We start from the raw sequence: 53236 nt of genomic DNA, 5'->3' as shown, positions 1-53236 counted from the left end.
TCCGCAAAATGAATTGTCTGGATAATGCTTATCCAGAATATGGATATGGGATAACACGATATCGGTCGGCCGCCGGCCGCCGAGGGCTCCCATCGCTCCCGCGGACGGGGCGCAAGGATAACCGAGCCAACCCCGCCGACGGAACGGCAAAATGTCGCGGGGCCTTTCGCTCTAGACGAGGAAGCCTGGATGAAATTCACCCTCCGCCAGCTCGAGGTGTTCGTCGCCGTGGCCCAGCAGGAGAGCGTCTCCCGTGCCGCCGAGGGGCTGTCGCTGTCGCAGTCGGCGACCAGCACCTCGCTCGGCGAGCTGGAGCGGCAGTTCGACTGCAAGCTGTTCGACCGCGCCGGCAAGCGCCTGACCCTCAATGCCCTCGGCCGCCAACTGCTGCCGCAGGCGGTGGCGCTGCTCGACCGCGGCGAGGAAATCGAGAACCTGCTCAACGGCAAGACCGCCTTCGGCTCCCTCGACCTCGGCGCCACCCTGACCATCGGCAACTACCTGGCCACGCTGCTGATCGGCGCCTTCATGCAGCGCCAGCCGGACTGCCGGGTGCGCCTGCACGTGCACAACACCGCCCAGGTGGTGCAGCAGGTCGCCCACTACGAGCTGGACCTGGGCCTGATCGAGGGCGACTGCCGGCATCCGGACATCGAGGTGCAACCCTGGATGGAGGACGAACTGGTGGTGTTCTGCGCCCCCCAGCATCCGCTGGCGCGGCGGGGCGGCGCCGATCTGGAACGGCTGACGCGGGAGGCCTGGATCCTCCGCGAGCAGGGCTCCGGCACCCGCCTGACCTTCGACCAGGCCATGCGTCATCACCCGCGGCCGCTGAACATCCGCCTGGAGCTGGAGCACACCGAGGCGATCAAGCGTGCCGTGGAGTCCGGCCTGGGCATCGGCTGCATTTCCCGCCTGGCCCTGCGCGACGCTTTCCGCCGCGGCAGCCTGGTGCCGGTGGAAACGCCCGGCCTGGACCTGCGCCGGCAGTTCTACTTCATCTGGCACAAGCAGAAGTACCAGACCGCGACCATGCGCGAGTTCCTCGACCTGTGCCGCAGCGAGACCGCCGGGATCAGCCGCAGCGACGAGATCGTGCTGCCGCTGATTCCCTGACTCAGTTGGCCAGGGACAGGTTGCCGTCGCGGTACTGGCGGTACGAGGTATAGGGCAGCGCGAGGGTGTCGATCACCCCGGACAGCGCGAAGTCGAGGGCCAGCACCTCGAGGATGCCGTCGGCTTGCGCCGGCGCCACCGGCGACCCGGTCTTCACGTTGAGCCGGCAGAAGGTATAGCTGACCCCGCTGTACACCCGCGGCAGGCTGGTGCAGGCGGTCGCCTTCAGGCGCAGGTCGTGGGCGGCGCTGGCGTCGTCGCGCACCAGCGTGTTGACGGAACCGCACCCGCCGAGCGTGGCGAGCCCCAGAAGCACCAGCAAAGAAAGCCCCGAACGAAACATTCCTTCATCTCCCTGTGCGAACGCCAGCCGAGTATGGCCGGCCTTGCGCCGCTTCACCAACCCTTGATGTTGTCCCAGCGCCAGTTGCGGTACTGGTACAGCAGCGTACCCAGCAACGCATAGGTGGCGGCCATGCCCAGCAGCACCAGGGCATGGTCGCTGACTTCGCGCAGCGGCAGGTCCATCTGGTTCATCTCGGCGATGGCGCGGATCGCCCAGGTCGAGGGGATCGCGTCGGCCAGCCAGCGTACCCAGTCCGGCATGGCCTGTTCCGGCCAGCTGTAGCCGGCCATGTAGAACAGCGGCAGGGTGATGAAGGTCATGGTCAGGTACACCGATTCCTCGGTGGGCAGCAGCTCGGCGATGAACTCGCTGAGGGCGATCACCGCGATCAGGAACGGCAGGACGATCCCCAGCAGCATGAAGAACGAGGCCGACTGGCGATAGCCCAGCAGGTGCGGCCAGATCACGTAGAAGAGCATCGCCAGCACGGTCCAGATCAGCAGTTGCGCGCTGTAGCGGCCGAAGCGGGTCGACAGCGGCTGGCGCATGTAGCGCGGGGTGCCGCCGCGCAGCATGATGTTGCCGCGGGTGCAGCCGAGCAGCAGGCTGTGTTGCAGGATCAGCGACAGCAGCCCCGGAAGAACGATCGCGGCGAAGCTGATACCGGGGTTGAACAGGTCGGTCAATTGCCCTACCAGCGGGCTCAGCACCACCTGCGCCTGGGTCGCGGTGAAGCCTTCGCGTTCCAGCAGGGCGGCGTTGTAGCGGTTGGTCAGCGCGCTGTAGACCGCCGAGATGTCCTGCTGGATCTGGCCGTTGGCCATGCGGTTGGTGGCGTCGCCGAAGTACGGGATCACCAGCGCCTCGCCGCGCAGCAGGCGCTTCTCGAAGTTCAGCGGGATCACGATGATCGCGTACAGCTCGCGCCAGGCCAGGTCGCGCTTGGCCTGCGGCAGGCTGTCGTAGCCGACCACGGCGACCTTCGGCGCCGAATCGAGCAGCCGGACCAGCTCGCGCGACACGTCGCTGTGGTCCTCGTCGACCACCGCCACCGGCAGGTCGAGGGCGGTGTGGTTCATGTACGGCAGCGAGGTGATGCACACCGAGGCCACGACCATCAGCCACATCGGCTTGGACAGCATGGCCTTCAGGGTTTCCCGGAGGATCTGCAGGTAGTTCTTCATATCGGGCTCAGGTCCAGGCGGCTGCGCAGGCGCATCTTGGCGATCATGTAGGCGATCAGCGGGTACAGCGCCAGCTTGGCGCAGGTGTAGAGCGCCGAACTGGGCGGCGCCTGGCGCAGGAACTGGTCGAACAGGCCGTGCAGGGTGTGGGTCAGCGGCTCGGCCTCGGCGATCACCCGCGCCAGGGTCGGCATCGCCAGTTCCGGGATCAGCACTCCCGAGTAGGTCTGGGCGACGCCGATCAGCATGCCCACCAGCGAATAGGCGGTGAAGCGGTTGGCGGTGAAGACGAACAGCACCAGCCCGACGCTCTGCGCGGCGATCACGTAGAACAGCGTGATCATCAGCATCGCCAGCGGGCTGCCGTTGATGCGCGCGCCGGAGAACGCCACCAGCAGGAAGATTTCCAGCATCAGCAGCGCGGTGAACAGCAGCGTGTAGGGCGCCAGTTTGCCCACCAGGCGTACGCCGAGGGCCTTGGCCCGCAGGATGTGCGGCGAGGAGGCGCGCAGTTCCGGCGCCTCGCGGGCCAGCACATGGACCATGGTGACGATCACGAACAGCTGTAGCAGGTGCACGATGGCGGCGAACTGCTGGTAATAGATGTAGTTGCCGCTGGCATTGAACAGGCTGTCGTAGGACACGCTGATGCTCGCCAGGTGCGGCAGCGCCGCCGGCATCCCGGCGGCCAGGCGCGGACGCAATTCGCCGTTGAGGCTGGCGACCAGCGCCGAGAAGTCCTGGGTGGCGGCGTAGCCGGCCGAATACAGCAGCGCGTTGTAGTACAGCTCGGCCTTCGGCGCGCGCCCGCCGAGCACGTCGGCCTCGAAGTCCGGCGGGATGTAGAGCAAGGCGTAGGCATCGGCCCGACGGATCGCGTCGAGCCCCTCCTGGACGCCGGCGGGAACGGTGATCACCTGGGCGTGGGAGGTCGCGTCGAGGTCGCGGATCAGCTTGCGCGACAGCTGGCTATGGTCCTTGTCGACCACCGCCAGCGGCATGTCCAGCAGGGTACCGGCCTGGTAGACGCCGCTGATCACGCCGAACAGCAGCAGCGGCCAGCACCAGCCGAGCCAGTGGATGGTCCAGCTGCGGCAGGCGATCCGCGTCTCGGTGTTGAACGCCTGGACGAAACGGCTGGCGTTGCGCTTCAGCGCGGCCCACGCCATCGCTCAGTTCGTCCAGCGCCACAGCGCGCTCATGCCCGGGCGCAGGCCGGGTGTCGGCTGCAACGGGTAGAAGCGGGTCTCGAAGGTCTTCAGGTCGAAATCGCCGGTGGCGCGGGTCGCGCGCCTGGTCGAGAAATCACCCAGCGGGGCGATGTAGCGCAGCTCGGTCTCGACCTCGGCGCCGCCCAGGCCGGGCACTTGCATGACGATGCGGTCGCCCTTGCGCACCTTGGCCAGGATGTCCTCGCGCAGGTTGAAGACAAAGTAGCTGTCGTCCAGCCGCACCAGCGTCAGCAGCGGACTGTAGGCGTTGATCAGTTCGCCCTGTTCGGCGGGGATCGGCCCGACCTCGCCGTTGACCGGCGCGCGCACCTGCAGGTCGTCGATCTGCGCCTGTAGCTCGGCGATCTGCGCGTCGGCCCGGCGCACCGCGGCCTGCAACGCCTGGCGGCGCTCCTCGCGGTCGCCCTTGAGGCCTTCGTCGAGATTGGCCCGCGCCTCGGCGACGCGGTCGCGGGCGACATCGCGCTCACGCCGCGAGAGGTCGAACTGGGTCCGCGAGAGGAAGCCGCGCTCGACCATCTGCTGGTTGCGCTGGAAATCCGACTCGGCGTTGCGCAACTCGGCCTCGGCCTGTGCCAGGCTGGCCTTGAGCGCGCGGATGCTCTCCTCGCGGGTACCGTGGAGCGACTCGTCGAGCTGCGCCTGGGCCTGGTTGCGCGCCGCGTGCAGGGCATCGAGCTGGGCTTCCAGCTCGGGGCTGTCGAGGCTGATCAGCAGGTCGCCCTGCTTCACCTCGTCGCCGCGCCGCACGTGCAGCACCTGGACCCGGCCCTTGGCCTTGGAGGAAACGATGACGTTGGTGGCGTCCGCCTCGCCCTGCAACAGCAGGGGCGGATTGTGCAGGCGCAGGTAGAGGGTGATGGCGACGATCGCGAGGATCAGCAACGGGGTAAAGAGTTTCCATCCCTTCATGGGGCAGGCTTCCTGAACACGACCGGGCGATGGTAGTACATTGCCAGGCCGTTGCGCTGGCCGGCGCGCCGGGCGGAAGCGCGCCGGAGACCGGCTCCGGCACGGCGACGAATCAGGCTTCCCCTTCGGCGTCCTCGCTCGCCACCCGCCGCGCGGCGGCGCCGTCGGACTTCGCCGAAGGGAAGCGCGCCGAGGCGAAGCGCACCACCAAGATCGCCAGCGCCAGCAGGAGCAACGCCACCGAGACCAGGATGATGCCATCGTCCGGCGTATGGTTGTGCTGGATGTCGGCGATCATCAGGCGGGTCAGCGCGGTCATCGCCACGTAGATCAGGAAGCGTACCGGCATGTGGTTGGTCTTGAAGTAGATACCGACCATCGCGCCCAGCTCGAGGTAGATGAACAGCAGGAGGATGTCGTCGATCGACGCATGCCCCTTGTTCACCATCCCCAGGAAGGCCGCGCCCGCCGCCCAGAACACCGTGGCGCCGATGGCGAACAGGGCCAGGTAGTGGAACGCCTCCACCAGCAGGTTGCCGAGGCTCTCCGCCTGGTGGTGCATGCTTGCGCGCAGGCGCTCGGCCCAATTCTGTTTCATAGCTTCTCCCGACAAAGACGACGGCCACCTGGCCCGAAGCGTGCAAGGCCCAGGCCAAGGCACGTGCGCAGATAGACGTCCGCACGTCGGCGCAGGGTACAGCCCGGCGGTGACAAAGAACTTTCCGGGCGGCACCCAGTCCCAACCAGCACGACAGCATTCAGGTGGTCCGCCATGACCGACAGCAGCCCTTTCCAGCTCCTCACCGAGGCCTTCCAGGCCGAGTACCGGGTCAACCTCAGCCTGGAGCGGCCGGACGGCAGCATCGTCCTCACCCTCTCCAACGAACGCGGGGTCGCCGCCAAGCGCCTGATCCGACCGGCGCAACTGCATGACCTGGAACAGTTGCAGCGGATGATCGAGAGCATCCGCTTCGGCATCGCCATCGAAAACGGCACCAGCGCGCCGCAACTGTTGCAGGCGATGACCCAAGGCAAGGCACGCTGGCCGATAGCTATCTGATGGCAGCGGCGACCTGCGCGCGTCCTTCGCCGGCGCCGAAATAGGCGGCCAGTACCGCTAGGTCGCGGTCTTCCAGCACCCCCGCCAGCTGGCGCAGGCGCAGCCAGGCGTTAAGGTAGGCGTAGCGCGCTTCCGCCAGGTCGCGGCGGGCGCCGTAGAACTGCTGTTCGGCGTCCAGCACGTCGCGATTGACCCGCTCCCCGCCGGCGACGCTACGCCGCGTCGCCGTCACCTGTTCGCGCGCCGCCGCCACCGCCATCTCATAGGCACGCACCTTGGCCAGGCTGCTGGCGGTCAGGTCGAACTGGCTGTGCAGGTCATTGATCACACTGGCCACCTGGGCATCCAGCTCGGCCTGGGCCTGGGCGTACTTGTCGCCGGCCTGGCGGGTCGCCGCCGACACCCGCCCGCCCTCGAACAGCGGCAGGCTGAGACGCAGGCCGACACTGTCGGTGTCGTATTTCTGCTCGTAGGTGCTTTCCGAAGCCGAGTGCGTCTTGCTGCTGCTGGCGTAGAGGCTGAGCCTGGGCAGGTGGCCGGCACGATTGCGCTCCACCTCGTAGGCCGCCGCCTCCAGCGCATGGCGCTGGGCGCCCAGCTCGGCGCTGCGTTGCAGGGCCACCTGGCGCCAGCCCTCGAAGGTCGCCGGTTGCAGGCGCAACGCCGGGAAACGCTCGATGGGCGCGGCCAGTTCGCGATCCTCCAGTGCCTGCCCGAGCATCGCTTCCAGCGTACGCCGCGCCGCCGCCGCACGATCGCCGGCGGCGATCTCCTCGGCGCGGGTCAGGCTCAGCCGGGCGCGGGTCTCCAGCAGGTCGGTGCGGGTGCCCTCGCCTTCCTCGAAGGCACGCTGGTTGAACGCCAGCTGGGTTTCCAGGGCGCGCCGCTGGGCCTCGGCCAGGACCACCTGCTCGCGGGCGAACAGGGTTTCGCTGTAGGCGGCGAACAGGCGCACCGCCAGTTCCTGGCTGCGCCCGCGGAACTGTTCGTCGGCGAACAGCGCCTGGGCCTCGCCCTGGCGGTAGCGCGCGTAGGCCTCGTAGTCGAACAGCGGCTGCTCCAGGCTGAGGGTCGAGGCGTAGCTGCGATAGTCGCGCTCGACGCGGGCGTCGCCCTGGCTGACGGTGGAGTCGTTGCGCGCCTTGTTGTAGTCGTAGCGCAGGCTCGGCAGCAGGCCGGCACGGCCGATGGCGCGGTTTTCGCTGCCGGCGCGGCGCTCGTGGAGCGCCGCCTGGAAGGTCGGGTCGTGGCGCACCGCCAGTTGGTAGGCGTCCAGCAGGCCCAGCGCCTGGGCCGAAGAGGCCGAAAGCAGCGCGGAGGACAGCAGGCAGGCTCGCAGGCGATTCATTCTTCCCCCAGCGCCAGGTGGGTACGGTCGGCCAGCGGCTTGAACAGGTAGTTCAACAGCGAGCGCTCGCCGCTGCGAACGAAGGCCTCCACCGGCATCCCCGGGCGGATCTCCAGGCCGGCCAGGCGACGTACGCCCTCCTCGCCTACGCGGATGCGCACCCGGTAGTACGGCGCCTCGCTGCGCTCGTCCAGCAGGCGGTCGGCCGAGACCAGGGTCACTTCGCCCTCCACCCGCGGCGTAGTGCTCTGGTTGAAGGCGCTGAACATCAGCTCCACCGGCAGGCCGACGCGGACCTTGTCGACCATCTCCACCGGCAGCCGAGCGTCCACCAGCAGCGGCTGGCGCTCCGGGAGGATTTCCATCAGTTGCTGGCCGGGCGCGATCACGCCGCCCTCGGTGAACACTTCCTGGCCGACCACCAGGCCGGCGACCGGCGCCCGTACCTCGCTGTTGGCCAGGTCGAAGCGCGCGCTGGCCAGGCGATTGCGCAACTCCTCGGCGCGCACCTGGGCGTCGGCCAGGCTGGCGCGCACCTCTTCCTGGAACTTCTCCCGCCGCTGGGCCATGCGCAGGCGCAGTTCGAGGATCTGCCGGCGGGTACTGCCGAGGCTGCCGAGGTCGCCGGCGATCTCGCCGTTGACCTGGGCCAGCAGGCGCTCGCTGTCGAGCAGGCGGTTGCGCGGCACGTAGCCCTCGCTGGCCAGTTGGCGCAGGCCGCGCAACTGTTCCTCGAGGGCGACGCGCTGCTGCTCCTTGCTGCGCAGCGCGGCTTGCAGGCCGTCCAGTTGCGCCTGGCTGCCGGCGACCGTCTCGGCGAGACCATCGAGTTCCAGGCGCAGCGCCCGCCGACGGCTGTCGTGCAACTGCCGCTGCTGTTCCAGCAAGGTCGGCAGGCGCGGGTCGTCCAGCGCCAGCAGCTCGGCGGGAAACTCGATCCGCGCCTTTTCATCGCGCTCGGCGCTCAGCCGCGCCAGACTCGCCAGCGCCGCCAGGTACTGGGCGAACAGGCCATCGGCCTGGGCCCGGGCCTGGGTAGCGTCCATCTCCAGCAGCACCTGTCCTGCCTCAACCCGCTCGCCTTCGTGCACGCGGATGTGCCTGACCAGGCCGCCGGTAGGGTGCTGCACGGCCTTGCGGCTACCGGCCACCATCACCGTGCCGGAGACCCCGACACCCTTGTCCAGCGGGGCCAACCCGGCCCACAGGAGAAAGCCGACGAAGCCGAGCAGCACCAGCCCCCAGCCGAGCCGGGAAAAACGCTTCTCGTCCAGTTCCAGCGCCGCGCCGCCGGCGCCGACTTCGCGCAACCGCGCCTGCCCGCTCATCGCGCCGCTCCTCCCGGCACACCGCCGACCGGCATCCCCGGTCCCGGCCGGTAGCCGAAACCGAACGCCGGCGTCGGCCGTGTCGGCGCCGGGGCCGCAGCGGCCGGCGGCGAGGCGCTGGCAAGCACCTCGGCGGTCGCGCCGAAACGCTGCAGGCGCCCGCCATGCAGCAACAACAGCTTGTCGGTCAGCGCCAGCACCGCCGGCTTGTGGGTGACCAGCACCAGGCTGCTGCCGTGCCGGCGCATCGCCGCGATGGCCTCGGCCAGGGCCGCCTCACCCGCCTCGTCGAGGCTGGCATTGGGTTCGTCGAGCACGATCAGCGCCGGTCGGCCGTACAGCGCGCGGGCCAGGCCGATGCGCTGGCGCTGGCCGCCGGAGAGTCCGGCGCCGCCGTCGCCAAGGCGCGTGTCGTAGCCCTGCGGCAGGCGCAGCACCAGGTCGTGCACGCCGGCCAGGCGCGCCGCCGCCACCACCTTCTCGGCATCCACCTCGGCGAAGCGCGCGATGTTCTCGGCGATGCTGCCGGCGAACAGTTGCACGTCCTGGGCCAGGTAGCCGATGTGCGGCCCCAGTGCCGCCGCACTCCACTGCCGCAGGTCGGCGCCGTCCAGGCGCACCGCGCCGGACAGCGGCTGCCAGGCGCCCACCAGCAAGCGCGCCAGGGTCGACTTGCCGGAACCGGACGGCCCGATCACGCCGAGCGCTTCGCCAGGCTCCAGGGCGAAACCGAGGTCCTGCAACAATGCCTGCTCGCGTCCCGGCGCGGCCGCGCAGAGCCGCTCGACGCGCAACGCGCCGCGCGGCACCGGCAGCGGCATGCCCAGGGCGGCAGGCGGATTCTCCTCGAGCAGCCGCGCCAGTCGCTGGTAGGCCTGCCGCGCGCCGCTCCACTGGCGCCAGACCGCGATCAACTGGTCGATGGGGCTGAGCACGCGGCCCATCAGGATCGAGCCGGCGATCATCATCCCCGGGGTGATGCGTCCCTCCACCGCCAGCCAGGCGCCGAGGCCGAGCACCAGCGACTGCAAGGCCAGGCGCACGCCCTTGGAGGTCGCGCCGATCGCCGCGCTGCGCTCGCTGCCGAGGTTCTGCCGGGCAAGGAAGGCCTGGTGCTGGGCGAACCAGCGCGCGCGCATGGCCGGCAACATGCCCATTGCCGCCAGGGTTTCCGCCTGGCGCAGGTTGGCCGAGGCCTGCTGGGTGGCGAGGATCGACAGTTGCCCGGCCTCGGCCAGCGGTTCGCGCGAGCGGCTTTCGTTGACCCAGGCGAGCAGCACCAGTAGCAGTGCCCCGGCCAGGGCGAGCAGGCCGAGCCAGGGACTGAAGAGGAAGATCACCAGCAGGTAGAGCGGGAACCAGGGCGCGTCGAAGAAGGCGAACAGGGCGTTGCCGGTGAGGAACTGGCGCAGGCTGGTCAGGTCGTTCAGCGCCTGCCCGGCGGCCTGCTCGCCGCGCTCCAGGCTGGCGCGGAACGAGGCGTCGTAGATGCGCTGGTTGAGTTGCATGTCGAGCTGGCCGCCGAGGCGGATCACCACCAGGCTGCGCACCCACTCCAGGGCGCCGAGCAGCAGGTAGAGGCCGAGCACCATGAGGGTCAGCATCAGCAGGGTCATGTGGTTGCCGGAGCCGAGCACCCGGTCGTAGACCTGCAGCATGTACAGCGACGGCGCCAGCATCAGCAGGTTGATCACCGCGGTGAACAGCGCGACGCTGCGCAGCGCCGGGCGGAAACGGCCGAGGGTGGCGAGGATTTCATTGCGCGGCGAGGCCGGCCGGAGCTTCATCGGAGTCGGGTCCTGTGGGTGTCCGGGCCGCGAGCGGGCCCGGAGGACATTGCGGCAGTCTCCGCTTGCCGGGCACGGCCGGCGGAGGAACAATCCGGGGGCCGCCGTCGCCACGGGTGCGAGGCGCAGCGACGGCGGTTCGTGCGCCGGAGAGGAGCGCCAACTCCTCTCCGGCCTTTAGCGCAAGCAGTCCACGAACGCTATCGTGGACAGTTGCTCAGGCCGCCAGGGCCAGGTCGTGCGGCAGTTCCTGCACGCCGACCACGCCGACCTCCGCCGCTGCCGCAGCCGGGGTGGCATGGGCGACGCCGGCCGCGGCCAACTGGTCGAAGGTGGAGTTGATCGACAGGCTCGGGTCGACCGCTTTCAGCAGCGCGTCGATCTGCCCCTGCAGGGCGCTGCTGTCACCGCTCATCAGGCCGTAGACCACCTTGTGCACGGTGCCGTCGCGGCCCTGGGCGATCGGCGAATCCAGGCCCAGGTTGCTGAAGCTCACCTCCTGGCTGTCCAGGGCGTAGCCACCGCTGGAGGCGCCGCCGGTCAGGGTGTCGCCGAGGGCGATGCTGTCCAGCTTGCCCCACAGGGTGTGGCTGGGGTTGCTGAACAGGGTGTAGTGGAGGTCGCCGCCGGCGATGAAGGCCGCGTCGCTGGCGGTGCTCTTCAGCGCGTACTGGCTGCCGTCGAACGGACCGGGGTTGAAGCCGCCGGTATTACTGCCGTCCACCACCTGGCCCGGACGATGGTTGACGTCGCCGAAGTAGGCCGACCAGTCCGCCAGGTAATCCGCTACGGTCCAGCCGCTGTAGGTGGTGCTGTAGGAAATCGAAATGCTCATGCCAAAACTCCAATTCAACGAGTGGTGAATGCCGGAGCGCACGGATGCCCGCTCCGGTTTTGCCCTTCACTGGGCAAAACGGGGGTCAGAACTGGTATTCGAGGGTGCCTTGCAGGGTCCGCCCGCGGCCGAGGGTGAAGGCCAGCACGTCGCCCAGCGGCACCAGGTAGGCGCGGTCGGTGACGTTCTCCATGGCCAGGCGCAGGGTCAGCTCGTCGCTCACCCGGTAGCTGCCGTACAGGTCGTAGACGGTGTATTCCTTCCAGTCCGCCGGGTACACGCCGGCCTGCGACACCGTGGCGCCGCCGGCCACCGAGTAGCCTTCGCTGTAGCGGGCACGGGCGCCGACGTCCAGCCTGCGGTCGAAGAAGCGCATGCCCAGGGTCAGCGAGCCGCGGTCCATCGGCATGTGTTCGGCGGAGCCGAGCACCGCGCTGCAATGGGTGGCGGCGTTGGCCTGCTCGTCCGGCCGCATGTCGATCACCGGCGGGCGGCGACCGCTGCCCTTCACCGTCTGGGTGACGCCACCGAGCCAGGCGGTCTTCGAACAGAAGTCGTTGCTGCCGATCATGTGCGTGTAGGAGAGCTGCCCGTAGGCCAGCCCGGCATCGTAGTCGAGCTGGTACTCGACGCCACGGAAGCGCGTGCTGTCGAGGTTGTTGACGTAGGCGCTGTTGCCGATCCCGGCCATGCCGTAGCCCGGCGGCTGCATGCCCATGCCCATGAAGATGAAGTCGTCGACCCGGGTGTCGAAGTAGGCGACCTTCAGGCCCAGGCGGTCGTCGCTGAACCAGAGGTTCTCCTTCAGCACGTTGAAGCCGACTTCCCAGGCCTTCGAGCGCTCCGGACTGAGGAACGGGTTGGGGTACATGTTTTCCGCGCCGCCGCCGTGGGGGCGGCCGGTGATCAGGCTCTCGGTCACCGCCGGCGGGCGCCAGCCCTTGCCGTAGGTGGCGAACAACTGCAACCAGTCGACGCCGGGCTTGACCGACAGGCCGAAGGTCGGCGAGAAGCGCCCCTCCTCGCGGTCGACGGCGTATTGCAGCGGCATGTCGGTCTGCCGGGTGGTGCCAAGGATGAAGGTGCGCGCGTTGAAGCCGGTGTCGCCGCGCAGGCGGTAGCGGTCGTAACGCAGCCCGGCGTTGAGGTTGAGCCAGTCGTCGTAGTCGTAGTCGAGACGGGCGAACAGGCTACCGAGGGCGCGGTCGCCCTTGGGGGTCATGCCTTCGGCCGCAGGGAAGCCGACCGCCGAGGTGCTCGCCCGCGGCTGGCTGGAGTCCGGCCGCACCTTGTCGTAGAAGAACTCCAGGCCATAGTTGGCGCGCAGCGTGGAGAGATCGTCGAGAGCGAAGGTCGAGGTGTTCTGCGCCTGCGCGCCGTAGGTGTCGGTCTGGTAGGTGATCGAGTAGCCGGGGGTGATACCGCGTTGCAGGGTCTGCTGGCGGTTGCGGTTGTCGACGTAGTAGAGCTTGGCCTTGAAGTCCACCAACGGGTTGTCCGGCGCGTAGCCGTAGTCGATGGCGAAGTTCTGCGCACGCACGTCGCTGCTGCCGAGCTTTTCCCAGAGCGCCTGGTTCTCGGTGTTGAGCATGTTGGCGTCGTCGTAGGACACCTGGGTGGTCAGGTAGCTGAACTGCAGGCGCTGGTCCTGCGGCAGGGCGACGCCAAGCTTGGCCAGTCGCGAGCGCATCACATAGCCTGAGTAGGCCACCGGCGAATGCTTGACCCGCTGCCCGGCCTCGGGATTGAACCAGGCGCCGGTGCGCAGCTCGCCAATGCTGCCCTTGGTCCCCGGGTCGTAGTCGCCCAGGTGGCGCTCGCTGGCGGCGACCAGCATGTCCCAGACCTCGGTGCCGATGGCGAAGGCCGCGCTGCCGATGAAGTGGGTGCCGTTGGCGTCGCCGCCCAGGCCGCTGGTGAGGCGCACCCGGCCACCGACCTGCTTGCCCGGCCTGACCAGGTCGCGGGCCTCCAGGGTGCGGAAGTTGGCGATCCCGCCGATCACCCCGGCGCCACCCATGGCCGAGCTGGCGCCCTTGTCGATGACCACCTCGCTGAGCAGCTCGGGATCGACGTAGAGCGTCCCGTTGCGCTGCTGGTGGCCGCTCTGCTGGTAGTTCTGGCGCATGCCGTCGACCGACATGTTGACCCGCCCATAGTCCTGGATGCCACGGATGTTCACCGACAGGCCGGGGTCCTGCTGGCTCACCGAGGAGTACACCCCGGGGGTTTCCTCGAGCATGTCGGCGGCATGCCGCGGCGGGTTGCGCTCGATCTGCTCGCGGCCGATCACGCTGACCGAATGCGGCGTCTGGTAGACCCAGTCGTCCGGACGCGCGGCGGAGATCACCGAGGGCGACATCTGCACCAGGTCGTCCTGGCTGACGCGGATCAGGCTCAATTGGTCCTTGCCGGAGAAGCGGTATTCCACCGGGCTGCCCTGGAGCATCTGGCTCAGGCCGTCGGCCAGCACATATTCGCCGTGCACCGCTGCGCTGCCGAGACCGGCGAAACGCTGGCTGTCGAAGAACACCTGGACCCCGGCCTGCTCGGCGAATCGCAGCAGGGCGCGGTTCAGCGGTTGTGCCGGGATGTCCAGCCGGACCCGGCGCAGCGCGGTCTGCTGCTGGCTCGCCGAGTCCGCCCCGTCTTGCGCATGCAGCGGTAGCGCGGCCGTTCCCAGCAGGACCAGGCCCAGCCCCAGGGCCAGTTGCGCCCCCTTGCGACCGCCTCGCACGGCACTCCATCCACGATGTTTCATGACAGCGCCTACACTCCATCGTCTTGTGTAATAAGAATCAGTCTCGTTAAGAGAACGATGGAGGCAGGGAAAGTCAGTAACGGAAATCGAGAAAATTTTTCGCCGGCGGGATCCACGGCTCGAAAATGCGCTTCCCGGCCCCTGCCGGAACAAGCGCGCGGGGCGACTGCCCGGCCCGTGGTCGAGGCTCTCGGAAGCGATCGCGCCGCTCAGTACAGCAGCGTCACTCCCGCCAGGCCCAGGCTGCGCACGCCCAGCTCATCGCTGATCGACTGCAACGAGGCCTCCAGGTCGGCGACCCGGAATACCCCGCTGACCCGCCGCTGCGCCAACGCACCGGGAGCCACCAGCAAATGCCCCGGCCGGTAGCGATTGAGGCGCGCCACCACCTCGCCCAGCGGCTGCTCGTCGAAGACCAGCAGGCCGCGCCGCCAACTGGTCAGGTCGTCGAGGCGACCGCCCAGCGGCGCCTCGACGCCGCCCTCCGCGCTGTAGCGCAGGCTCTCGCCCTCGCCCAGCTCGCGGCGCCCGACGGTCCCCGTGCGCGGATGCGCCAGGGCCACCGCGACGCGGTGTTCGAGCACCCCGACCTGGACGCTGCCGTCGTCGTTGCGGCTGACCAGGAACCGAGTGCCCAGCGCGCGAGTGCTGCCGCCGGCGCTTTCCACCACGAAGGGCCGGGTCTCCCGGCCCGCGCGTGGGGCGGCGCGGAAGATCGCGCTGCCTTCGAGCAGGCGCACCCGTCGCTCGCGGCTGTCGTAGGCGACATCGATGGCGCTCTGTGCGTCCAGCTCGACCTCGCTGCCATCCACCAGCCGCAGGATGCGCACCTCGCCCTTGCCGGTGGCGTGGTCGGCCAGCCAGCTCACGCCGGCGTCGCGTTCGTTCCAGGCGCTGCCCAGGGCCAGCAGCACCGCCGCCGCCGCGGCCCAGCCGCGCCAGCCCTTGCGCCGCCCCCCGGCGCGGCGCGGCGCGCTGGCGACCGGCGTCTGAACCATCGTCCGCGGTTCGGCCAGCGATCCCAGCTGTTTCCAGGTCCGTTGCGCCAGCGCCAGCGCGGCCGGGTGCCGGGGGTCGGCCGCCAGCCAGCCGTCCAGCGCTTCGCGCCGGGACCGGTCGAGGTCGCCGCCGTCCAGGCGGATCGCCCATTCGGCGGCCTGCTGGCGGATCTGCTGTTGTTCCTGGGGGCTGTTCACGTGCGGCTCTCGTTGGTCGTTATAGAGGTTCAGACGCGCGAACCGGCAAGACTCGGTAATCCATTCAGCGGGAATCCTCGAGTGCCTGCATCACATGGGCCAGGGCGCGGGCCAGGTGCTTCTGCACCGAGCTATCGGAGATTTCCAGGCGTCTCGCCACCTCGGCATGGGTCAGCCCCTCCAGACGGTTGAGACGGAAGATCTCACGGGTGCGCGGCGGCAGTTCGGCGACTATCTCGCGCAGGCGGGCAAGCGCATCGGCATCCACCGCGGACTCCTCGGGGCCGGGCTGGTCGGCGACGAACCCGGCGAGGTCGTCGTTGGGGCGGGTCTCGGTGCGGCGCCGCCGTTCCTGCCGGTAATGGTCGATGGTGAGGTTGTGCGCGGTGCGGTAGAGATAGGCGTCGACATGCTCGATCGGCTCCTTGTGCCGCTGCTCGGCCAGGCGCAGGAAGCTTTCCTGCGCCAGGTCCGCCGCCAGGTGCGGATCGCGGGTCTTGCGCAACAGATACGACTGCAACTGCCGGGCATGCCTGAGAAACAGTGCCTTGAGATCCTGCTCCGCCAACGGCGCATCCACCCACGTCCTTTCAGAAGGGCAGCAGCATATTTTTTATGATAATGATTTTCAATCGTATTATTGTGAGATGCCGGGCTCAGCCGAACACCGAGCCGCCGCCGAGGTAGGCCAGGCCCGCGCCAAAGGCCGCCAGCGCCAGCGGCGGGCGCATCGGCGCGTCGTTGATGGCGAAGGCCAGTTGCGCCAGCGGAAACAGCAGCAGGCAGAGCAATGCGCAGGGGATCGAACGGCGGCCGCCGCTGGCCACGGACCAGACATAGCCGATGAGCAGGAGGGCGAAACCGAGGTCTTGCATGCCGGGCATCCTTGCGGGGCGGAAGGTATGCGCCGCGCAACGGGCGGCAGGCGCGCAACCTTAGCAGAAGCGCGGGAGCCGAGGAAAACCCGGCGCGGCCCGTGCCGCGCCGGGTTCGCTCAATTGCCGCTGCAACCGCTGCCCCAGGCCTTGTACTCGACGGTATGCCGCTCGCCCTGCGAGTCCTCGTAGACCAGGCGCGCCGGGACGATCCCACAGGCGCTCCACAGGTCGGTCTTGTAGATCACCCGGGCGATGTCCAGGCGCCCTTCCACGTAATGCTGGCGGAGCGATTTCGAGTCCGGGTTGGGTCCGTAGGGCTGCTGCTGCGCCTGGGCCAGCGGCGCCAGGCCGAGCAGCGCGACAAGTGCCAACGGGATCACTCTCATGAGGATGTCTCCTTGGTAGAACGTTCAGCCTGAAACTACGCTGCGGAGACTGTCAGGCTCATGAGCCCGGCGTGACATTTCTGTCAGACGACGACCGCCCCGGCAATGCGCCGGCAATCCTGGCGCTATCCACGGACGGCAAGACGCCATATACTGGATGGATAACCAGTCAAAGCAACCTTGCGACTCAGAAGGCACAGAGGTGATGAATGGCCGTCGAAGTGGTGTACCGCAGCAGCCGGGATCAGGAGCGTTTGTTCATGGACAAGGCTGAAGCCGATCGTTACGACAAGATGCTGGAGCTGGCGGAAACGCTGGCCGAGGTGCTGCAGAAGGCGGTGCCGTCGCTGAAGGAGGAACAGGTGGAAGAACTCGGCATCTTCATGGCGAAGAACCGCGACGCCTTCGCCCGCGCCTTCAAGAACCAGCCGGACGCCCTCAACGAACTGTTCGAGGAAAACGCCGCGGACGAATGAGCCGCCGCTGCAAGCAAAGCGCAAGGAGCCGAAACATGCCGCGACAACTTGCCGGCCTGCTGTGCGTCCTCCTCGGCCTCGCCGGTGCCCCTGCCCTCGCCTGCCCGTTCCGGGCCACGGACGCCGAGACACCGGCAGCCTCTGCCGGCGCCGCGCAGGTCCTGGCCCTGGGCGGCGCCGGCAGGCTGCAACTCGACCTGCAACGGGCCCCCGCCACCCTGCTGCACAGCGGCGACCTGCTGATCGCTCGCTACGCCGAGGGTCACTACCTCGCCCACCGCCTGCTCGAAGGCAACGAGATGGGCGCGGACGAGGGCGAACGGCTCGACCTTCCGCGACAGGTTCGCCTGCTCTTCGGAGCCCTGCCGCTGGACGGCCTGCCCGACGCCGAGCGCGAGCGTCTCCAGGCGCAGCGCCAGGCCCTCGGCCTGTGCGACCGGCGCGCCAGCGCCAGCCGCTACCGCGTAGCCGGCACCGAGGTCTATCGCCTGCGCGGCAGCCAGGCCGGCAAGCCCTACCACGCGCTCTACCTGCTCGACGGTCCCCAGGTGCACTACCTCGACAGCTCCGGCAGCGACGCCTTCGTCGAACAACTGCTCGCCAGCCTGCGACGCCGCTGAGTCCGCGCGGCGCTTGTCCGACCCGCGCCCGGCTTGCCGGAAACTGGCGCTTGCCGTACAACGCCCGGCAGCCCCATCGACCAGGAAGGTCCCATGCCCGCTCTCCCCGCCTCCCCCGTCCGCTCCCGACGCTGGTGCCTGGACCGGCGCAGCCTGCTGCTGGCACTGCTGCTGTTCGGCCTGCTGGTCCTGCTCGCCACCCTGGGCCGGCATTGGGGCTGGATACGCAGCTTCGGCGGCGACCTGCTGGCGGTGGTCTGGCTCTACTACCTGATGGGCAGCGCGCTCAGGGCGCCGGCCGCCTGGCTGGCATCCGCCGCCTTTGCCGTCGGCGCGCTGCTGGAACTGGGCCAGTACCTGGCGGCGCAACTGCATTGGCAATTCTCCAGCCCCGTGCTGCGCATCGTTCTCGGCAGCACCGCCGACGGCTTCGACCTGCTCGCCTATGCCCTCGGCGCGCTGCTGGCATGGTGGCTGGAGCGCCGGCGCTGATCAGCCGTCGGGCTGCTCCAGGGCGTTCACCAGTACCTTGAGGAAACGCGCCGCCTCGCCACCGGTGGCGGCGCGGTGATCGAAGCTCAGCGAGAGCGGCAGGATCGGGTGGATCGCCATCTCGCCGCGCCAGGCCACTACTTCGTCGCGGATGCCGCCGGCGCCGAGGATGGCCACCTGCGGCGGCACCACCACGGGGTTGGCGTAGCGGCCGAACAGGGTGCCGAAGTTGGATAGGGTCAGGGTCGCGCCGAGCATTTCCGCCGGCGGGATCGAGCGTGCCTGGACGTCTTCGCGCAGGCGCCGCATACCGGCGCGCAGGTCCTCCGCCGAACGCGCACCGACGTCGCGCAGCACCGGCACGAACAGGCCGTCCGGGGTGTCCACGGCGATCCCCAGGTCGAGCCGCTCATGCAGTTTCAGCGACAACGAGGCGCCATCGAACCAGGCGTTGAGGGTCGGCTCGGCGCGACAGGCCTCGGCCAGCGCCTGGGCCAGGCGGATCAACGGGTCGCGTGCGGTCTTCCAGCGATGCAGGTCGGCGTCGCCGTAGATCGTCACCGGCACCACCTCGGCATGCGAGCGCGCCATGTTCAGCGCCATGCTCCGCCGTACCCCGCGCAAGCGCTCGCCGCCGAAGCGTTCGCGGGCGCCCTGGGCGGCGGCCTCGACGTCGGCGCGGGTGATCAGGCCATCCGGGCCGGAGCCGCTCAGGCCGGCCAGTTCGACGCCCTGCTGGCGGGCGAACTGGCGCACCGCCGGGGTCGCGCGCGGTGCCAGGTGTTCGCGGGTGGACGGTGCGGCGCCGATGAAGAAACGGTCTTCCAGGGCGCTACCGCCGCCCTCCAGGCGCCCCACCACGGTACCGGCGTCCGCCTCCTCGCCCTCGAAGCCCACCAGCGGTTCGCCGACGTGGAGGATGTCGCCCTCGGCGCCGAACAGCTTGCCCACCACCCCATCGTAGGGCGCAGGGATGTCCACCAGCGCCTTGGCGGTTTCCACCGAGACCAGGCGCTGGTCGGCGCGCACGCTGTCGCCGGCCTTGACGTGCCATTCGACGATTTCCGCTTCCTGCAGGCCCTCGCCCAGGTCGGGCAGCTTGAAGTGCTTCATGGTCGTCTCCCCTCGGCTCAGGCGTAGCCGAGCACGGTGTCGCAGGCCGCCAGGATGTCCTCCACGGCGGGCATGTACAGCGGTTCCAGGCGGTACAGCGGCGGCGGGATATCGGCCGCGGCGACCCGCTGGATCGGCGCCCGCAGATCGAACAGGACGCGCTCGTAGAGGCTCGCGGCGATTTCCCCGCCAAGGCCGCCGCTCTTCGGCGCCTCATGGACGATCACGCAGCGACCGGTCTTGCGCACCGAAGCTTCGAGGGTGTCGAGGTCGAGCGGCTTGAGGCAGGCGACGTCGATCACTTCGGCCTCGATGCCGCGCTGCGCCAGGCGCTCGGCGGCCTGCAGGGTCTCGTGGACGCTGGCGCCCCAGCTGACCAGGGTCAGGTCGCCGCCTTCGCGGAGGGTGAAGCAACTGTCCAGCGGCAGGCGCCGGGCGTCGTCCGCCAGCGGCTGCGGGTTCATCCGGTAGAGCCGGGTCGGTTCGAGGAAGATCACCGGATCGGGATCGTCGATCGCCGCCAGGAGCAGGCCGTAGGCCCGCGCCGGCGACGACGGCACCAGCACGCGGACGCCGGGGATGTGCGCGAACATCGCCTCGGTCGCCTCGCTGTGGTGCTCCGGCGCGCGGATTCCCGCGCCCATCGGCGTGCGCAGCACCAACGGGCAGGCCAGGCGGCCGCGGGTGCGATTGCGCAGGCGGCTGGCATGGGACACCAGTTGCTCCATGGCGGCGTAGATGAAGCCCATGAACTGGATCTCCATCACCGGCTTCAGGCCCTGGGCGGCCATGCCGATGGACAGCCCGGCGATCATGTTCTCCGCCAGCGGCGTATCCAGCACCCGCTTGAAGCCGAAGCGCTCGCGCAGGCCGAGGGTGGCGCGAAACACCCCGCCGTTGACCCCGACGTCTTCGCCCAGCACCACCACCGCCTCGTCCTCGGCCATGGCCCGGTGCAACGCCAGGTTGACCGCCTCCAGAAGGGCCAGGCGTTTCGCTTCGCCGTTGCGCTCATTCATGTTCGGCCCCTCCCTGCCGCCGCGCGGCGCGTTCCAGCAATTGCTCGCGCTGCTCCTCCAGGGCCGCCGGCCAGCGCGCGTAGACATGCTCGAACAGTGCCTGCGGCGCCTGCGCGGCGAACGTCTCGAAACGCTCCACCGCCTCCTGCACCCGCGCCTGGCACTCACCCACCAGCGCCTGCTCGCGCTCCTCGTCCCACTGGCCGCGGCCGGCGAGGAAGGCGCGCAGGCGCTTGATCGGCTCCTCGCGCCAGGCCTGGTTGACCTCCTCGGCGGAACGGTAGCGGCTGGCGTCGTCGGCCGTGGTGTGGTCGCACAGGCGATAGCTGATGCACTCCAGCAGGGTCGGCCCCTTGCCCTGGCGCGCGCGCTCCAGGGCCGCGCGGACGCGTTCGGCGACCGCCAGCACGTCGTTGCCGTCCACCTGTTCGCCGGGGAAGCCGGCACCCACCGCCTTCTCCGCCAGGGTCGGCGCGCCGCACTGGATGCGCCGCGGCACCGAGATCGCCCACTGGTTGTTGTTGACCACGAAGAGCACCGGCAACTGCCAGGCGCCCGCCACGTTCAGCGCCTCGAGGAAATCGCCCTTGCTGGTGGCGCCGTCGCCGCAGGTGGTCACCGCCACCCGGTGCTCGCCGCGGATGCGGAACGCCGAGGCGACCCCGCAGGCATGCAGGGCCTGGGTGGCGATCGGCACGCAGATGGGAAAGTCCTGCGCCGCCAGCGGTTCGGCGTAGTCGCTGCCGCGCTCGTCGCCGCCCCAGTAGAGGAGGATGTCCTCCATGCGCACACCGCGCATCAATTGCACGGCGGTATCGCGGTAATAGGGCACCAGCACGTCTTCGGCGCGCATCTGGCTGCCGATGGCCACGCCGATGGCTTCCTGGCCGAGGGTTGGCGCATAGGTGCCGATCCGCCCGGTACGCTGGAGGGCCACCGCCTTCTGGTCGAACAGGCGGGTCAGGAGCATCTGCCGGTAGAGGCCGACCAGCGCATCGCTGTCGCCGGCCCAGGCGGGCAACTCGCCGAGGGGCCGACCGTCACTGTCGAGGTAGCGGGTGAAAGGCGGGTCGATCCGGTTGTGAACCATCGCAAACCTCCTCCGCACGCCGGGTAGGCGTGCCGCTCAGGGTCGCGCCGCGGGTGGCGGCGTGCACGCGCGGCGCCGCGGGGGTGGCCCGCACTGCCGCTGGCGAGGCCCGCTGGCGGCCCCGCCGGAAACGCCGGCCCGTCACTGCGGGCCGTAGAGAATCCGTTCCGCCAGACGGTCGGCGATCCGCGCCGGCGACTGGTGGTCGGCCTGGGCATGGGCATAGATCTCGGTGAGCCGCGCGGGAATCCGCGCCAGGTGCGCGGTGATGCTGTGCGGGTCGGCGCCGCGGTGCTTGAGGGCGACGTAGATCAGGCCGCCGGAGTTGATCACGTAGTCCGGCGCATAGAGGATGCCGCGCGCCTCCAGCTCGTCGGCGACCTCCGGCCGCTCCAACTGGTTGTTCGCCGCCCCGGCCACCGCCGCGCAGCGCAACTGGCTGACGCTCTGGCTGGTGAGCACGCCGCCCAGGCCGCAGGGCGCGAGGATGTCGCAAGGGGTGGAGAGCAATGCCTCCGGCGCCAGCGGATGGGCACCGAGCTGCTCGACGGCCAGTTGCACCCGGCCGGGATCGAGGTCGCAGACCAGCAGCTCGGCGCCGACCGCCGCCAGTTGCTCGGCCAATGCGTAGCCGACGTGGCCGAGCCCCTGCACCGCGACCCGCAGGCCTTCCAGGTCGTCGCTGCCGAGGCGCGCCTGGGCGCTGGCGCGAATCCCGGCGAACACGCCGAGGGCGGTATGCGGCGAGGGGTCGCCGGCCTGGGTGGTGCTGGTGACGTGGCGGGTCTGCTGGGCGATGCAGTCCATGTCGGCGCTGGAGGTACCGCTGTCCACCGCAGTGATGTAGCGTCCGCCGAGGCTTTCGATGAAGCGCCCGAAGGCCTCGAACAGCGCGCCGCGATTGTCCAGGTGCGGCGGGCGGATGATCACCGCCTTGCCGCCGCCCTGCTCCAGCCCGGCCAGGGCCGCCTTGTAGCTCATGCCCTGGGCCAGGCGGATGGCGTCGCCGATGGCGGCTTCGTCGTTGGGGTAAGGCAGGTAGCGACAACCACCCAGCGCCGGGCCGAGTCGCGTGCTGTGGATGGCGATAATGGCCTTGAGTCCCGTGGCCGGGTCTTGGGCGAGGTGGAGACCCTCGAGCCGGGCCGCGTCCATCATGTCGAACATGCTGGGGCTCCCCTGCTTGCTGCTTGTTGTCCGGGCCGGGCCGTTGCCGCCCGGCACCTTCAGTATAGGCAGGCGTCGGCGAAACGCCCGCAAGGCCGACGACCAGGCGGCGGCGCTCGCCGAGCCGGGTACTGGACGAAGCTTCGGCGGACGGTTACAACCTTGGGGTCCGCCCGCTCGAAACCGGCCCCGGCGTGCTCCGAACGGCCCGTCCGCAGCGATCCAGGCGCACCAGGAGGAAAGCCATGGACCCGCGTCAAGCCTGCCTCGATTGTCTCGCCCAGGAACCGCCAGCGCTGTTCGAGGCGGCCCTGTGGATCGCCGCGGAGCACCTCCCGGCGTATTCGCCCGCCCACGCCCTGCGCGAGCTCGACGAACTCGTCCGGCAGATCGGCGCGAGCCTGGACGATCGCGCCTCGGCCAGCGAGCGCGCCCAGGGGTTGCTGCGGCGAATGAGCGAACAGGGTTTCTGCGAGGACGACGACTTCCCCCTGCAACCGCGCTCGGCCCTGCTTCCGCTGGTGCTGCAGCGGCGCCAGGGACAGCCGTTGTCGCTGGCGCTGGTGGCCATGGAACTGGCGCGGCGGCTGGACATTCCGCTGGTCGGAGTGAACTTCCCGGGACGCTTCCTGCTGCGCGTGCCGCAGGCCGACCATCTGCTCGACCCGGCCACCGGACGGCGCCTCTATCCCACCGACTGCCGCGAACTGCTGCTGCGCCTGCAGGGGCCGAAGAGCGAGCTGCAGGCCGCCTACCTGAAGCAGGCCTCTCCCGGGGAAATCCTCCAGCGTCTGTCGCGCAACCTGCGACAACTGCACAGCGCCGTCGGCGAGCCGCTGGCCGCGCTGAAGGATGCCCAGCGGGTGATCGAACTCGGCCCGGTGGGCGCCGCCGACCACGAGGCCCGCGCCGGCCTCTATCGGCAACTGGATTGCCCGCAGGCGGAACGCTACGACCTGGAACGCGCGCTCTTGCTCAGCGACGATCCCACCGAGCAACTGCGCCTCGGCCAGCGCCTGGGCGAACTCGCCCCGCCGACCGGCCGCGCCCTGCACTGAGGCCGCTCAGGCGAGCAGGCCGAGGGCCTTGGCCCGCGCCACCGCCTGGGTCCGGCGGGCCACCCCGAGCTTGCCGTTGATCCGCCGGGCGTGGGTCTTCACCGTGTGCAGGGAAATGAACAGTTGCTCGCCGATCTCCTGGTTGGAGCAGCCCTGGGCGATCAGGCCGAGCACCGCCAGTTCCCGGCAACTGAGCGGACTGAGCCCCTCCTCTTCTTCCCCCGGCAGGGCGGCGAACAGTTGCGGCTGGCGATCCCGCAGTCGCCGCTGCGGCAGTTGCAGGCCCAGCCGCTCCGCCAGTTCCAGGCCGCTGCGCAGGGTTTGCTGGGCCTGGGGCAATTGTCCGGAGAGGAACTGGCACTCGGCGATACCCATGCGCACTTCGCAGAGCAGCGTCTGCCGCCCCTGCGCCTCGAGAATGGCGAGCAGCCCGCGCAGCCGCGCTTCGGCGGCGGCTGCCTCGCCGCTGTAGAGTTCGGCCAGTGCCAATTGGTGCTCTACCCGCGCTTCCAGCTCCGGTTCAGAGGGCGGCGACAGGCGCGCCCGTCCCGGCTGGAAGTAGGCGCGGACCCGCAGCAGGATCTCCCGCGCCTGCGCCGGCCTTCCCTGCTGCAGGGTCAGGGCGGAGCTGACCAGCAGCAGCGCGCCGCGATACAGCGGATCGGGGACATGGCGCTGCTGCATCAGCCGCTCGACCTCCAGCAGGCGGTTGAACGCCGCGTCCAGGTCGCCCTGCCCGGCTTCCAGCAAGGCCAGTCCCAGGTAGCCGTAGAGCGCCCAGGGATCGAGATTCTCCCGTGCCTGCTCCAGCCCCAGCCGATACCAGTGCCCGGCCTCGACCTCGCGGCCCTGCTGCAGGCACAGGCGCGCGCGGCGCAGGGCGATCCGGCCGAGCATCGGGCTGCCCTGCTGGCCGAGGTCCTCCAGGTAGCGCTGGGCGCGATCGAGGACGCCTTCCGCGCGCAGCAGTTCGCCGCGCTGCTCCAGCCACTGCGCCCGCTCCAGTTCGATCAACGCCTCGAAGATCAGGCTGTCGTGCTCGCGCGCCAGGCGCAAGGCATCGCGGCCGATCAACCGCGCCTGGTCCATCCGCCCCTCGATCATCGCCAGTTGCATCAGCGCCGAGCGGCAGATCAGTCCCTGCGACCAGGCGTCCTCCGGCAGTTGCTCCAGCGCCTCGCGCAGGTAGTCGGCGGCGCCGCGCTCGCCGCGGCAGTGCAGGAGGATCCCGAACAAGCCCTGCCATTGCGCCAGCAGCACCCGCTGGCGGGACGCCGAGGGCATCGGCAGGAAGCGCGCCAACTGGCCGATGCAGTCCTCGGCTTCGGCCAGGCGTCCGGCGTAGAGCAGCGTCCAGGCATTCAGGATCACCAGGCGCGGCGTGCTGGCCAGCAGCGCCGCCGGCAGTTCGTCGCGCAGGGCCAGGACCATGCCGATGTTGTGGCCGTGCAGCAATTGCTCCTCGGTGAGCTTCTGCAACAATCCGGCGGCGGTTTCCGGTTCGTCGGCGGCCAGCGCCTGGTCGACCGCCTCGCGGGTCTCGCCGTGTTCGGCGAACCATTCGCAGGCTTCCCGGTGGAAGTCCCGCTGCGGGCGCTGCGGCGCTTCGCGCCAGGCCTCGCGGATCGCCGGCGGCAGGCTGTAGCGCTGGTTCGCATCGGCCAGCAGGGGGAAGCCCCGCGCCAACAGGTCGTCCAGCCCGTGGGGCAGCTCCTCGAACAGCCGGCGGAACAGCTCCGGACCGACTTGCGGCAGCCAGGCCAGGGCACGCGCGGCGTCGGCCAGCGGCGGCGGCAGCTCGTCGAGCAACTCGTGCTGGAGATATTCCTGCAACAACGGTCCGGCCGTCTCTTCGCCGACCAGCAGGCGCAAGCGCAACGCGGCGCACCAACCGCCGCTGCGTTCCAGCAGTGCCCCGGCCGTAGTGGCATCGGCGCTGCGCCCGTGCAGGCGGAGCAGTTCGGCGACCTCGTCGGTATCGAACGCCAGCAGGCCGCCGTCGACCTCCAGCAACTCCCCTTCCAGCAGCAACCGCGCCAGGTTGCACTGCGGCCGCCGCCGGCTCGCCAGCCACCAGCCCACCCGTGGCGAGGCCGCGCTCAACAGGCGATCGAGGCAGGCGTCGAGGGCGGGGTCGGGGTGCCGTGGGTAATCGTCGAGCAGCAGCCACAGCGCGGAAGCGTTACGCAGCCGCCGGCACAGCTGCGCTTCGTCGCTGTCCTCGGCCAAGCCGAGGGCGCCGGCCAGGCGGCGGCGGAAGGTCACGGGGTCCAGCGCTTCCCCGCCCAACGCCAGCCAGACCACCTGCACGCCAGGCGGCGCCCGCCGCGCGCATTCTCCGAGGAGGACGGTCTTGCCGCTGCCGGCGGGCGCGCAGAGCAGTCGCAGGCGGCATTCGCCGCGCAGCAGCGGCTGGTGCAAACGGGGCCGCGGCAGGTGCTGCGGCGGCAGCCGCGGCAAGGCGGCGGGCAGCTCGGTCGGCTCGGTCATGGCAGTGCTCTTGTTCTGTCGAAGCGCCTTGCCGGGAGCCTAGACCGCGCCTGCCCCGCTGCTGAACGATGATTGCGCCGGGTGATGGGCCGTCATAACGAACGAGCGCGTCGGCACAAGCCGCCACGCTCGTCGCGACTGGGCGGGACTCAGCGTACCCCTGCGTTGCGCAGGGCGGCCGGCGTGTAGTCGGCGGACGAGGCCTTGAAGCCGAACTCGTAGCCGCGCTTCTCCTCGTTGTTCATGCCCAGCGCCAGGTAGCGACCGGCTATCACGTCGTAGAGCGCCTCCAGGGTGTAGCCGGCGACCTTCTGGTCGTAGTGGTACTGCGCGTGGCCCTCGCCGACCCGCCAGAGCTGGCCGCGACCGTCGTAGTGGTCGACCAGGGCGATCTGCCAGCTGTCCTCGTCGATGTACATGTGGCGCTTGGCGTAGATGTGCCGCTCACCCGGCTTCACCGTGCCGACCACTTCCCACACCCGGTGCAGCTCGTAGCGGGTCAGGTCCTGGTTGATGTGCCCGGCCTTGATGATGTCGCCGTACTTCAGGGTCGGGTCGTTGAGCTTGTAGGCGTTGTAGGGGATGTACATCTCGCGCTTGCCGACCAGCTTCCAGTCGTAGCGGTCCGGGGCGCCGGAGAACATGTCGAAGTTATCCGAGGTGCGCAGGCCGTCGGCGGCGGTGCCCGGGCCATCGTAGGCCACCTGCGGGGCGCGCCGCACGCGGCGCTGGCCGGCGTTGTAGACCCAGGCCAGGCGCGGCTCCTTGACCTGGTCGAGGGTCTCGTGGACCAGCAGCACGTTGCCCGCCAGGCGCGCCGGCGCGGTCACCTGCTGCTTGAAGAAGGTGAGGATGTTGGCCGCCTTGCTCTGGTCGAGGTCAGGCATGTTCTGCGGGAACGCCACCGACTCCTCGAAGCGGATCGGCGTGAAGCTGCCGTTGGTCTGCGGGGTGGCCTGGACGATGATGCGCTTGAGGTTGCCGCCGCGGTAGCGGGTGATGTGGTTCCAGAGCACTTCGACACCGTTCTTCGGGATCGGGAAGGCGTAGTAGCGGCTCTTCTCGAAATTCGACAGGCCGTTGCCGTCGTTGATCGGCTGCACGTTCAGCGCGCTCTGCCTGACCGCCTCGTCGATCTCGGCCGGCAGGGCCACCGTGCGATGGGTCTTGTACACCGGGATCCGGTAGGTCTCGGGGTAGCGCTTGAACATCGCCAACTGGCCGTCGGAGAGCTTGTCCTTGTATTGCTCGACGTTCTGCGCGGTGATGGTGAACAGCGGCTTCTCGTCGGCAAAGGGATCGGAAAGGAAACCCTTGCCGTCGACCTTGCCGGCGCTGGCCGCAAGGCCGCCGGTCCAGGCCGGGATGCTGCCGTCGGCGTTGCCTTCCTTCTGCGCGCCGATGGGGGTCAGGCTGCTGCCGAGCTTGGCGGCCTCGTCGGGCGAAACCGCCGCCGTCACCGAACCGGCCAGCAGGCTGAGGGCCAGCGCCCCGGAGGACAGGAGTCGTGCTGTTTTCATGCGTCGTTATCCTTGTTCGTATCCGCGAAAGCGGCCGCCCCGAGGGGCGGCGGACCTCAGAAGTTCACCCCGAAGCTCACCGCGAGGAAGTCGCGGTCGTTGATCGGGTTGTAGTTGCCGCCGAAGAAGTCGGTGTAGCTGATGCTGGCGGTATAGGTGTTCTGGTAGTCGGCATCGAGGCCGACGCTGACGGCCTTGGCGCCCTCGCTGAAGTTCGGCCCGTAGCCCTCGACGTCGTGCGACCAGGCCAGGTTCGGCTTCAGGTTGACCCCGGCGAACACGTTGGGATATTCGAGGATCCCGCGCAGGCGGTAGCCCCACGAGTTGCGGGTGTAGAAACCGTGGCTGTTGCACTCCTGCGGGTTGGCCACGTTGAGCGCGCCGGTGCACAAGGCGTTGTTCGGCAGTTCGCCGATGCCGTAGATGGCGTCGCGGCCGTAGCGCAGGTCGTCGCCGTCGACCCCGCTGAGGTGGTTGTAGCCGACTTCGCCGACCACGGTCAGGCGGTCGGCCGCCAGTACCCGGTCGAAGAACTGGGTGACGGTCACCTGTGCCTGGGTCACCGGCTTGCGCACGTAGCCGTTGATCACCTCGCCGGCGCGCGGGGTGGCGAAGCCGCTGTCGTAGATCGGGTTACCGAACAGGGTGGTCGGGTAGATCGCGGCGATCGACATGTCGGTGCTGTTGATTTGTAGCGGCATGTTCGGCCGGTAGCTCAGCTCGCCGGCCACCGAGGTGCTGCCGATGTTGGTCTGGAAGCTCAGGCCGTAGAGGCGGATGTCCTCGGGATAGTCGATGAAGTAATAGCCGGTGGAGCGCCCGGTGACCGGGTCGGAGGTGGCCAGGCCGTTGCCGGCGATCACGCTGTAGTACGGGTTGCGACTGTGGTAGTTCATCGCGTACAGGCCGAACTCGGTGTCGTTCAGCTCCGCCGCGTACCAGCGCAGGGCCAGGCCCCACTGGCCGCTGTCGCGGGCATCGCGATCGCCGGCGCGCGGCAGGTAGCGGTAGCCGTTGGCCGGGTTCGGGTCGAAGTCGCTGCCGGCGTAGACCATCCGCTCGCAGCCATCGGCGACCACGTCGGTGGTGGAGAAGAAGGTGCCGCAGTTGTCGATCACCGTCTGGTCCCATTCCAGTTGGTAGAAGCCTTCGACGGTCAGCGCGTCGCTGATGCCCTGGGACAGGTAGAGCATGTTCACCGGGATCAGGCCTTCCTTGATCTCCGCGCCGGGCCGGCGGAACGCGGCGACGTCCATCGGGTTGATGCTGTTGATCGAGTTCTGGATGAACGTGCTCTCGCCCCAGCTCACCACCTGCTTGCCGACCCGCACGCTGCCGGGCAGGTCGCCGATGCTGTAGTTGTGGTAGAGGAAGGCATCGAGCAGCTGCGCCCCGGAGGACTTGGCGCCCTCCTTGCGGTTGTGGTCGTCGATGTCGTAGAGCAGGCGGTGTTCGTCCTTCAGCTCGAAGTCGTACCAGTACTTGCCACGGAAGAACGCGCCGGTGTCGCCGTACTTGAGTTCGAGATCGTGGATGCCCTTGAAGATCTTCGAGAAGGTTTCACCCTTCTTGAAGTTGAGCCGGCCGTCGTCGGAGGTCTGCGACGAGGCGTGGCCGCCGTTGCGGGTGCCGATGTAGTCCTTGTCGGCGGAACGCATGGACCAGCTGGCCCCCACCGACAGCGACGAGTCGAATTGCCCTTCGATCTCCCCGATGTTGAATGACACGGCCGAGGCCTGGGTGGCGCAACCCAGGGCTGTGGCCGCAGCGAGTGCGTGCAGAGGGAAGATTCCGCGCCTTTTTGTTGTTGTCATGCGGCTCTCCTGACAGGGTCGAGGTGGCTACACCCTACCCAGCGACCCGAACGGCGGTAAGCGCACCAAGGAGGTATTCCGGCTGTCGCCCGAAAGAGTGAACAGGGGCCCTGGAAAGCGCCTCGGCGAACGCCATATGCAGGATGGATACGCCGTCATCCAGTGCATGGATGACGGCGCGGCACTGTTCCGCCGGCGGCGGCGATGGCATCCTTCGCTGCATGCAGCCCGAACAGACCATTCCCGCCGACCGCGACCTCGCCGACGCCACCCGCGAGACGGTCATGCGCTACCACCTCAGTTGGAAGCACCGCGACATCGACGCGGTGATGGCGCTCTATCATCCCGAGGTCGAATACAACGACTTCTTCCAGAACCGCCGGATGCGCCTGGCCGATCTTCGCGAGTACGTCGAGGCGACCATGCCCAAGGGCCCCGACGAGTCGCTGGAGCACACCGACCGTATCCGCTTCGACGGCGATACCGCCTTCATCCAGTACCGCCTGCGGGTGACCCTCAGCGGCCGCCTGGCTTCGTTCCGCGCCAGCGAGGCGATCACCGTGCGCGACGGCCTGATCTGGCGCATCAACGAATACGCCTCGCTGGTCCACGAAAGCGGCGGCGGAGCCCAGGCCGGCGGCGACGGCCGGCCGCCGGCCAGCCGCCTGGGGCTTTCGGCCAAGCAGCTGAGCCTGCTGGCGCGCGACCTGGAGCACTACTTCCAGCAGGCCCAGCCCTATCTCGATCCGGACCTGGACCTGACCCAGGTGGCCAACGCCACCGGTTATACGCGCAACCAGATTTCCTACCTGCTCAACCAGGTGCTCGGCCTGAGCTTCTACCAGTACGTCAACCAGACCCGCCTGCAACACCTGCTCGGCCAGCTTTCCGGCGAGCTGCCCGGACGGGTCGACGAACTGGCCTTCGCCGCCGGCTTCAATTCGCTGTCGGCCTTCTACCGCTGCTTCCGCCAGCACACCGGCCAGTCTCCGCGCGAATACCTGAAGCGCCTGTCGTCGCGCCGCTGAGATTTCCCAGCGGACCCGCGCGCACGACAGGCGCACGGCATCTTCCTACTCTCGCCGCATTCCCCCTTCCCTCTCGCGATGGAGCCCTCTATGTCGGCCTGGCGCCACCTCAGCCTGTGGATGAATCAACTGGACGATCCGCTCGAAGCGCGCCCGTCCCTGGAAGAATCCCTCGAGGTCGACGTGGCCATCGTCGGCGCCGGCTACACCGGCCTCTGGACCGCCTATTACCTGAAGCGCCGGGCGCCGCAGTTGCGCGTCGCCATCGTCGAGGCGGAAACCGCCGGCTTCGGCGCCTCGGGGCGCAACGGCGGCTGGCTGATGGGCAACCTGCTCGGCGAGGACGGCCTGCTCGCCGGCTTGCCGCCGGAACGGCGCCGGGCCGGCTACGACCTGCTGCACGGGATTCCCGACGAGGTCGCGCGGGTGCTGCAAGAGGAAGGCATCGACTGCGACTACCGCAAGGGCGGCGTGCTCTACTGCGCGGCGCGCTACCCGGAACAGGAACGCCGCCTGCGCGCCTATCTGCATGATCTCTATGCCGAAGGCCTGGACGAAAGCGACTACCGCTGGCTGACGCCGCAGGAACTCGACCAGCAGTTGCGCATCCCCGGCAGCTACGGGGCGATCCATTCGCCGCACTGCGCCACCATCCAGCCGGCCAGGCTCGCGCGCGGCCTGGCCCGCGCGGTGGAGCGCCTGGGCGTGCGCCTGTTCGAGAAGAGCCGGGTGCTGCACTGGCAACGCGGCCTGCTGCGCACCGAGCGCGGCGAACTGCGCGCCGAATGGATCGTGCCGGCGGTGGAAGGCTATGCCGCCAGCCTGCCGCCACTGGGCCACTACCAGTTGCCGGTGCAGAGTCTGCTGGTGGCCACCGAGCCGCTGCCGTCGTCGGTCTGGGCGGAGATCGGCCTGGAGCGCGGCCAGGCCTTCAGCGAATTCAGCCGCCAGGTCACCTACGGCCAGCGCACCGCCGACGACCGCCTGGCCTTCGGCGCGCGGGGCGGCTACCGCTTCGGCGGCAAGCTGCGCAACGACTTCAGCCTCGACGACGAGGAAGTCGGCCTGCGTCGCTACCTGTTCGGCGAACTCTTCCCGCAGCTCAAGGACGCCAGGATCAGCCACACCTGGGGCGGCAACCTCGGCATGGCCCGGCGCTTCCGCCCGCACATGCTGCTCGACCGCGCCAGTGGCATCGCCCTCTCCGGCGGCTACGGCGGCGAAGGGGTCGGCGCCAGCAACCTCGGCGGCCGCACCCTGGCCGCGCTGATCCTCGGCGAGGACAGCGAGCTGCTGCGGCAGCCCTGGGTGCTGGGCGAGCGTCCACTGGACAGCCTGGCCCGCTGGGAACCGGAACCCTGCCGCTGGCTCGGCTACAACGCGATCATCCGCAGTTTCGTCCATGAGGACCGGGTCCTTGCCGATCCGCACAGCGCGCCCTGGCGCCGCAGCCTGGCGCAAACCCTCGCGGCCGGCATGGAAAGCCTGATGCGCTGAGAATCCCCTCCACCTCCCACAGAGGAAAAACCGCATGGCCCTGACCCTTCTGAAAAATACCGCCGGCGCCGATCTTGGCGCCGCCAGCCCGGTCGCGGTGCCCCTTGGCGAGCCGGTCGCGCAGACCCGCGCCTACGCCGTGGAGCGCACCGACCAGGTGGAAACCGGCATCTGGGAATGCACCCCCGGACGCTGGCGGCGGCAGATCGTCGAGCAGGAGTTCTGCCACTTCCTGCAAGGCCGCTGCACCTTCACCCCGGACGGCGGCGAGACCATCCGCATCGAGGCCGGCGATGCCCTGCTGCTGCCGGAGAACAGTCTCGGCGTGTGGGATGTGCAGGAAACCGTGCGCAAGAGCTACGTGATCATCCACCGCTAGCCCGGGCGGCGCGACGGCGTCACTCGAAGCGCCCGTGGCGCCCCTCGCCGTCCTTGAAGCGCTGCGCGCCCTCCAGGGTCTCGCCGCTCTCGATCACCGCCAGTCCGCCCTGGAATTCGTTGGCCAGGGCCACGTCGAAGGACAGTTCCCACTGCGCATATACGCTGGCGCGGTCGGCGAGCATGCAGGTCTGCGGGAAGGCGGCGAGTTCCGCCGCCAGCTCCTCGGCCTCGGCTCGCGCCGAACCGCTCGGCACCACCCGGTTGGCCAGGCCGATCTGCAACGCTTCGTCGGCCTTCACCGGACGCCCGGTGAGGATCAGGTCGAGCGCCCGGCCCTGCCCGACGATCCGCGGCAGGCGCACGCTGCCGCCATCGATCAGCGGCACCCCGAAACGCCGGCAGAACACTCCGCAGATGGCGTCCTCGGCCATCACCCGCAGGTCGGCGAGCAGCGCCAGCTCCAGCCCGCCGGCCACCGCATAGCCTTCGATGGCGGCGATCAGCGGCTTGCCGAGCTGCATGCGGCTCGGCCCCATCGGCCCGTCGCCCTCCGCCTCCAGACGATTGCGCCGCTCGCCATCCTCGGCTACCGCCGCCAGGTCGGCGCCGGCGCAGAAATTGCCGCCGCTGCCGGTGAGTACCGCGACCCGCGCCGTATCGTCCGCTTCGAACTCGCGCAGGGCGTCGGCCAGGGCCTGGGCGGTCGGCCGGTCCACCGCATTGCGCCGCTCCGGGCGAGCGATGACCAGGGTGGTGACCGGGCCGTTGCGTTCGACGATGACACTCATGACAGACTCCCTGCGGAAAAAGCGAAAAAAGACACCGGCCGGATGGCAGAAGACCGGCGTCAGCCGGTCTTCACCTTAGTCCTTTTCCCGCGGCCGCGCCGCATCCGCCGGGCGTCTCAGAGCGCGTGCTTCTGCAGGTTGGCCATCATTTCACGGAGCGCCTCGACGTTGTCCGCCGGGTGCGCGGCGTTCTCGAAGTCGCAGATCTGCTGCCAGTGCGCGGCCACGTCCTCGGCATCGAAGCCGGCCTTCGGATCGAAGCCGAAGCCCAGGCTGCGCTCCCAGCGCACCTTGCCGATCCAGCCACCGCCGACCTCATAGAGCCCCGAGGTATCCTCGCAGGCCGAGCTGCCGAGGTAGACCACCAGTGGGCTGACCAGCTCCGGCTTGAGCTGCTCGAAGACCTGCGGCGGGATCAGCCCCTCGGTCATCCGCGTACCGCCGGTGGGGGCGATGGCGTTGACCAGGATATTGTTCTTGCGCCCTTCCAGGGCCAGGGTGCGGGTCAGGCCGTAGAGGCCGAGCTTGGCCATGCCGTAGTTGCTCTGGCCGAAGTTGCCGTAGATGCCCGAGGTCGAGGAGGTGAACACCACCCGCCCGTAGGCCTGCTCGCGCAAGTGCGGCCAGGCGGCGCGAGTGACCTTGTAGGCGCCTTCGACATGCACCTGGTAGACCAGGTCCCAGTCGGCGTCCTCCATCTTGTGGAAGGTCTTGTCACGCAGGATGCCGGCATTGTTGACCACCACGTCGACGCGGCCGAAGGCGTCCAGCGCGTTCTCCACGATCCTGCCGCCGTCCGTGACCGAGTCGTGGTTGGCCACCGCGGTGCCGCCGGCGGCACGGATCTCCGCCACCACCTTGTCCGCCGCCGAGGCACTGGCGCCTTCGCCATGGGTGCTGCCGCCGAGGTCGTTGACCACCACCCTGGCGCCATGCTTCGCGAACAGCAGGGCATGGGCGCGGCCAAGGCCGCCGCCGGCTCCGGTGACGATCACGACTTGGTCGTCGAAACGCAGGGCATCGCTCATGTTCGGGACTCCAGGGCAGTAGGAAGGATTGCCCGAGTGTCGGCCAGCCCGCCGGCGGGGACAAGGCTTCGCGCCGCCATGAATGGCGCCCGATAAGGCAGCGGGATGTTCCGCTTCAGTCGAACGGAATGTACAGCCGGCCACGCGGGCCGAGCTTGAACAGCCACCAGTCGTAGTTGTGCCGGACCACCACCAGCAGCAGGCTGCCGAGCAACGCGAAGCCGGCGCCGACGGCGTACCAGCGACTGCCTTCCTGCCAGCACAGGTAGCCGAGCCCGAGCGCCAGCAGCAGGCCGAGTTCGGCGAGGACCATCCCGGACTGGCGGATGAACGGCTGCGCCTGCACCATCTGGCGGAACAACCAGGAGCCCTCGTCGAACACGCGCAAGGGAGAAACGGGATCGTGCATGGAGACCTCCATGGGTGACGAAACGCCTCCTCCAGCGAGGCGCCAGCACCCTAGCCCCGATCCTTGCGCGATGGCACTTGCTGCAATCTCAAACTCGCTTAAGAAAACTCTGAATCATCCAGTCGGGCGCGAAACGCCAGGTAATGTTCGAGCACCGCCGCCGGCGCTTCGATCTGCGGATAATGGCCGATGCCATCGAGCAGCACGCAGTCGGCATCGGCGACCAGTTGCCGGTAGCGCTCGACCATGTGCGCCCCGGAGATCGGGTCGACGGCTCCGTCGATCACCCGCAACGGCACCCCGCCGTGCTGCAACGCCGCCACCCAGCGCTCACGCTGCTCGCGGCGGTCGACGATGTAGCGGATCAGGCGATGCATCACCCGCTGCCCCTGGTTGCTTTCGATCAGGCTCCAGAAGGCATCCAGCTCGGTCTCGCCGGGCTGGCTGCGCGGGCCGAAGACCTTGGCGAAGTTGCGCGCCAGGGCGCGGCGGTCGAACAGCCGGCCGAACAGCCCGCCCAACGGGCTCAGCAACAGCTTCTGGCTGAGCACCGGGCGGTGCGTTTCCGGGAACAGCCCACCATTGAGGAACACGCAGGAGGCGAGCCGCAGCCGGCCTTCGTGATGGCGGGCGAGCAGTTCCTGGGCGACGCTGTCGCCGTAGTCGTGGGCCAGCACGTGCAGCGGCTCGTCGACTCCCAGGCGGCCGAGCAGCCCCTGTTGCAGGTCGGCCTGCTCCAGCAGGCTGTAGCGATGGGCGCGCGGCTTGGCCGAATCGCCGAAGCCGAGCAGGTCGCAGACCAGCACGCGGTAGCGCTGCGCCAGCGGCTCCCAGAGGTAGTGCCAGTCCCAGGCGGCGCTGGGAAAACCGTGGATCAGCAGCAACGGCCGACCCTGCCCGGCTTCCCAGTAGCGGATCGGGAAGCCCTTGAAATCCAGAGTGCGGCCGCGCCTCCGCCAGGCCTCCAGGGGAATGCCGGGCAGCGCCGCGGTCACTGGCGGTAGCCCGGGTTCTGCTGGTCGAGCTTGCGCAGCAGCGCCGGCCAGGCGAGCTGGCCGCCCATGCCGGTCTTGCTGCGCATCACCCCGGCGATCATGTCGCGCGCGCCGGCGAGGATCTGCCCCGGGATGTGGATCAGCTCGGCGCCGCCGCTCTGCGCCATCACCTGTACCTCGCAGGCGCGTTGCAGAGTGAACATCATGAGGAAGGTATCGGCGATGGAACCGCCGCAGGTGAGCAGGCCGTGGTTGGGCAGGATCAGGAAGTTGCTGGTCCCCAGGTCAGCCTGCAGGCGGGCCTTTTCCTCATGGTTCAGGGCGACGCCCTCGTAGGCGTGGTAGGACAGGCTGGAGAGCACGAACAACGATTGCTGCGACAGCGGCAACAGGCCCTGCTTCTGGCAGGACACCGCGATCCCCGCGGCGGTATGGGTGTGCAGCACGCATTCGACGTCATGGCGGACCTCGTGCACCGCGCTGTGGATGGTGTAGCCGGCCGGGTTGATCTCGTAGGGGCTGTCCATCAGCTTCTTGCCGCTGGCGTCCACCTTCACCAGGCTGGAGGCGGTGATCTCGTGGAACATCAGGCCGAACGGGTTGATCAGGAAGTCCTCGGTGCCCGGCACCTTGGCCGAGATGTGGGTGAAGATCAGGTCGTCCCAACCGTGCAGGGCGACCAGCCGGTAGCAGGCAGCGAGATCGACGCGGGTCTGCCATTCGGCGGCGGAGACCTGGGCTTGCACATCGGCGGGCAGGGAGTGAACGGCGGTCACGGCGGCATCCTCTTTTGTCGTTATCGGATGCCCGCAGTCTAGCCCCGCCCTCCTCCGGCGACTGTCGCCGGGCTTACACTCGCGCGCCGGCTGAATGGCGGAGGATTCAGCCGGCCTATGCGCGCAGGCTACAGGCAGTGGGCGACCAGGGGTGCGACCAGCAGGTTGAACAGCCCGGTGAGAACCATCAGCAGACCGGCCGCCGAACCTTCCTCGCCGCCGAACTCGTAGGCCCGACTGGTGCCGGCGCCGTGCGCGCCGACGCCGAACAGCGCGCCGCGGGCCAGCGGCGTGCGCAAGCGCAGGACGCGCAGCAGGGTGCCGCCGATCACCGCGCCGAACACCCCGGTGATCATCACGAAGGCGGCGGTCAGTTCTGGCACGCCACCCAGGTCGTGGGACATCTCCATGGCGAACGGCGTGGTGATCGAGCGCGGCAGCAACGACAGCGTGACCTGGCCGTCCAGCGCCAGGGCCTGGGCCAGCGCCCAGGAGCTGCCGATGGCCACTGCGGTGCCGGCGAACATCCCGGCCAGCAGCGCCGGCCAGTGGCGCATCAGCAGCTCGCGCTGCTGCCAGATCGGGATGGCGAAGGCCACCGTCGCCGGACCGAGCAGCGCCACCAGCCAATTGGTGTCGCGGGCGTAGTCGGCGTAGCGGGTATGGGTGGGAATCGCCAGGGCGTAGAGCAGCACCGGGACGAACACGATGGGCGACAGCCAGTACCACTTCACCCGGCGGTACAGCTGGCGGCTCAGCAGGTAGCCGCCGACGGTCGCCGCCAACCAGAACAGGGCTTGCTTATCGAGACTCATGGCGCGCCCTCCAGCGGCACATCCACTCCACCGACACCGCGGTGACCAGCATCACCAGCAGGGTGCTGAGCATGATCACCAGGAGGATGCGCCAGCCCTCGCTGCGTAGCAGCGCGCCGTAGTCGAGCAGGCTCATCAGCGCCGGGATGAAGAACAGCAACATCTCCGCCAGCAACAGGCCGGCGCCGGCCTGCAGCCAGGCCGGACGCAGCAGGCCGCTGGCGAACAGCAGCAACAGCGCCGCCAGGCCGACCACCCCGCCCGGCAGCGGCAGGCCGATGGCCTTCGCCAGCCAGCCGCCGGCCCACCAGAAGGCGATGAGTACCGCCAGTTCGGCGGCAAGGCGGGACAGACGGCGGACGAGCGGGGGCAACATGGGAAGGGCCTTGGCTGGGAAATCGGGGATGGAGAAAGGATAAGGCCCGGCCTATCATCCCCAAAGCGAATTGTCCGCATGAGAGCCATTCCAGAATGGAATTCCGTCAACTCCGCAGCTTCGTCGAAGTGGTCCGCCAGGGCAGCTTCACCCAGGCGGCTCAGGTCCGCCACGCCAGCCAGTCGACCATCAGCAAGCAGGTCGCCCAACTGGAGCAGAGCCTTGGCGTGCAGGTATTGGAACGCAACGGGCCGCACGTGCGCCTGACCGACGCCGGCGCCGTGGTGTTTCGCCGCGCCGAGGAGATGCTGCGGCTGCGCCGCGACCTGCTCAGCGAACTGGACGACCTCAGCCAACTCAACCGCGGCGAACTGCGCCTGGGCCTGCCATTGCTCGGTGCCGACGCGCTGTTCGCCCAACGCTTCGCCGAATACCGGCGGCGCTATCCGAACATCGCCGTGCACCTGGTGGAAGGCGGCAGCAAGACCATGGAGCAGGCGGTGCTGGCCGGCGAGCTGGAACTGGCCGGCAGCCTCACCCCGGCGGACGACGGCTTCGACTACCAGCCGTTCTGCAACGAACCGCTGGACGTGCTGCTGCCGGCCGGGCATCCCAAGGCCGCTGCCGCCAGCGTCGCCCTCGGCGAACTGGCGGACAGCCCGTTCCTGCTCTACCAGCAGAGCTTCACCCTCAACGACCGCCTGCTGCGCGCCTGCCTGGATGCCGGCTTCAGCCCGCGCGAAGGCGGCCGCAGCGGCCAGGCCGACTTCCTCGGCGCGCTGGTGGCGGCCAACCAGGGGGTGGTGCTGCTACCGCGGGCGATCGCTCGCGAGATCGAACGCCCGGGAGTGGTGCGGGTCCTGCTCAGGGAGCCGGACCTGCGCTGGGACATCGCCTTCATCTGGCGCCGGGGCGGCTACCTGTCGCGGGCGGCGCAGGCCTGGCTGGAGCTGCTGCGCGAGCAGCCGCTGGAGGAAAGCCCGGCGTAAGATGAATAACCGCCAGCTCGGCAGAAGCTAGGCGGATAACGCCTGGAGGCGTTATTCGCCCTACCGCTTGCTCCCTCCCCGTGTAGGGCGAATAACCGCCACGCGGTTATCCGCCGCCTCGGCGGGGTACGCCCGGGATCAGCCCTTGAGGGCGGCGGCGAACTCGGCCAGCCAAGGCTCGGCGTCGGTCTCGGGGGTAACGGTTTCGCTGGCATCCAGGCGCAGCATCGGCAGCACTTCGCGCACGCCCAGTTCGCCGAACAGTTCGCGAACCTGCTCGCCGCCACCGCAGAACGTGTCGCCGTAGCTCGAATCGCCCAGGCCGATGACCCCACCCGGCAGGCCGTGCCAGGCCGGCAGTTGGTCGCGGATCGCGTAGTACAGCGGTTGCAGGTTGTCCGGCAGTTCGCCCATGCCGGTGGTCGAGGTCACCACCAGGAATGCCTCGGGGGCGAAGGCCTTGAGTTCGTCGAGGCTGGCGCGGGGCAGATGGGAGGCCTCGAGGCCGGCCGCGGACAGCAATTTCTGGGCGTGCCGGGCGACTTCTTCGGCGGTGCCGTAGACCGAGCCGGAGAGAATGGCGACTTTCATGAACACTCCGTAAGCCAACAGGGGTAAGCCGGGCATTATGCCGCATGCGTTCGCCGAGCGGGACGCACCGAATCAATGCAGACAGGCCACAAAAGCACCATTTCGGTGCGCGCCCTGTCATCGGGATGTCATCGCGCTGCCGTAGACACGGCAGCGAACCTTCGCCACCACGGCGGGAACGATCCTTGCCTGTCCTCCGACGCAGCCCACCACCCCCGGCGCTGCGCCGTTGTCCGAGGGCGCCCACGAAGCGCGCTCAACCGTTCCAGGAGATACACGATGTCTACCGCTCCCGTTACCCTGCTGGTGGCCCGCCGCGTCGCCGCCGGCCGTTACCGCGACTTCCTCGCCTGGCAGCGCGAAGGCGAAGCCCTCGCCGCCGACTTCCCCGGCTACCTCGGCTCCGGGGCGCTGGCGCCGCCCGCTGGCGGAGACGAATTCCAGATGATCTTTCGCTTCGCCGACGACGCCACCCTCGCCGCCTGGGCCCACTCCGCCTCGCGCCAGGCCTGGCTCGAACGCGGCCAGGGACTCTTCGACGAACCGCGCGAGCACCGCGCCCACGGACTCGCCGCCTGGTTCGACGACAACCGCAAACCGCCGCGCTGGAAGCAGAGCGTGGCGATCTGGCTGGCGTTCTTCCCGGTCTCGCTGGCCTTCAACCTCGGCGCCGGCCCCTACCTCGGCGAGCTGTCGCTGGCCGCGCGGGTGCTGCTCAGCACGCTGGTCCTCACCCCGTTGATGACCTACTGGTTCATTCCCCTCTCCAGCCGTCTGCTCGCCCCTTGGCTGCACCGCCGCCCGCAGCGCGCCGCCAGCCTGCCGGAAGCGCACTGACGGCTTGCCGCCCACCCCGGCGGGGTGGGCCGTAGCGCAAGGCTTTGCCCGACTGGCTCAGTCGGGTACCCTGCATCCATCCGATTCCCTTCGCCTGCTGTGAGAGTCCCATGGCGACAGCCCCGATCCTGATCACCGGCGCCAGCCAGCGTGTCGGCCTGCATTGCGCCCGCCGCCTGCTGGCCGACGGCGAGTCGGTGATCGTCAGCTACCGCAGCGAACGCCCGGCGCTGGACGAACTGCGCCAGGCCGGCGCGCTGACCCTGCACGCCGACTTCGCCAGCGAGGCCGGCATCTTCGCCTTCATCGGGTCCCTCCGGCAGCATACCGACAGCCTGCGAGCGATCGTCCACAACGCCTCGGACTGGGTCGCCGAGACGCCCGGCCACGAAGCCGAGGCGTTCCAGCAACTGTTCTGCGTGCACATGCTCGCGCCCTACCTGATCAACCTGCACTGCGCCGAGCTGCTGGAACGCTCGCAGCCCGCCGACATCGTCCACCTCACCGACGACGTGGCGCGCAAGGGCAGCGCCCGGCGCATCGCCTACTGCGCGAGCAAGGCCGGGCTGGACAACCTGACCCTGTCGTTCGCCGCGCGCTTCGCGCCGAGGATCAAGGTCAACGCCATTTCACCGGCGCTGGTGATGTTCAACGACGGGGACGACGCCGAATACCGCGCCCGCACCCTGGCGAAATCCGCCCTCGGCATCGAGCCGGGGCCGGAAGTCATCTACCAGAGCCTTCGCTACCTGTTGGACAACCCCTACGTCACCGGGACCACCCTGACCGTGAACGGCGGCCGCCACGTCAAGTGAGGCGCCAAGGACCCCTTATGAACCCAGCACTTTCCCAGCATTACCGGGAGATCCTCGTCGGTCTCGGCGAAGACCCGCAGCGCGAAGGCCTGCTCGACACCCCGAAGCGCGCGGCCAAGGCCATGCAGTACCTCTGCCACGGCTATGGCCAGACCCTGGAGGAAATCGTCAACGGCGCGCTGTTCGCCTCGGACAACGATGAAATGGTCATCGTCCGCGACATCGAGCTGTACTCCCTGTGCGAACACCACCTCCTGCCCTTCATCGGCAAGGCTCATGTGGCGTACATTCCCACCGGCAAGGTGCTCGGCCTGTCGAAGGTGGCGCGGATCGTCGACATGTTCGCCCGCCGCCTGCAGATCCAGGAGAACCTCACCCGGCAGATCGCCGAGGCGGTCCGCCAGGTGACCAGCGCCGCCGGCGTGGCGGTAGTGATCGAGGCCCAGCACATGTGCATGATGATGCGCGGGGTGGAGAAGCAGAACTCGCAGATGTTCACCTCGGTGATGCTCGGCGCGTTCCGCGACTCGAACACCACCCGCCAGGAATTTCTGCAATTGATCGGAAGGAGCAAGTGACATGCCGCGACTGGAACCGGGAATGGCGCGAATCCGCGTCAAGGACCTGCGCCTGCGCACCTTCATCGGGATCAAGGAGGAGGAAATCCTCAACAAGCAGGACGTGCTGATCAACCTGACCATCCTCTACCCGGCCGCGGACGCCGTGGAGGTCAACGACATCGAGCACGCGCTGAACTACCGCACCATCACCAAGGCGATCATCCGCCACGTCGAGGAGAACCGCTTCGCCCTGCTCGAACGGATGACCCAGGAAATCCTCGACCTGGTGATGGAGAACCCGGCGGTGCGCTACGCCGAGGTGGAAGTGGACAAGCCGCACGCGCTGCGCTTCGCCGAGTCGGTCTCGATCACCCTCGCCGGCCACCGCTGAGGCGGCCGACGAGCGAACCGCGCGAAGACGCGCACAAGCGTTGCCCGCCGGCCGCGCCAACTCTTATCATCGCCGGACCTGGCCCTGTGCCTTCACCCTGCCCCGAGCCATCGTCGAGAAACACCGCCATGACCGCAGCCAACCTCACCGAACAGCAACGCCTGGAACTCGAAGCCGCCGCCTTCCGCACCCTGGTCCATCATTTGCAGACCCGGAAGGACGTGCAGAACATCGACCTGATGAACCTCGCCGGTTTCTGCCGCAACTGCCTGTCCAAGTGGTACAAGGCCGCCGCCGACGACCTCGGGGTGGAAGTCAGCAATGACCAGGCCCGCGAAGAGATCTACGGCATGCCCTATGCCGAGTGGAAAGCCAAGTACCAGAAAGAAGCGAGCCCGGAACAACAGGCCGCCTTCGCCAAGAGCCAGGGCAACGCCTGAGGCCACCGGGCCCCTTGCCAACCCTGCCCCAGACACCATGAGCCTGTTTCGATGACCCTGACCGACTTCCGCGCGCGTCTGCGCAGCGAACACCACCTGTTCACCGACACCCTGGCGTTCATCGCCGAGCACTACAGCTACACGCCGAGCGCCTTCGACAACGGCAGCGTGAGCAACCCGGCCGGGCAGAACGAAGGTTCCTGCAAGACCCTGGGCTTCGCCATCCTCGAAGGCCTCAGCCTCGAGGAAACCCTGCTGGCCTTCGGCGAGCACTACCGTGCGGTGCGCGACAACCCGGAAGGCGACGACCACGCCAACATCCGCGCCCTGCAACAGACCGGCCTGGCCGGCGTGCATTTCGAGCGCCAGCCCCTGTCGCGCCGGGGCTGAGAAGTCCCGGTCGACCCCACGGCGGATGACCGCGAGCGGTTATTCGCCCTACCGACCGCTCCATAGCGACCCACGCCAGCCGTCGCCACCGGCCGGCCTTGCCGATACGCGACGAAAAAAGGCGGGGCCCCATCGGGGGCCCCGCCCTTCTCGCCGCCGCAAGCGCGGCGCAGCCAGCGTCACAGCTTGGCGATGGATACCTCGGTGGACTTGACGAAGGCGATCACTTCGCTACCGATGGCCAGCTCCAGTTCCTTCACCGAACGCGTGGTGATCACCGAAGTGACGATCCCGGCGGCGGTCTGCACGTCGATCTCGGACAATACCGGCCCTTCGATGATTTCCTTCACGGTGCCCTTGAACTGGTTACGAACGTTGATGGCTTTGATGGTCATGGCGTTTCTCCTGGGGGGATTCGGAACGAGGCATGGTTGCTTAGAGCGCCCAGCGCAGTTGCGTGGGCAGGGGTGAAACGGGTTCGGGTTGCGGCGGCAGCTCCGGCTGCGCCAGCACCCGGTTGAGCACTTCGGCTTCCAGCGCGGCCAGTCGTGCCGAGCCACGCGAGCGCGGCCGGGGCAGTTCCACCGGCAGGTCGAGGCCGATCTCGCCGTCCTCGATGAGGATCACCCGGTCGGCCACCGCCACCGCCTCGCTGACGTCGTGGGTGACCAGCAGGACGGTGAAACCGTGTTCGCGCCAGAGTCCTTCGATCAGTTGCTGCATCTCGATCCGGGTCAGCGCATCGAGCGCGCCGAGCGGCTCGTCGAGCAACAGCAGGCGCGGCTCGTGGATCAGCGCGCGAGCCAGCGCGACGCGTTGCTTCTGCCCGCCGGACAGGGCCGCCGGCCACTCGTTGGCACGCTCGGCCAGGCCGACCGCCCGCAGCGCCTGCCGGGCCTTCGCCCGCCAGTCGCCGCGCAGGCCGAGGCCGACGTTGTCGATCACCCGCTTCCACGGCAGCAGGCGCGAGTCCTGGAACATCAGCCGGGTGTCCTCGCGGGCCTCGGCCAGCGCCGCCGAGCCGGCCAGCAACTCGCCGCGGCTGGGCTGGTCGAGGCCGGCCAGCAGGCGCAGCAGGGTGCTCTTGCCGCAGCCGCTGCGGCCGACGATGGCGACGAACTGCCCGGCCGGAACCAGCAGGTCGATGTCCTTGAGCACCTCGCGCTCGCCGAAGCGCCGCGCCACTCCGCGCAGGGCCAGCGGGATACCGCGCTTGAGGCGCTGCGGAGTGCCGCCAAGGGCGGCGTTGTGGGCGTTCATGCGCCACCTCCCTTGACCTGGTAGGCCGGGTGCCAGCGTAGCCAGACGCGTTCCAGACCGCGGGCGGCGAGGTCGGCGAGCTTGCCGAGGACGGCATAGAGCAGGATCGCCAGGACCACCACGTCGGTCTGCAGGAACTCGCGGGCGTTCATCGCCAGGTAACCGATGCCAGAGCTGGCGGAAATGGTCTCGGCGACGATCAGGGTCAACCACATGAAGCCGAGGGCGAAGCGCACCCCGACCAGGATCGACGGCAGCGCGCCGGGCAGGATCACCTGGCGGAACAGGGCGAAGCCGGACAACCCGTAGCTGCGCGCCATCTCCAGCAGGCCGGGGTCGATGCCGCGGATGCCGTGGTAGGTGTTCAGGTAGATCGGGAACAGCGTGCCGAGGGCGACCAGGAAGATCTTCGCCGACTCGTCGATGCCGAACCACAGGATCACCAGCGGGATCAGCGCCAGGTGCGGCACGTTGCGGATCATCTGCACCGAACTGTCGAGGAAGCGTTCGCCCCACTTCGACAGGCCGGTGACGAAGCCCAGCACCAGGCCGATGGTGCCGCCGATGAGAAAGCCGATCGCCGCGCGCCAGCCGCTGATCGCCAGGTGCTGCCAGATCTCGCCGCTGCGCAGCAGCGCCCAGCCGGCCTCGAGCACGGCGCTGGGCGCGGGGAGGATGCGGCTGGACAGCCAGCCGAACTCCACCGCCGCCTGCCACACCGCCAGCAGGACCAGCGGCAGCGCCCAGGGCGCCAGGCGCTCGGCCAGTCGTTTGGAAATGCTCATGTCGTTCGCTCCGACCGCTCTCAACTCTGCGCGGCCTGCCGGGGCAGGATGTCGTTGGCCACCATCTCGCCGAACGGGCTGACATAGCCGCGTCCCTCGGGCTGCGCCGGGCGCTGCACGTCGAGGTGCGGGAACAGCAGTTCGGCGACCCGGTAGGACTCTTCCAGATGCGGGTAGCCGGAGAAGATGAAGGTATCGATGCCCAGCTCGGCGTACTCCCTGACCCGCGCCGCCACCGTCGGTCCGTCGCCGACCAGCGCGGTGCCGGCGCCGCCGCGTACCAGGCCGACGCCGGCCCAGAGATTGGGGCTGACTTCCAGGTTGTCGCGCGAACCGCCGTGCAGCGCGGCCATGCGTTGCTGGCCGACCGAGTCGAAGCGCGCCAGGGAGGCCTGGGCGCGGGCGATGGTGTCGTCGTCGAGGTGCGCGATCAGGCGATCGGCGGCCTGCCAGGCTTCCTCGCTGGTCTCGCGGACGATCACGTGCAGGCGGATCCCGAAGCGCACCTGGCGGCCCTGGCGGGCGGCCTTCTCGCGTACCTGGGCGATCTTCTCGGCAACCGCCGCCGGCGGCTCGCCCCAGGTCAGGTACAGCTCGACCTGCTCGGCGGCGAGGTCCTGGGCGGCCTCCGAGGAGCCGCCGAAGTACAGCGGCGGACGCGGCTGCTGCAACGGCGGATAGAGGAGCTTGGCCCCCTTCACCTGGATGTGCTTGCCGGCGTAGTCGACGGTCTCGCCCTCCAGCACGCGACGCCAGATGCGGGTGAATTCGACCGACGCCTCGTAGCGTTCGGCGTGGCTCAGGTGCAGGCCGTCGCCAGCCAGTTCGTCGGGATCGCCGCCGGTGACCAGGTTGAACAGCGCGCGGCCGTTGGACAGCCGGTCCAGGGTCGCCGCCTGGCGCGCGGCGACGGTCGGCGAAATGATCCCGGGACGCAGCGCGACGAGGAACTTCAGGCGCTGGGTTACCGGGATCAGCGAGGCGGCGACCAGCCAGGAGTCCTCGCAGGAACGTCCGGTGGGGATCAGTACGCCGCCGAAGCCCAGGCGGTCGGCGGCCTGGGCGATCTGCTGCAGGTAGCCGTGGTCGACGGCACGGGCGCCCTGGGTGGTGCCCAGGTAGTGGCCGTCGCCGTGGGTGGGAAGGAACCAGAAAATCTCGAGGCTCATCGCAATTGACTCCAGGGTGAGCGCGCCGGCGTGGCGTAGCCGCGCGATGATCGTGTCGGTATGTGGGCGGTACGGGCTCAGGGGGCGCTGGCGACCTTGCCGGCCGATGGCGTCCAGATCACGTCCTTGATGCTCAGCGGTTTGGGAATCAGCTTCAGCTGGGTGAAGGTGTCGGCGATCTTCTGCTGCGCCTCGACCACCGCCGGGGTGATCAACTGCGCGCCGTAGCCCTGGCGCTTCACCGCGGTCAGGGTGATGTCGGCGGGCAACCCGAGCAGCGGCGCGACCTGCTCGGTCACCTGCTGCGGGTTGGCCCGCGACCAGTCGCCGACCTGGCGGATCTCGTCCACCAGCTTGTCGAGCACCTGCGGATGCCGTTGCGCGTAAGTCCGGGTGGCGAGGTAGAACTGGTGGTTGTCGACCAGCTCGCGACCATCCACCAGGACCCGCGCGGACAACTGCTTCTCGGCGGCGGCCTGGTAGGGGTCCCAGATCACCCAGGCGTCGACGCTGTGGCGCTCGAAGGCGGCGCGGGCGTCGGCCGGCGGCAGGTAGACGGGTTGGATGTCGCTGTACTTCAGGCCGGCCTGCTCGAGGGCGCGGACCAACAGGTAATGCACGTTGGAGCCCTTGTTCAGGGCGACTTTCCTGCCCTTCAGCTCGGCCACCGAACGAATCGGCGAGTCCTTCGGCAGGAGGATCGCCTCGCTGGTCGGCGCCGGCGGTTCGTAGGCCACGTAGAGCAGGTCGGCGCCGGCGGCCTGGGCGAATACCGGCGGGGTTTCCCCGGTCACGCCGAAGTCGATGCTGCCGACATTGAGTCCCTCGAGCAATTGCGGGCCGCCGGGAAACTCGGTCCATTGCACCTTCACGCCGTCTTCGGCGAGACGTTTCTCCAGGGTGCCGCGGGCCTTGAGCAGGACCAGGGTGCCGTATTTCTGATAACCGATCCGCAGGGTGTTGGCCGACTTCTCGTCGGCCTGGACGCCGTAGGACAGGGCCGCCACCAGCAGGGCCGCCAGTCCACGACGCAAAGCGATGGTGCGCATGGCGCTCTCCTTTGTCGTTGTGGGTGCCGAACCTGCCGCGCCGTTGACGGAACAGTGAGGTCGTCGTGTGTGCGTTGTGCAATCGGGCCGCGGCGCGCGTGCGCTGGCGGCGGACGGATCAGATGCTCCAGCGGGCGTTCACCAGGCGCTCGTTGAGCAACTGCGGGTCGATCGGCTGCGGCCGTCGCGAGAGGGCCAGGTGGAAGGTTTCCAGGGCGTTTTCCAGGCGCTGCTCGAGGACCGGCTCCAGGCGCGCCGGGTCGCTCTCGGTGGCGTAGGCGATCTGCTTGTCCACGGCGAATACGCCGTGCAGCACCTCCTGGGCCTTGAGCGCGGCCAGTACCGGCTTCAATGCGTAGTCCACGGCCAGCATGTGCGCGCTGCTGCCGCCGGTGGCGAACGGCAGCACCACCTTGTGCTCCAGGGCGCGCTCGGGCAACAGGTCGAGCAGGACCTTCAGCGCGCCGGAAAACGAGGCCTTGTACACCGGGGTGGCGACCAGCAGGCCGTCGGCGCGGCCGATCTGCTCGGCCAGCGCCAGTACCGGCGGACTGTCGAGGCGGGCACGCAGCAGGTCCTCGGCGGGAAAATCCAGCACCTGGTGGCTGGCCACCTCGACGCCGCGACGGCTCAGCCAGTCCCTGGCACGCTCCAGCAACACCCCGGAGCGGGAGCGTACGCTGGGACTTCCGGCGATGGAAACGACGAGCATGGGGGGATTCCTTATAACCGGAAAACAGAATATTCGTTTGGCTTGCTAACCAAGTTGCATAGACCTTAACAGGCGGCCTCATATTCCAATAAATGTTTTTTATTCATTTATTTATTCCATAAAGCATATAAGAACCCGGTTCGGGGTCTTGCCTCAGAGCACGTGTGCCCGCTGCATTTCGGTCAGGGCCTCGCCGCGCAAGTAGGCCAGCTCCACCGCCCGGCGATCGCGGGGACGCGCCAGCGGTACGTGGAACTCGCGGCGGATGTGTCCGGGACGGCCGCCCATCAGCAGCACGCGGTCGGCGAGATAGAACGCCTCGTCGAGATCGTGGGTGACCAGCAGGACGCTGATCTCGTAGTTCTGCACCACGTCCTGCAGCAGGTCCTGGAGGCGCATGCGGGTGAAGGCGTCGACCGCGCTGAACGGCTCGTCGAGCAACAGCACCTGCGGCCGTCCGTAGAGACCGCGAGCGATCGCCGCGCGCTGCGCCATGCCGCCGGACAGTTGCTTGGGCAGCAATCCTCCGCAGCCGGCCAGTCCGACATCGGCGAGCAGGCGCTCGACCCAGTGCTCGTCCTCCAGCCAGCCGTCGGCGAAACCGACGTTCTGCGCCACCGTCAGCCAGGGCAACAGGCGCGGCTCCTGGAACACCACGCCGATTCCGCCGCTGCGGCCGTTCTCGCCGTCCGGGCCGAAGCCGAGGATCGGGTTGCGTTCGACAGTGCCCTGGAAGTCATCGTCCAGTCCGGCGGCGATCCGCAGCAGGGTGCTCTTGCCGCAACCACTGGGGCCGAGCAGGCTGACCACCTCGCCGGGCGCCAGCGACAGCGCCACGCCCTCCAGCACCCGCGTATCGCCATAGGCCTTGCGAATCTCCAGCAGGTCGAGCAGGCCGCTCATGCGCCGCCCTCCCCGTCGAAACTGTCGCGCCAGCGCAGGGCCCGGCGCTCCAGCGAGCGGAGCAGGCCGTCGCTGAGCTTGCCGAGCGCCGCCAGGACCAGGATCGCGGCGATCACCAGGTCCGGACGCGAGGTTTCCCGACCGTCGCTGAGCAGGTAGCCGAGGCCCTGGGTGGCGGCGATCAGCTCCGCCGCGACGAGGAACATCCAGCTCAGGCTGAGCGCTCCGCGCAGGCCGGTGAACAGGTTCGGCAGCGCCGCCGGAAGGAGGATGCGGCGGACCAGGGCGAAGCGCGACAAACGGTAGAGCCGCCCCAATTCCACCCACTTGCGGTCGACCCCGCGTACCCCGGCGACCAGCGCGAGGTAGACCGGGAAGAAGGCGCCGAGGGCGATGAGGACGATCTTCGGCGTCTCGTCGATGCCGAACCAGAGCAGCAGCAAGGGCACCCAGGCCAGGCTGGGGATCGCCCGCAGGGCCTGGAAGCTCGGCTCGAGGTAGGCTTCGGCGCGACGACTGAGGCCGACCCAGGTTCCGACCGCCAGAGCCAGGCCGCTGCCGATCGCGAAACCGGCGGCGACCCGCGCCAGGCTCGCGCCGACATGCCCCCACAGCTCGCCGCGAGCCAGTTCCACCAGGGTCAGCAGGATGCCGCTCGGCGCTGGCATCTGGTAGGCCGGCAGCCAGCCCAGGCGCACCAGCGCCTCCCACGACGATAGTGCCAGCAGCGGCAAGGCCCAGGCCCGCCAGGCGCCCGGCACGCGCAGTCGCCACGCCCGGCGCGAGACTCGCCGGGCCAGTCGCAGGCTCTGGCTGACCATGGCTCAGGGCTCCGTGCGCGCCAACGGGACACCGCCGATGACCTCGGCGGCCCACTGCGGCGCGATCAGTTCGTCGACCACCTTCTGCACGTCCACGCCCGGCCGCACCAGGCGCTCGTCCGCCAGGATCGGCGCCGCGGCCTTGAGCGCGGCGACCTGTTCGGCGCCCGGCAGCGGCTGGCTGAAATCGGTGCGCGACAGTTGCAGGCGAGCCACTTCCAGCGGCAGGCCGGCTTCCTCGGCAAGCAGTTGCGCGGCCTCGTCGGGGTGCCCGATCACCCAGTGGCGCGCCTGCTCGTAGGCCGCCAGCACCTGGCGGATCAGTTGCGGATGGCGTTCGGCGAAATCCTCGCGGACGTTGAGCACGCCGTAGCTGTTGAAGCCGAGGTTGCGGTAGAGCAGCCGCGAGCCGGCCTGCAACTCGCTGGCCGCCATGTGCGGATCGAGCCCGGCCCAGGCGTCGACCTGGCCCTTCTCCAGGGCTACCCGGCCGTCGGGATGCTGCAGGTGGACGATACGCAGGTCGTTCTTGTCCAGGCCCACGCTGTGCAGGCTGCGGAGCAGGAACAGGTAGGGATCGGTGCCCTTGGTGGCAGCCACCTTGCGCCCCTTGAGTTCGGCGAGGCTGCGGATCGGCGAATCCTTGCGCACCAGCAGCGCGGTCCACTCCGGGCGGCTGGCGACGTATACGGTACGTACCGGGCTGCCGTTGGCCCGCGCGAGTACCGCGGCGAGGCCGGCGGTCGAGGCGAAATCGACGCTGCCGGCGTTGAGGTACTCCAGGGAACGGTTGCTGCCCTGGCTGAACACCCAGCGCACCCGGGTTCCGCTGCCGTCCAGGCTTTTCTCCAGCCAGCCGAACTTCCTGAGCGCCAGGCTGGTGGGGGCGTAGTAGGCATAGTCGAGACGGATTTCAGCGGGGGCGTCGGCGGCTTCGGCCGCGGGAAACACGGCAAGAACGGCGAGCAGGGCCAGCCAGGCCCGGCAGCGACGGAGAGCGGCGATCATGCGTCTGCTCCTGGAAGGAGGTGGATGAGCGAGCCTTCTCCCCGTCTGGCGGGCAAGTCAGAGCCGGTTTCGGAAACGGATGGCGGATAGAAAGCGTCGCGGCGACGCGCTGGCGCACATAAAAAAGAGGGCCGGTCGAAACCGGCCAAAAACCCTGCTCGTGGCTAAACAGCGTTGCATGACGGCACGCACCGTCGAATAAAAAGTCCCGCCTGCCGTGCCTGCCCATGCAGGCGGGACGAATCCGGCCTCAGCGGTTGGGCTGGGGCGTCAGGCGCAGGTAGGGCTTCACCGCGCGGTAGCCTTTGGGGAAACGCCGCTTGATCTCTTCCTCGTCCTTCAGCGAAGGCACGATCACTACCTCGTCGCCGTCCTCCCAGTTGGCCGGCGTGGCGACCTTGTGCTCGTCGGTCAGTTGCAGCGAATCGATCACCCGGAGGATCTCGTTGAAGTTGCGCCCGGTGCTCGCCGGGTAGGTGATGATCAGGCGCACCTTCTTGTTCGGGTCGATGATGAACAGCGAACGCACGGTCAGCGTGTCGTTGGCGTTCGGGTGGATCAGGTCGTAGAGTTCGGAGACCTTGCGATCGGCGTCGGCGATGATCGGGAAGTTGACCCGGGTGTCCTGGGTCTCGTTGATATCGTCGATCCACTTCAGGTGCGAGTCCACCGGGTCCACCGACAGCGCCAGGACCTTGACCCCGCGCTGGGCGAACTGGTCCTTGAGCTTGGCGGTGAAGCCCAGCTCGGTGGTGCACACCGGGGTGAAGTCGGCCGGGTGGGAGAACAGCACGCCCCAGCTGTCGCCCAGCCATTCGTGGAGGCGGATGCGCCCTTCGCTGGAATCCTGTTCGAAATCGGGGGCGATGTCGCCGAGTCTGAGGCTCATGGGGTCACTCCTTGTTCGTGTTGGAACCCACTATGCCCAAGGCCGTTCGACGTTAAAAAGAATAAATTAAGATTTTCTTATAACCAAAAATAGAATACCCAACCCTTCGCCTGGAAATCCGTCTCCTTTCGTCCGCCGGCCTGCCGCCCGGCCAACCCCCGCCTACACTGAAATCACCTTGGCCCGCCATCCAGGAGTCGCCGCCATGTTGGGGAAACGTTCCACCGATCCCGTCCCGGCCACCCGCTTCCGCAGCGATCGCATAAGTTCGGTGAATGGCCAGTACTTCTTCTCCACCCGCGAAGGGACCCTGGAAGGTCCCTACTTCACCCGTTTCGACGCGGAGCGGGAAATCGACGCGTATATCCGCAGGATGCGCCAATCGGCGGAAATCCAGGCGCCGGGTTCCCACTGAAACGATACAGGCGCGGAATTTATTTCCCGGCGGCTGAAACGTTCAAGAAAGGGAAGGCAAGTATTCTCGGCGGAACGCCGAGGCAAATGTCACCGCATGTGAACGCACTCACATCGGGGGTGAGTTCCAGTATCATTCACCCGGTGAATACCTGCCACGTCGTGCGTATCCACGCTTCTCCACGTTTTCTAGCGGTAAATCCATGAAAAAAATCTTATTGATGCTTTTGTGCGTCAGCGTGCTGGGTTGCTCCAAAAACAGCGTCGAATCGGAAAAACCGGTCGACGTGCTCCTGATCGGTGGCGGCATCATGAGCGCCACCCTGGGTACCTATCTGAACGAACTGGAACCGGGCTGGACCATCGAGATGGTCGAGCGCCTGGACAAGGTCGCCGAGGAAAGCTCCAACGGCTGGAACAACGCGGGCACCGGTCACTCGGCGTTCTGCGAACTGAACTACACCAGCGAGGCCGCGGACGGCTCGATGGATATCAGCAAGGCGGTGGCGATCAACGAGAACTTCGAGATCTCCAAGCAGTTCTGGGCCTACCAGGTCGACCGCAAGGTGCTGAACGATCCGAAGTCGTTCATCAACAACGTCCCGCACATGAGCTTCGTCTGGGGCGACGACAACGTCGCCTTCCTCAAGAAGCGCCACGCCGCCCTGCAGCACAGCTCGCTGTTCCGCGGCATGGAGTACTCGGAAGACCCCGAGCAGATCAAGCAGTGGGTGCCGCTGGTGATGGAAGGCCGCGAGCCGGGGCAGAAGATCGCCGCCACGCGCATGTCGATCGGCACCGACGTCAACTTCGGCGAGATCACCCGCCAGCTGGTGGGCTCGCTGTCGGCCAAGGACACCTTCAAGCTGCGCCTGCAACATGAGGTCCGCGACCTCAAGCGCAACGACGACAACACCTGGACCGTGACCATGGCCGACCTGGCCAACGGCGACAAGGAAACCAGCGTCAAGGCCAGGTTCGTCTTCATCGGCGCCGGTGGCGGCGCGCTGAAGCTGCTGCAGATGTCCGGTATCCCCGAGGCCGAAGGCTATGCCGGCTTCCCGGTGGGCGGTTCGTTCCTCGCCACCACCAACCCGGACGTGGTCAAGCGCCATCTGGCCAAGGTCTACGGCAAGGCTTCGGTGGGCTCGCCGCCGATGTCGGTGCCGCACCTCGACACCCGCATGATCGACGGCAAGCCGGTTCTGCTGTTCGGTCCGTTCGCCACCTTCTCCACCAAGTTCCTGAAGAACGGCTCGCTGTGGGACCTGCCGGGCTCGGTGACCAGCAGCAACATCGGCCCGATGTTCAACGCCGGCATCGACAACTTCGATCTCAGCCAGTACCTGATCGGCCAGCTGATGCTCAGCCAGGACGACCGCATGGCCTCGCTGCGCGAGTACTTCCCGGAAGCCCGCGACGAGGACTGGAAGCTGGTGCAGGCCGGCCAGCGCGTGCAGATCATCAAGAAGGACGCCGAGAAAGGCGGCGTACTGCAATTCGGCACCGAAGTGGTGACCGCCGCCGACGGCTCCGTCGCCGCCCTGCTCGGCGCCTCGCCGGGCGCCTCGACCGCCGCACCGATCATGCTGTCGGTGCTGGAGAAGGCCTTCAAGGACAAGGTCGCCACCCCCGAGTGGCAGGCACGCCTGAAGGAAATCGTGCCGTCTTACGGGCGCAAGCTGAACAACGACATCGAGCTGACCAACAGCACCCGTGCCTGGAGCAGCGAGCGCCTGCAACTGATCCACGTGCCGGTACAGCCGGAGGCCTGATCGGCCACCGACGCGCGCGCATGAAAAAGCCCGGCAATAGCCGGGCTTTTTTGGGTTGGCGTTCCCCTTGCAGGGCGGCGCATCGGCGGATAACGCCGCTGGCGTTATTCGCCCTAC

Annotated in this window: 57 protein-coding genes; 18 read left to right on the top strand and 39 right to left on the bottom strand. The window is 68.6% G+C overall.

Annotated features, from left to right (window positions below):
- The first annotated feature begins 189 nt into the window (after positions 1–189).
- Entirely contained in the window at positions 190–1116 is a 927-nt protein-coding gene (locus HMPREF2581_RS12095) for a LysR family transcriptional regulator (RefSeq protein WP_003091833.1), read from the top strand.
- Between the two features lies 1 nt (position 1117).
- Here the strand turns inward: HMPREF2581_RS12095 and HMPREF2581_RS12090 are convergent, their stop codons facing one another.
- The 5 genes from HMPREF2581_RS12090 to HMPREF2581_RS12070 form a co-directional block, all read right to left on the bottom strand.
- The gene (locus HMPREF2581_RS12090) at positions 1118–1459 is read right to left on the bottom strand and encodes a YceK/YidQ family lipoprotein (RefSeq protein WP_003098676.1); all 342 of its coding nucleotides are present in this window, start codon (positions 1457–1459) and stop codon (positions 1118–1120) included.
- 53 nt (positions 1460–1512) lie between these two features.
- Positions 1513–2646 (bottom strand): ABC transporter permease, encoded by a 1134-nt coding sequence (locus HMPREF2581_RS12085; RefSeq protein WP_003130239.1) that lies wholly within the window; start codon positions 2644–2646, stop codon positions 1513–1515.
- Positions 2643–3815 (bottom strand): ABC transporter permease, encoded by a 1173-nt coding sequence (locus HMPREF2581_RS12080; protein ID WP_003130238.1) that lies wholly within the window; start codon positions 3813–3815, stop codon positions 2643–2645. The genes HMPREF2581_RS12085 and HMPREF2581_RS12080 overlap by 4 nt, the downstream gene beginning before the upstream one ends.
- Positions 3816–3818: 3 nt before the next feature.
- The gene (locus tag HMPREF2581_RS12075; RefSeq protein WP_003091837.1) at positions 3819–4790 is read right to left on the bottom strand and encodes an HlyD family secretion protein; all 972 of its coding nucleotides are present in this window, start codon (positions 4788–4790) and stop codon (positions 3819–3821) included.
- 112 nt (positions 4791–4902) lie between these two features.
- Positions 4903–5388, bottom strand: coding sequence for a phosphate-starvation-inducible protein PsiE (locus HMPREF2581_RS12070; protein WP_003091838.1), 486 nt, complete (start codon positions 5386–5388; stop codon positions 4903–4905).
- Positions 5389–5562: 174 nt separating this feature from the next.
- Between HMPREF2581_RS12070 and HMPREF2581_RS12065 the strand changes: the two genes are divergently transcribed.
- The gene (locus HMPREF2581_RS12065; RefSeq protein ID WP_003091839.1) at positions 5563–5850 is read left to right on the top strand and encodes a DUF3509 domain-containing protein; all 288 of its coding nucleotides are present in this window, start codon (positions 5563–5565) and stop codon (positions 5848–5850) included.
- Here the strand turns inward: HMPREF2581_RS12065 and HMPREF2581_RS12060 are convergent.
- The 9 genes from HMPREF2581_RS12060 to HMPREF2581_RS12020 all read right to left on the bottom strand — a co-directional run bounded on the left by HMPREF2581_RS12060 (position 5843) and on the right by HMPREF2581_RS12020 (position 16369).
- A complete protein-coding gene (locus tag HMPREF2581_RS12060) occupies positions 5843–7198 on the bottom strand; it encodes a TolC family outer membrane protein (protein WP_003138223.1) in 1356 nt (451 codons plus the stop codon). The two genes, HMPREF2581_RS12065 and HMPREF2581_RS12060, sit on opposite strands and share 8 nt — an antisense overlap.
- Entirely contained in the window at positions 7195–8526 is a 1332-nt protein-coding gene (locus HMPREF2581_RS12055) for an HlyD family type I secretion periplasmic adaptor subunit (protein ID WP_003138221.1), read from the bottom strand. Before HMPREF2581_RS12055 ends, HMPREF2581_RS12060 begins: the two co-directional genes overlap by 4 nt.
- A complete protein-coding gene (locus tag HMPREF2581_RS12050; protein ID WP_070601764.1) occupies positions 8523–10313 on the bottom strand; it encodes a type I secretion system permease/ATPase in 1791 nt (596 codons plus the stop codon). Before HMPREF2581_RS12050 ends, HMPREF2581_RS12055 begins: the two co-directional genes overlap by 4 nt.
- Before the next feature lie 217 nt (positions 10314–10530).
- Entirely contained in the window at positions 10531–11148 is a 618-nt protein-coding gene (gene hasA / locus HMPREF2581_RS12045; RefSeq protein WP_003115011.1) for a heme acquisition protein HasA, read from the bottom strand.
- 85 nt (positions 11149–11233) lie between these two features.
- Entirely contained in the window at positions 11234–13909 is a 2676-nt protein-coding gene (gene hasR / locus HMPREF2581_RS12040; protein ID WP_003119598.1) for a heme uptake receptor HasR, read from the bottom strand.
- Positions 13910–14118: 209 nt separating this feature from the next.
- The gene (locus tag HMPREF2581_RS12035; RefSeq protein WP_003138216.1) at positions 14119–15105 is read right to left on the bottom strand and encodes a FecR family protein; all 987 of its coding nucleotides are present in this window, start codon (positions 15103–15105) and stop codon (positions 14119–14121) included.
- A 64-nt stretch (positions 15106–15169) separates the two neighbouring features.
- Positions 15170–15685 carry an RNA polymerase sigma factor gene (locus HMPREF2581_RS12030; protein ID WP_003107536.1) on the bottom strand — a complete coding sequence of 172 codons (516 nt, stop codon included), beginning with the start codon at positions 15683–15685 and terminating at the stop codon, positions 15170–15172.
- A 76-nt stretch (positions 15686–15761) separates the two neighbouring features.
- Positions 15762–15980, bottom strand: coding sequence for a hypothetical protein (locus tag HMPREF2581_RS12025; protein ID WP_003112066.1), 219 nt, complete (start codon positions 15978–15980; stop codon positions 15762–15764).
- Between the two features lie 119 nt (positions 15981–16099).
- A complete protein-coding gene (locus HMPREF2581_RS12020) occupies positions 16100–16369 on the bottom strand; it encodes a DUF2790 domain-containing protein (protein ID WP_003091850.1) in 270 nt (89 codons plus the stop codon).
- A 209-nt stretch (positions 16370–16578) separates the two neighbouring features.
- On the opposite strand from HMPREF2581_RS12020, the gene HMPREF2581_RS12015 reads away from it, so the two are divergent.
- The 3 genes from HMPREF2581_RS12015 to HMPREF2581_RS12005 all read left to right on the top strand — a co-directional run bounded on the left by HMPREF2581_RS12015 (position 16579) and on the right by HMPREF2581_RS12005 (position 17957).
- The gene (locus HMPREF2581_RS12015; protein ID WP_003091854.1) at positions 16579–16845 is read left to right on the top strand and encodes a YebG family protein; all 267 of its coding nucleotides are present in this window, start codon (positions 16579–16581) and stop codon (positions 16843–16845) included.
- Between the two features lie 35 nt (positions 16846–16880).
- Positions 16881–17465 (top strand): hypothetical protein, encoded by a 585-nt coding sequence (locus HMPREF2581_RS12010; protein WP_003122204.1) that lies wholly within the window; start codon positions 16881–16883, stop codon positions 17463–17465.
- 93 nt (positions 17466–17558) lie between these two features.
- A complete protein-coding gene (locus HMPREF2581_RS12005; protein WP_016254272.1) occupies positions 17559–17957 on the top strand; it encodes a DUF2809 domain-containing protein in 399 nt (132 codons plus the stop codon).
- Here HMPREF2581_RS12005 and HMPREF2581_RS12000 read toward each other — a convergent pair whose 3' ends face one another.
- From HMPREF2581_RS12000 to HMPREF2581_RS11985, 4 genes are all read right to left on the bottom strand, one after another.
- Entirely contained in the window at positions 17958–19070 is a 1113-nt protein-coding gene (locus tag HMPREF2581_RS12000) for a dihydrolipoamide acetyltransferase family protein (protein WP_003138213.1), read from the bottom strand.
- Positions 19071–19087: 17 nt separating this feature from the next.
- Positions 19088–20089: an alpha-ketoacid dehydrogenase subunit beta gene (locus HMPREF2581_RS11995; RefSeq protein WP_003138212.1), complete on the bottom strand. Its 1002-nt coding sequence runs from the start codon at positions 20087–20089 to the stop codon at positions 19088–19090.
- Complete coding sequence (gene pdhA / locus HMPREF2581_RS11990; protein ID WP_003091858.1) at positions 20082–21179, bottom strand: pyruvate dehydrogenase (acetyl-transferring) E1 component subunit alpha; 1098 nt, start codon at positions 21177–21179, stop codon at positions 20082–20084. Before pdhA ends, HMPREF2581_RS11995 begins: the two co-directional genes overlap by 8 nt.
- Positions 21180–21320: 141 nt before the next feature.
- Positions 21321–22346 carry a Leu/Phe/Val dehydrogenase gene (locus HMPREF2581_RS11985; protein WP_003091859.1) on the bottom strand — a complete coding sequence of 342 codons (1026 nt, stop codon included), beginning with the start codon at positions 22344–22346 and terminating at the stop codon, positions 21321–21323.
- Between the two features lie 245 nt (positions 22347–22591).
- Here HMPREF2581_RS11985 and HMPREF2581_RS11980 point away from each other — a divergent pair, with 245 nt between their 5' ends.
- Complete coding sequence (locus HMPREF2581_RS11980) at positions 22592–23404, top strand: SirB1 family protein (protein ID WP_003138209.1); 813 nt, start codon at positions 22592–22594, stop codon at positions 23402–23404.
- 6 nt (positions 23405–23410) lie between these two features.
- Here the strand turns inward: HMPREF2581_RS11980 and HMPREF2581_RS11975 are convergent, their stop codons facing one another.
- The 3 genes from HMPREF2581_RS11975 to HMPREF2581_RS11965 all read right to left on the bottom strand — a co-directional run bounded on the left by HMPREF2581_RS11975 (position 23411) and on the right by HMPREF2581_RS11965 (position 29228).
- The gene (locus tag HMPREF2581_RS11975; protein WP_003138208.1) at positions 23411–25894 is read right to left on the bottom strand and encodes a LuxR C-terminal-related transcriptional regulator; all 2484 of its coding nucleotides are present in this window, start codon (positions 25892–25894) and stop codon (positions 23411–23413) included.
- Between the two features lie 149 nt (positions 25895–26043).
- Positions 26044–27414 carry a DUF1329 domain-containing protein gene (locus tag HMPREF2581_RS11970; protein WP_003138206.1) on the bottom strand — a complete coding sequence of 457 codons (1371 nt, stop codon included), beginning with the start codon at positions 27412–27414 and terminating at the stop codon, positions 26044–26046.
- A 56-nt stretch (positions 27415–27470) separates the two neighbouring features.
- Positions 27471–29228 carry a DUF1302 domain-containing protein gene (locus HMPREF2581_RS11965; protein WP_003102337.1) on the bottom strand — a complete coding sequence of 586 codons (1758 nt, stop codon included), beginning with the start codon at positions 29226–29228 and terminating at the stop codon, positions 27471–27473.
- Between the two features lie 284 nt (positions 29229–29512).
- Between HMPREF2581_RS11965 and HMPREF2581_RS11960 the strand changes: the two genes are divergently transcribed.
- The 3 genes from HMPREF2581_RS11960 to HMPREF2581_RS11950 all read left to right on the top strand — a co-directional run bounded on the left by HMPREF2581_RS11960 (position 29513) and on the right by HMPREF2581_RS11950 (position 32132).
- A complete protein-coding gene (locus HMPREF2581_RS11960) occupies positions 29513–30256 on the top strand; it encodes an AraC family transcriptional regulator (protein WP_003119583.1) in 744 nt (247 codons plus the stop codon).
- A 90-nt stretch (positions 30257–30346) separates the two neighbouring features.
- The gene (locus HMPREF2581_RS11955) at positions 30347–31753 is read left to right on the top strand and encodes an NAD(P)/FAD-dependent oxidoreductase (RefSeq protein WP_003138204.1); all 1407 of its coding nucleotides are present in this window, start codon (positions 30347–30349) and stop codon (positions 31751–31753) included.
- A gap of 34 nt (positions 31754–31787) precedes the next feature.
- Positions 31788–32132: a cupin domain-containing protein gene (locus HMPREF2581_RS11950; protein WP_003091873.1), complete on the top strand. Its 345-nt coding sequence runs from the start codon at positions 31788–31790 to the stop codon at positions 32130–32132.
- Positions 32133–32151: 19 nt separating this feature from the next.
- Here HMPREF2581_RS11950 and HMPREF2581_RS11945 read toward each other — a convergent pair whose 3' ends face one another.
- The 7 genes from HMPREF2581_RS11945 to HMPREF2581_RS11915 all read right to left on the bottom strand — a co-directional run bounded on the left by HMPREF2581_RS11945 (position 32152) and on the right by HMPREF2581_RS11915 (position 37321).
- Positions 32152–32922: a crotonase/enoyl-CoA hydratase family protein gene (locus tag HMPREF2581_RS11945; protein ID WP_003091874.1), complete on the bottom strand. Its 771-nt coding sequence runs from the start codon at positions 32920–32922 to the stop codon at positions 32152–32154.
- Positions 32923–33038: 116 nt separating this feature from the next.
- Entirely contained in the window at positions 33039–33950 is a 912-nt protein-coding gene (locus HMPREF2581_RS11940) for an SDR family oxidoreductase (protein ID WP_003111019.1), read from the bottom strand.
- A gap of 115 nt (positions 33951–34065) precedes the next feature.
- Positions 34066–34359 (bottom strand): hypothetical protein, encoded by a 294-nt coding sequence (locus tag HMPREF2581_RS11935; protein ID WP_003122196.1) that lies wholly within the window; start codon positions 34357–34359, stop codon positions 34066–34068.
- Positions 34360–34457: 98 nt separating this feature from the next.
- The gene (locus HMPREF2581_RS11930; protein WP_003138203.1) at positions 34458–35354 is read right to left on the bottom strand and encodes an alpha/beta fold hydrolase; all 897 of its coding nucleotides are present in this window, start codon (positions 35352–35354) and stop codon (positions 34458–34460) included.
- Complete coding sequence (locus tag HMPREF2581_RS11925; protein WP_003091880.1) at positions 35351–36130, bottom strand: class II aldolase/adducin family protein; 780 nt, start codon at positions 36128–36130, stop codon at positions 35351–35353. Before HMPREF2581_RS11925 ends, HMPREF2581_RS11930 begins: the two co-directional genes overlap by 4 nt.
- Before the next feature lie 128 nt (positions 36131–36258).
- The gene (locus tag HMPREF2581_RS11920; protein WP_003102323.1) at positions 36259–36945 is read right to left on the bottom strand and encodes an LrgB family protein; all 687 of its coding nucleotides are present in this window, start codon (positions 36943–36945) and stop codon (positions 36259–36261) included.
- Positions 36932–37321, bottom strand: a complete 390-nt coding sequence (locus HMPREF2581_RS11915) for a CidA/LrgA family protein (RefSeq protein ID WP_003091885.1) — start codon at positions 37319–37321, stop codon at positions 36932–36934. The genes HMPREF2581_RS11920 and HMPREF2581_RS11915 overlap by 14 nt, the downstream gene beginning before the upstream one ends.
- A gap of 95 nt (positions 37322–37416) precedes the next feature.
- Here HMPREF2581_RS11915 and HMPREF2581_RS11910 point away from each other — a divergent pair, with 95 nt between their 5' ends.
- The gene (locus tag HMPREF2581_RS11910) at positions 37417–38310 is read left to right on the top strand and encodes a LysR family transcriptional regulator (protein WP_003138202.1); all 894 of its coding nucleotides are present in this window, start codon (positions 37417–37419) and stop codon (positions 38308–38310) included.
- 138 nt (positions 38311–38448) lie between these two features.
- Here HMPREF2581_RS11910 and HMPREF2581_RS11905 read toward each other — a convergent pair whose 3' ends face one another.
- Positions 38449–38901, bottom strand: coding sequence for a flavodoxin (locus HMPREF2581_RS11905; RefSeq protein WP_003102319.1), 453 nt, complete (start codon positions 38899–38901; stop codon positions 38449–38451).
- Positions 38902–39180: 279 nt separating this feature from the next.
- On the opposite strand from HMPREF2581_RS11905, the gene HMPREF2581_RS11900 reads away from it, so the two are divergent.
- The 6 genes from HMPREF2581_RS11900 (at position 39181) to HMPREF2581_RS11875 (ending at position 42334) form a co-directional block, all read left to right on the top strand.
- A complete protein-coding gene (locus HMPREF2581_RS11900) occupies positions 39181–39738 on the top strand; it encodes a putative antibiotic biosynthesis monooxygenase (RefSeq protein WP_003111015.1) in 558 nt (185 codons plus the stop codon).
- Between the two features lie 110 nt (positions 39739–39848).
- Positions 39849–40553 carry a dihydromonapterin reductase gene (folM, locus tag HMPREF2581_RS11895; protein ID WP_003138201.1) on the top strand — a complete coding sequence of 235 codons (705 nt, stop codon included), beginning with the start codon at positions 39849–39851 and terminating at the stop codon, positions 40551–40553.
- 17 nt (positions 40554–40570) lie between these two features.
- Positions 40571–41131: a GTP cyclohydrolase I FolE gene (gene folE / locus HMPREF2581_RS11890; protein WP_003091896.1), complete on the top strand. Its 561-nt coding sequence runs from the start codon at positions 40571–40573 to the stop codon at positions 41129–41131.
- Position 41132: 1 nt separating this feature from the next.
- Positions 41133–41504 carry a dihydroneopterin triphosphate 2'-epimerase gene (gene folX, locus HMPREF2581_RS11885; RefSeq protein ID WP_003091897.1) on the top strand — a complete coding sequence of 124 codons (372 nt, stop codon included), beginning with the start codon at positions 41133–41135 and terminating at the stop codon, positions 41502–41504.
- A 128-nt stretch (positions 41505–41632) separates the two neighbouring features.
- Positions 41633–41944, top strand: coding sequence for a DUF1244 domain-containing protein (locus HMPREF2581_RS11880; RefSeq protein ID WP_003091898.1), 312 nt, complete (start codon positions 41633–41635; stop codon positions 41942–41944).
- A gap of 51 nt (positions 41945–41995) precedes the next feature.
- Positions 41996–42334: a HopJ type III effector protein gene (locus HMPREF2581_RS11875; RefSeq protein ID WP_003091899.1), complete on the top strand. Its 339-nt coding sequence runs from the start codon at positions 41996–41998 to the stop codon at positions 42332–42334.
- A gap of 179 nt (positions 42335–42513) precedes the next feature.
- On the opposite strand, the gene HMPREF2581_RS11870 is transcribed toward HMPREF2581_RS11875, so the two are convergent.
- The 10 genes from HMPREF2581_RS11870 to HMPREF2581_RS11825 all read right to left on the bottom strand — a co-directional run bounded on the left by HMPREF2581_RS11870 (position 42514) and on the right by HMPREF2581_RS11825 (position 50930).
- Positions 42514–42729: a TOBE domain-containing protein gene (locus tag HMPREF2581_RS11870; protein WP_003091900.1), complete on the bottom strand. Its 216-nt coding sequence runs from the start codon at positions 42727–42729 to the stop codon at positions 42514–42516.
- Positions 42730–42769: 40 nt separating this feature from the next.
- On the bottom strand, positions 42770–43594 hold the full coding sequence (ssuB, locus tag HMPREF2581_RS11865; RefSeq protein WP_003117544.1) for an aliphatic sulfonates ABC transporter ATP-binding protein: 825 nt from the start codon (positions 43592–43594) through the stop codon (positions 42770–42772).
- Positions 43591–44379, bottom strand: coding sequence for an aliphatic sulfonate ABC transporter permease SsuC (gene ssuC / locus HMPREF2581_RS11860; protein ID WP_003091909.1), 789 nt, complete (start codon positions 44377–44379; stop codon positions 43591–43593). Before ssuC ends, ssuB begins: the two co-directional genes overlap by 4 nt.
- Before the next feature lie 20 nt (positions 44380–44399).
- Positions 44400–45548 (bottom strand): FMNH2-dependent alkanesulfonate monooxygenase, encoded by a 1149-nt coding sequence (gene ssuD, locus HMPREF2581_RS11855; RefSeq protein ID WP_003091910.1) that lies wholly within the window; start codon positions 45546–45548, stop codon positions 44400–44402.
- A 77-nt stretch (positions 45549–45625) separates the two neighbouring features.
- Positions 45626–46597: a sulfonate ABC transporter substrate-binding protein gene (locus HMPREF2581_RS11850; protein WP_003111308.1), complete on the bottom strand. Its 972-nt coding sequence runs from the start codon at positions 46595–46597 to the stop codon at positions 45626–45628.
- Positions 46598–46715: 118 nt separating this feature from the next.
- Positions 46716–47309: an NADPH-dependent FMN reductase gene (gene ssuE, locus HMPREF2581_RS11845; protein WP_003091915.1), complete on the bottom strand. Its 594-nt coding sequence runs from the start codon at positions 47307–47309 to the stop codon at positions 46716–46718.
- A 153-nt stretch (positions 47310–47462) separates the two neighbouring features.
- On the bottom strand, positions 47463–48212 hold the full coding sequence (locus HMPREF2581_RS11840) for an ABC transporter ATP-binding protein (RefSeq protein ID WP_003091922.1): 750 nt from the start codon (positions 48210–48212) through the stop codon (positions 47463–47465).
- Entirely contained in the window at positions 48209–49033 is an 825-nt protein-coding gene (locus HMPREF2581_RS11835; protein ID WP_003091924.1) for an ABC transporter permease, read from the bottom strand. The genes HMPREF2581_RS11840 and HMPREF2581_RS11835 overlap by 4 nt, the downstream gene beginning before the upstream one ends.
- Before the next feature lie 3 nt (positions 49034–49036).
- Entirely contained in the window at positions 49037–50041 is a 1005-nt protein-coding gene (locus HMPREF2581_RS11830) for an aliphatic sulfonate ABC transporter substrate-binding protein (RefSeq protein ID WP_003138200.1), read from the bottom strand.
- Between the two features lie 250 nt (positions 50042–50291).
- Complete coding sequence (locus HMPREF2581_RS11825) at positions 50292–50930, bottom strand: peroxiredoxin (protein WP_003091927.1); 639 nt, start codon at positions 50928–50930, stop codon at positions 50292–50294.
- Between the two features lie 205 nt (positions 50931–51135).
- Here HMPREF2581_RS11825 and HMPREF2581_RS11820 point away from each other — a divergent pair, with 205 nt between their 5' ends.
- On the top strand, positions 51136–51345 hold the full coding sequence (locus HMPREF2581_RS11820; RefSeq protein WP_003091929.1) for a DUF6316 family protein: 210 nt from the start codon (positions 51136–51138) through the stop codon (positions 51343–51345).
- Between the two features lie 202 nt (positions 51346–51547).
- Positions 51548–53119 (top strand): malate:quinone oxidoreductase, encoded by a 1572-nt coding sequence (locus HMPREF2581_RS11815; RefSeq protein WP_003091930.1) that lies wholly within the window; start codon positions 51548–51550, stop codon positions 53117–53119.
- Positions 53120–53236: the final 117 nt, after the last annotated feature.

Origin of the sequence: Pseudomonas sp. HMSC057H01 (genome assembly GCF_001836405.1) — a bacterium.
GTDB lineage: Bacteria > Pseudomonadota > Gammaproteobacteria > Pseudomonadales > Pseudomonadaceae > Pseudomonas > Pseudomonas aeruginosa.
Note: the sequence above shows the minus strand (reverse complement) of the source record. Positions and strands in the feature narration are given on the sequence as shown.

Bases quoted from the DNA above. Each gene is read 5' to 3' on its own strand.
- HMPREF2581_RS12095 (WP_003091833.1), top strand. From the start codon at position 190: ATGAAATTCACCCTCCGCCAGCTCGAGGTGTTCGTCGCCGTGGCCCAG.
- HMPREF2581_RS12090 (WP_003098676.1), bottom strand. From the start codon at position 1,459: ATGTTTCGTTCGGGGCTTTCTTTGCTGGTGCTTCTGGGGCTCGCCACG.
- HMPREF2581_RS12085 (WP_003130239.1), bottom strand. From the start codon at position 2,646: ATGAAGAACTACCTGCAGATCCTCCGGGAAACCCTGAAGGCCATGCTG.
- HMPREF2581_RS12080 (WP_003130238.1), bottom strand. From the start codon at position 3,815: ATGGCGTGGGCCGCGCTGAAGCGCAACGCCAGCCGTTTCGTCCAGGCG.
- HMPREF2581_RS12075 (WP_003091837.1), bottom strand. From the start codon at position 4,790: ATGAAGGGATGGAAACTCTTTACCCCGTTGCTGATCCTCGCGATCGTC.
- HMPREF2581_RS12070 (WP_003091838.1), bottom strand. From the start codon at position 5,388: ATGAAACAGAATTGGGCCGAGCGCCTGCGCGCAAGCATGCACCACCAG.
- HMPREF2581_RS12065 (WP_003091839.1), top strand. From the start codon at position 5,563: ATGACCGACAGCAGCCCTTTCCAGCTCCTCACCGAGGCCTTCCAGGCC.
- HMPREF2581_RS12060 (WP_003138223.1), bottom strand. From the start codon at position 7,198: ATGAATCGCCTGCGAGCCTGCCTGCTGTCCTCCGCGCTGCTTTCGGCC.
- HMPREF2581_RS12055 (WP_003138221.1), bottom strand. From the start codon at position 8,526: ATGAGCGGGCAGGCGCGGTTGCGCGAAGTCGGCGCCGGCGGCGCGGCG.
- HMPREF2581_RS12050 (WP_070601764.1), bottom strand. From the start codon at position 10,313: ATGAAGCTCCGGCCGGCCTCGCCGCGCAATGAAATCCTCGCCACCCTC.
- hasA (WP_003115011.1), bottom strand. From the start codon at position 11,148: ATGAGCATTTCGATTTCCTACAGCACCACCTACAGCGGCTGGACCGTA.
- hasR (WP_003119598.1), bottom strand. From the start codon at position 13,909: ATGAAACATCGTGGATGGAGTGCCGTGCGAGGCGGTCGCAAGGGGGCG.
- HMPREF2581_RS12025 (WP_003112066.1), bottom strand. From the start codon at position 15,980: ATGCAAGACCTCGGTTTCGCCCTCCTGCTCATCGGCTATGTCTGGTCC.
- HMPREF2581_RS12020 (WP_003091850.1), bottom strand. From the start codon at position 16,369: ATGAGAGTGATCCCGTTGGCACTTGTCGCGCTGCTCGGCCTGGCGCCG.
- HMPREF2581_RS12015 (WP_003091854.1), top strand. From the start codon at position 16,579: ATGGCCGTCGAAGTGGTGTACCGCAGCAGCCGGGATCAGGAGCGTTTG.
- HMPREF2581_RS12010 (WP_003122204.1), top strand. From the start codon at position 16,881: ATGCCGCGACAACTTGCCGGCCTGCTGTGCGTCCTCCTCGGCCTCGCC.
- HMPREF2581_RS12005 (WP_016254272.1), top strand. From the start codon at position 17,559: ATGCCCGCTCTCCCCGCCTCCCCCGTCCGCTCCCGACGCTGGTGCCTG.
- HMPREF2581_RS12000 (WP_003138213.1), bottom strand. From the start codon at position 19,070: ATGAAGCACTTCAAGCTGCCCGACCTGGGCGAGGGCCTGCAGGAAGCG.
- HMPREF2581_RS11995 (WP_003138212.1), bottom strand. From the start codon at position 20,089: ATGAATGAGCGCAACGGCGAAGCGAAACGCCTGGCCCTTCTGGAGGCG.
- pdhA (WP_003091858.1), bottom strand. From the start codon at position 21,179: ATGGTTCACAACCGGATCGACCCGCCTTTCACCCGCTACCTCGACAGT.
- HMPREF2581_RS11985 (WP_003091859.1), bottom strand. From the start codon at position 22,346: ATGTTCGACATGATGGACGCGGCCCGGCTCGAGGGTCTCCACCTCGCC.
- HMPREF2581_RS11980 (WP_003138209.1), top strand. From the start codon at position 22,592: ATGGACCCGCGTCAAGCCTGCCTCGATTGTCTCGCCCAGGAACCGCCA.
- HMPREF2581_RS11975 (WP_003138208.1), bottom strand. From the start codon at position 25,894: ATGACCGAGCCGACCGAGCTGCCCGCCGCCTTGCCGCGGCTGCCGCCG.
- HMPREF2581_RS11970 (WP_003138206.1), bottom strand. From the start codon at position 27,414: ATGAAAACAGCACGACTCCTGTCCTCCGGGGCGCTGGCCCTCAGCCTG.
- HMPREF2581_RS11965 (WP_003102337.1), bottom strand. From the start codon at position 29,228: ATGACAACAACAAAAAGGCGCGGAATCTTCCCTCTGCACGCACTCGCT.
- HMPREF2581_RS11960 (WP_003119583.1), top strand. From the start codon at position 29,513: ATGCGCTACCACCTCAGTTGGAAGCACCGCGACATCGACGCGGTGATG.
- HMPREF2581_RS11955 (WP_003138204.1), top strand. From the start codon at position 30,347: ATGTCGGCCTGGCGCCACCTCAGCCTGTGGATGAATCAACTGGACGAT.
- HMPREF2581_RS11950 (WP_003091873.1), top strand. From the start codon at position 31,788: ATGGCCCTGACCCTTCTGAAAAATACCGCCGGCGCCGATCTTGGCGCC.
- HMPREF2581_RS11945 (WP_003091874.1), bottom strand. From the start codon at position 32,922: ATGAGTGTCATCGTCGAACGCAACGGCCCGGTCACCACCCTGGTCATC.
- HMPREF2581_RS11940 (WP_003111019.1), bottom strand. From the start codon at position 33,950: ATGAGCGATGCCCTGCGTTTCGACGACCAAGTCGTGATCGTCACCGGA.
- HMPREF2581_RS11935 (WP_003122196.1), bottom strand. From the start codon at position 34,359: ATGCACGATCCCGTTTCTCCCTTGCGCGTGTTCGACGAGGGCTCCTGG.
- HMPREF2581_RS11920 (WP_003102323.1), bottom strand. From the start codon at position 36,945: ATGAGTCTCGATAAGCAAGCCCTGTTCTGGTTGGCGGCGACCGTCGGC.
- HMPREF2581_RS11915 (WP_003091885.1), bottom strand. From the start codon at position 37,321: ATGTTGCCCCCGCTCGTCCGCCGTCTGTCCCGCCTTGCCGCCGAACTG.
- HMPREF2581_RS11910 (WP_003138202.1), top strand. From the start codon at position 37,417: ATGGAATTCCGTCAACTCCGCAGCTTCGTCGAAGTGGTCCGCCAGGGC.
- HMPREF2581_RS11905 (WP_003102319.1), bottom strand. From the start codon at position 38,901: ATGAAAGTCGCCATTCTCTCCGGCTCGGTCTACGGCACCGCCGAAGAA.
- HMPREF2581_RS11900 (WP_003111015.1), top strand. From the start codon at position 39,181: ATGTCTACCGCTCCCGTTACCCTGCTGGTGGCCCGCCGCGTCGCCGCC.
- folM (WP_003138201.1), top strand. From the start codon at position 39,849: ATGGCGACAGCCCCGATCCTGATCACCGGCGCCAGCCAGCGTGTCGGC.
- folE (WP_003091896.1), top strand. From the start codon at position 40,571: ATGAACCCAGCACTTTCCCAGCATTACCGGGAGATCCTCGTCGGTCTC.
- folX (WP_003091897.1), top strand. From the start codon at position 41,133: ATGCCGCGACTGGAACCGGGAATGGCGCGAATCCGCGTCAAGGACCTG.
- HMPREF2581_RS11880 (WP_003091898.1), top strand. From the start codon at position 41,633: ATGACCGCAGCCAACCTCACCGAACAGCAACGCCTGGAACTCGAAGCC.
- HMPREF2581_RS11875 (WP_003091899.1), top strand. From the start codon at position 41,996: ATGACCCTGACCGACTTCCGCGCGCGTCTGCGCAGCGAACACCACCTG.
- HMPREF2581_RS11870 (WP_003091900.1), bottom strand. From the start codon at position 42,729: ATGACCATCAAAGCCATCAACGTTCGTAACCAGTTCAAGGGCACCGTG.
- ssuB (WP_003117544.1), bottom strand. From the start codon at position 43,594: ATGAACGCCCACAACGCCGCCCTTGGCGGCACTCCGCAGCGCCTCAAG.
- ssuC (WP_003091909.1), bottom strand. From the start codon at position 44,379: ATGAGCATTTCCAAACGACTGGCCGAGCGCCTGGCGCCCTGGGCGCTG.
- ssuD (WP_003091910.1), bottom strand. From the start codon at position 45,548: ATGAGCCTCGAGATTTTCTGGTTCCTTCCCACCCACGGCGACGGCCAC.
- HMPREF2581_RS11850 (WP_003111308.1), bottom strand. From the start codon at position 46,597: ATGCGCACCATCGCTTTGCGTCGTGGACTGGCGGCCCTGCTGGTGGCG.
- ssuE (WP_003091915.1), bottom strand. From the start codon at position 47,309: ATGCTCGTCGTTTCCATCGCCGGAAGTCCCAGCGTACGCTCCCGCTCC.
- HMPREF2581_RS11840 (WP_003091922.1), bottom strand. From the start codon at position 48,212: ATGAGCGGCCTGCTCGACCTGCTGGAGATTCGCAAGGCCTATGGCGAT.
- HMPREF2581_RS11835 (WP_003091924.1), bottom strand. From the start codon at position 49,033: ATGGTCAGCCAGAGCCTGCGACTGGCCCGGCGAGTCTCGCGCCGGGCG.
- HMPREF2581_RS11830 (WP_003138200.1), bottom strand. From the start codon at position 50,041: ATGATCGCCGCTCTCCGTCGCTGCCGGGCCTGGCTGGCCCTGCTCGCC.
- HMPREF2581_RS11825 (WP_003091927.1), bottom strand. From the start codon at position 50,930: ATGAGCCTCAGACTCGGCGACATCGCCCCCGATTTCGAACAGGATTCC.
- HMPREF2581_RS11820 (WP_003091929.1), top strand. From the start codon at position 51,136: ATGTTGGGGAAACGTTCCACCGATCCCGTCCCGGCCACCCGCTTCCGC.
- HMPREF2581_RS11815 (WP_003091930.1), top strand. From the start codon at position 51,548: ATGAAAAAAATCTTATTGATGCTTTTGTGCGTCAGCGTGCTGGGTTGC.